Here is a 57,671-nt window from a genome sequence, read left to right as displayed (position 1 = left end):
GGAGTTCTTGCGTATAGCAATACTATTACCGGATACAACTCCTCTACAGAAGATTTGACCATCGGCTGTGCACAAGGGGACGAAACTGTAAGTAGCGATGAGCTTGGGCTGAATGGTCTAATTGACGAAGTTACCTTTTACAATAGAGCCTTGACTGCCGAGGAAGTTTTGCAAAACTATAACGCCATGCAAATCATTAAATGTCCAACTACTGATTTGACTAATGATTGCTACGTCGACTTCCGAGACTTAGCAGCCATGGCCGCAGATTGGCTTGTTTGTGGCTGGGTAACCGGTGATTGCACATTTTAAAAAGAGCATAAAAATTTGCGTGAAAGTTTACTTAGTTATAATTTAATTTAGGAAGGAGTGTAAAAAATGAAGAAGAATATTTTAAGAGTTACAGTTATTGTGTTAATGGTGCTTGTAATGAATGTAATTTCCAATGCTACCATTGTGACCAGCGGCCTGGTTTCACATTGGACGTTTGACGAAGGCAGTGGTAGTGCCGCTGTTGACTCCGCAGGGAGTAACGCTGGCGTAATCACCGGTACAACGTCGTACATAACTGATACGGCCGGAATTGGGAGTAGCTACTCGCTGAATTTCACCAAGTCATTAGGCTCTTACGTGGCCGTGGCTGATGATGCAAGTTTGAACACGTCATCGCGAACAGTAGGCGCATGGATCAAGGTAGGCACTCCTACCGGATACGATGCCAGATATATCGTTACCAAGGTGGGGGCGGGTACTGGCGGCTGGATGCTTTGGAATAACCGCGACTGGAATGATGACAGGGTTAACTACGCCCATTGGGGCAACTTCGATCTGTCGGGAGTTGATGTACCTTATGTTTTAGATTTACACACCACATGGCACTATGTGGTTGTTACTTATGATTGGAATGCCGGCACTTCAACCGGTACAGCAAAAATCTATATCGATGGAATTGTGAAGGGAACAGGAACAGGAACTAACACCGGCATAACCAGCTATGGCTTGTATATCGGAGGTTCTGAAGGCAGTGCCGGTTTCAATGGCCTGATCGACGAAGTTACTTACTACAACAGAGCCTTGTCGCAGGCAGAAATACAGCAGAATTACGATGCCATGTTCATTCCAGAACCCTGTACTTTAGTGTTGCTGGGAGCAGGACTGGTAAGTCTTATTCATAGAAAAACCAGATAAGCATCGTAGTTCGTATTTTGGCATATGTTGCCCTTTTGTGGAAACAGGCCGATAGTAGGTTTTGCTTTCGATTTCTTGGAAGTTTTGGAAGGTTGCAGCTCCAAGGACAGCTTATTGGGGCTGTAACCTTTTTATTCTTCCGATTTTAATACTACCAGTTTTAACTGGTAGATGGAAACAACCGCCGCAGGCGGACGGGCAGCGCCCGAATACAGCAATGCCACCGGTTTTAACCGGTGGTTCTTTACTTGGTAATGGGATTTTTTAGAGGCAGTAATGCCTGGGAGTTTGGGCTGTGCATAAGACCAATGTGATGACACCCCGCGAGCGTCTGGATACTGTTTTTATCGGTCAGCAACCGGATCACACTCCAATCCTCGGCGGGTGGATTGCTTGTCCGGAGCATATTTGTCGACTGACTTCAGTAAGTCTGGACGAATTTTGGGCAAACCCGGTAGAGATCTCTATCCGTGCATACCGTCAACTCGGTAGTGATGGTTTGATAGACGTGTGCGTTCCACAAAGCAGGGACGACTATCGCATCGTTGATAAACACACCTATAAGCGGGCAGACTGCGGCATTTCACTGGAGCAGGCTGTTGCTCAAATCGGAGAGATGCCTTCGCCGGAGGAGATTGAAGCAAAGTTTGATTTTGAGAGCCAGTACTACCAATTCAGCCAGGAACTCATTCGAATGCAAAAACTTTGCGGGGAAATGCTCTGGATGCCAGCACAATGGAATGCTGGTGCGAAAGTAAGCTGGTATAACGATTTTGGCTACGAGATTTTCTTTTGTATCATTGGGATGTATTCAGACTATGCGCAAAAATTGATAGAGGTTGGCGGTGCACAAGGCCGGTGTAATGGACGCCTGGTAGCACGTGCAGTTAAAGAAGGATTGTATCCTCGAGCAGTCTTGTTGGGTGAGGATATCTGCTCACAGCGTGGCCCAATGGTCTCGCCAGATTTTCTCGAAAAGTATTATGCTCCGGCACTTCGATACGGGCTTGAACCTCTTCTTGAGGTAGGTTGTAAACCCGTGTGGCACTGTGACGGAGACGTTCGGCAGATACTTGATATGGTGATCGATTGTGGCGTACAAGGCCTGCAGGGGTTTCAACCAGAATGTGAAATGACACTGGACTATGTGTTGAACAAACGCACCCGTGATGGAAAACCATTATTGATTTTTGGCCCACTGTCGGTAACAACTGAACTGCCTGTCTGCTCACCAGAACAGATAAAGGCCAAGATACGGCAGGCAGTTAACATTTGCAAAGGCAGGGCCGATCTTGTAATATTTACGGCCAACACAATAAATCCTGACGTACCATTGTCCAATATTATCGCCATGCATGAAGCTGTGAATAATACTTTACCTTTAGGAGATGACAATAATGACAACTAACAGTCGCGGACGTAGTTACCTTCAGAATATCCAGAACAAGCTTGGTCTTGTGGAATCTCATCAAGCAGAGGCTTTCCACCAGGCTGGATTAATGATTGCGGATGCTTATCAGCAAGACCGGTTGGTACACGTGTACGGTGGCGGCGGGCATACCTGCCTGATGGTCTTTGAGATGTTTTTTCGCGCAGGCGGCCTGGCAAATATTAATCCAATTATAGGTCACGATATAAGCCCCATTTGTGAGGCTTTGAAATATCTGGAAGTAGAGCGAACACAGGGCTATGCTAATTGTTTAATTCGTTATTATGAGATTGCTAAAGATGACCTGCTGATCATTTTTCATAATATTGGAATGAACCCTACGACAATTGATGCTGCGGACGAAGCCAAAAAAAGAGGTGCCAAAATCATTGCCATTTCCTCATCTCAATGGCGAGATAATCTTCCGCTCGATCATCACATTCGACATCCTAACAAAAAGCATCTTTTTGAATATGCCAATTTGTGTATCGACGATGAAAACCCTTATGGTGATGCGGATTTTCGAGTCGAGGGCTTCGACGTACCAATTGGTCCAACTTCTACGATGGTGGATGCTTATATATCTCACAGGATTGTCATTGAGGCTGTAGCGGAAATGGTGAAACGCGGCATAGAGCCGCCAATATTCCAGAGCGCCAACATGCCCGGCGGGGATGAATATAATGCCCGTCTTATCAAGCGATATAAATCGCGTGTCAAAGGGCTTTAATTAAAAAAGATTTAATATTTCCTGAAAGGTAACTTAGATGTCAAAACCAACTGAGAGATATATTTCTCTCATCGAAAGACGGATTAAAACAATTCGAAAGGATTTGCCTTCCTTGATTGAGTTAGGCGAAAGGATGGCCGAAAATCTAATAGCCGGAGGAAATATTTTTGCACCTCCTGTGATAGAATATTGGTCTGATGAATATGACCTCCGTGCCGGCAACTTCATGGGGCTTGAATCACGTAATTATGTTTCCAACTCAGAAAAAGATGTTGCCTTTTTCCCAGTACTTGGCTATCGAGAACGAAATGTTTCCGAAAACAAAACACTTAATACACTGATAAAGAGCAAGGCAAACCTCTTTGTGCTTGGGAGAAAAGAAGATACGCAGTCGTTAAATTCTTCAGGTCGTTTTGCAGGATTTACCGGGGGTTGCGATCCCAATGAAGGGCTTTATGAAACTGAAACACTCTGCCCGTTTGCACCCACATTACAATTTGAACAAATTGTCCGAGGATGGGTTACTACCGGCGAGATGATATGTGCCTGTATACGGCAAGGCAAGATGCCGACTATTTGGTTGAGTGTCTGGCTGGAGGGAGGATGGGTAAGAAACAACCACTTTATTAAACAAGACAATCTTCACGGCCCATGGCTGCCACCGATGTTTCATGATAACTGGTATACTCCGCCATTACCAGCCGGATATGCCGGTGGCGAGTTTCTTGATGCTATAGAAAAAAGCATCAAAACTATCAAAAATCAGGCAGACATATTCGGTCGGATTGGCCAGTGGCTGGCAGAGGCGAAAAATAAAGGCCATCGGGCAGGAGCAGCAATATGTGGACATTGCTATCCAAGAATTTTGGAACTGTCCGAGGAGTTCAATTATCCCCTTGAAATATGGCCGCCTTTTAATGCCGATTTGAATCGTGCTGCGCCAGTTGAAGAACTAGGAAAAGGTGATGTAGCGATATATATGGGATATGGTCGAGTGGACACAGACGCCGTTTGGAAAATTTTGGATCGAGGCGTACGGTTGATTCATACCTCACCTTATGGCCGTCTCACGAACTTGCAAAATCACGAGAACATGCTTTGGTTTGACCTGCCCTGGCGACCTGGCGATGCCATCGTAGACATCCCAGGATATAGCGCCAGAATACTGCCCATGAGCAGCAGTGTCCAAACAGCAGCATACTTTGCCATTCTCAGTGAGATGGCAGAATGTCTGGGAGTAAGACAGAGAAATTCAGCTTGAAAATTTAACGACTTTGCGATAATCTTCTTTCACAGGATCTTTTAAAAATATGCAACATTAGAAATGAATCAAAGCGAAAACCAGATATGCAAAAAAAAAATGGTATAGAGAATATTTTAGACAAATGGCGTAATATCATAAAAAGCAAGAAACGTCAGATTATCTCATTTGAGGAAATTATACAGCAGAAAATTGAGTCACTCAAATACTGGATATATCCGGAAAAGGAACCAATTGAGGGATGGGAATATCGCCAGTTTAAATATACCCGGAAGCGAGAACGACTCTTTGTTGGCGAAGAATGGAAACCCATATATGTTGAAGATTGCTGGGGTGAAGACGACTTCAGCGCCATATTTCGCTGCAAAGCAAAGATGCCTGTAAAATTCCGGGGCAAAAATGTGGTGCTCAAGCTTTATTTTAGCGGTGACTCACTTCTCTATATTAACGACAAACCATACCATGGACAAGATCCTTTTCGTGATGTCATTCCACTTACTAATTGTGCTACCGGCCAGGAAACTTACGACTTCCAACTCGAATCCTATATTATGTGGGAAATTGTTGAACCCAAAAAACTGGAATGCTCACATTTTGCCGTTTTCGACCAGGAAATCAACGATGCATATTGGGATCTGCGGGCAGCTTTCAATGTAATGATAACAGAAGGACTTGAGCAGGAAGTAGTTGACTTACTTCGTAATGCTTTGCACAAAGCGACACGCCATATTGACCAGCGGGAACAATCCTATCAAAGGGCCAGGGAGGCAACCCTCTCGGCTCAAGAAATTATCCGCAAGGAGGTTTATGAAACCAACGTTTTTCGGAAAAAGGGTCTGATGCATCTTTGTGGCAATTCACATCTGGACATAGTTTATTTGTGGACACATGCAGAGTTCGTACGCAAAATCGGTAGAACCCATGCAACCGCCTTGCGAATGATGGAACGGTTTGCCCATTATAAGTTCTCTCAGAGCCAGCCGCTAATGTACAAGGAGATGAAGGAAAATTATCCTGATCTTCACGAGCAAGTTAAGCAACGCGTAAAGGAAGGCCGATGGGAAGTTATTGGTGCGTTTTGGGTCGAACCTGACTGCAACCTTATTTCCGGAGAGTCTTTTGTACGGCAGATACTCCATGGCGTAGATTTTATTGAACGTGAATTTAATATTACACCTAAAACTGCATGGATTCCGGATGTTTTCGGCAATGCATGGACAATGCCACAGATTCTCATTAAGTGTGGACTAAAATACTTTGTAACACACAAAATGGCTTTTTGGAATGATACAAATAAGTGGAAGCACAGTGTTTTCTGGTGGCAGAGTCCCGACGGATCCAAAATTTTTGCCACTGTTCCGCCAACACATTTTATTGGTACGATGGAACCGGATCATCTCAAACAACACTGGGACGAGTTTTCAGAGCGTGCTACAATCGGAGAAAGTCTTTACGCCTATGGCTGGGGAGACGGCGGCGGTGGTCCGGACTCAGAAATGCTGGAATATGCCAAACGATATGAAAATTTTCCCGGCATGGTCCCGACGAAAATGTCACTTGTTGAGGAATGTCTTGAACGTATGTATAACAAGGCCCTTGATGTCAATCTGCCGGTGCTTAACGATGAACTATATCTTGAAGAGCACCGTGGAGTCTATACCACTAAGGGCAGACTCAAAAAGCTTAATCGCTACTGTGAAATCCTATATCGCAAGGCGGAGATATTCTCCTGTTTTGCTCATTTAAAGTATCCTGTGATAGAATTAGATAAAGGATGGAAAGAAGTTTTAACCAATCAGTTTCACGATTCTCTTCCCGGTACTCATGTCACGGACGCATACCTTGACCTTCTCGACTCTTATAAGATAGCTACGAATATCGGTGAGCATCTGTTACGGAACGCCTTGGACGACATTGCATCAAGAACTGACACGCGTGGACATGGAAAAGCAGTGGTGATTTTTAACTCACAGCCTTATCCACGTGACTCAATTGTACGCATTGAATATTCCGAGAAGAATATTTATATACTTGACGAAAACGGTGATGAAGTACCACATCAATTCATTGCAGACTTTGAGACAGGCAAAACTATACTTATATTTCTCGCCAAGAATATTTCTTCTGTTGGTTACTCGATATACCGTTTAGTTGAAGGCAAAGGCAAAAAAATAAAATCTCCAGTTAAAGTCTCCTCAACGACCCTTGAGAATAATTTCCTTAAAGTGGTACTTAACGAGAAGGGCGAACTCCTTTCTCTTTTCGACAAACTAACTAACCGCGAACATATTAATCCTGCTAAACGCGGCAATGTGATGAAACTTTATGAAGATATTCCCGGCAAGTACGATGCATGGGATATCGAAGCACATTATACTGACCTTGAATTCGATATCTCTGGTGTGTCATCGATAGAGATTGATGAGGAAGGCCCTGTTCGTTCGAGTATCAAGATAACACGAAATTTTTGTAATTCACACATGATTCAACGTATTATTTTAGCTGCTGACTCAAGACGTGTTGATTTTGAAACTTACGTAGACTGGAAAGAACAGCATAAATTATTAAAAACGAGATTCCATACGAACATCATAACTCGAAAAGCCACTTATGATATCGCTTTTGGCAACATAGACCGTCCTACTACCAGAAACAACTCTTACGAAGAAGCCAAATTTGAAGTCCCTGCACATATGTGGATGGACCTTTCGCAGGGCGATTTCGGACTAAGTTTGCTGAACGACAGCAAATATGGCCACGAGGCGCACGATGGCACAATGACGCTAAGCCTGCTGAAAGGCCCAAAATATCCCGATCCTGTGTCTGACCAAGAGGAACACTATTTCGTCTACTCTCTATATTCACATCCAGGAGATTGGCGTTATGGCAATACGATCAAAGAAGCTCAAGATTTTAATGACCCGTTTGATGTGATATTGTGTGACAACCACGATGGTGAATTGCCTCCAAAGCAGTCGTTTTTGGCTATAGATAACGTCGGTTTAACTTTGGAGGCTCTCAAAAAAGCTGAAACATCTGATGAAATCGTAGTCCGTGTCGTCGAACGTCATGGATCGCAACATAATGCCAATATCCGATTTTGGCAGCAGCTTTGCCATGTGAGTGAATGTAACCTGCTGGAACGAGAGGACAAATCTGCCAACTTTTCCAAGCATGATATTCCGTTTATACTGTCCCCCTACGAGATAAAAACTTTTAAGATAAAATTTGCCTTTTAAAATCTTGCCAACAGACTGAGGTGCTGCTATGAGGGCAGTTGTCAACGGTTATAATTAAATGCTTTTTTTCACTTTATTTCATTGGTACAGTCCTTCTCTGTTGGATTTCCATAAACCTTTGGCTAATCTCCGTCAAAATAATTTATATAATCAACTGGCGGCACAACCGCTATATACTCGCTTATCTTAGTCAGATTATCCGGCACACCCTGCATTTCGGCTGCATTGTCTTTTGCCTGATGCGCGAAGGTATAATCTTTAAAACTTTCCCCTTCCCAATCATTAGCATCATAGGTCTGTGTTCTGTTTATAACTACAACACCATCGGCAAAGGTTTCATCTAAAAAGTATCCCTTATCAATTTCAATATATCCTTCGCCAGCCCCCACGAGTGTATGAACCCCATCGCAAAACTTAGAGCCGATGATTTCTACAACTTCATCTACGACGTGAGTACCGTTGCATAAAATTTGAGTAATCGTTCCGCTTGGCCTTATTGCTGCTTCGCCTTCGGTAATATCATCTATCACAAGAAGCAATGTTTCCAAAAGTATATCTTTTTCTCTTTCAAGTTCCCATTCTGTATCAAGTTCTTCGTTCTCCGCACAAATCATTTTGTATCTAACCGGATTGCTTGCTTCATAATCCCAACAAACACAGCACAAGCCATTGAGCCTGAGTTCTGAATATGGCAAATTCCACTCCCATTCATCGGGATTATTCTTTGGTTTGATTGTCGTATTTACAATATTATTTTTGGCCGTGAATACCTGCTTTTTACCGTTATACCACAACCATCTTACTTCATTTTCATTTACCGCTGCACCGCTGACCCACTTAACACCGTCATCGTTTGGGTATAATAAATCATACGGCAGGACATACTTTAAATAAGCATAGGGGTCTCGTTCTGCTACTGGTGGGTTTGGTCTCGGTGCTTTAGTATCTTGAACCAATGCCCTCGGCGCATCTATATGCAAAAAAGTATCTCTGAAAAAGCTTAACGGCACATTGGATTCCCAGTCTAAAACAACAACTATCCCTTCTCCTACACCTACTAAAGCAATATTCATATCTGCACCGCCAGATACGGTTGTATGGGGAGTGCCTACCAAACCGCCTTCTCCGGCGTGAACCGCATAAGGGAATAAATTTGTCGGTTCACATTTATACCACTTGCCATCTGTTTCCATTGGGGTTGAATAATGATATCGTTTTAAACTCACCGCATCTTCGGCGACAATTTTATTAGTTAAACTTAAACTGCCCACTGAGCAAGATTGCCCAAATACCACAGGACCATACGCCTCAACACCGCCTTCGCCTGACGGGCAACTTGTAGGAAAACTCTGCCTAATTTCTGTTTGTATTACTTTCTGCAATATCGTCTTTGGGGCAATTTTAAGTTCATCCGGCCAAGAGTATCTTATAAAGGTTGCATAATAGTAAGCATTGACAATCATAAAATAACTGGGAATTCCAATCGTTGTACCTACCTGTAAAGTAGCACCCATTGTAATACTGCCAACAGTGTAAGCCTCTGGGTCTTCTGGATATTCTCCATACGGCAAAACACTCCCCTCACTCCAAATATATAACGGTGCGCCCAATGAAAAATCACTGTTATACAAACCCATCCAACTTCCTAAGACCTTTTTACAAACGGCTATGGCTTCTCCTACGGAGTCCGTGCCAAATTTACCGCCACTACTATCCGTGCCGTTTGCAAGAACACTTACAATTTGTTTAGTGACAGACACATCTTTATACATTGCCAAATCAAGCAGGTCACGCATATCAACATAAACCTGCGGGTTTATATCATAATGTAATTCGCAGGTAAAAGAATCATCTTCATTTTCAGTAAAGCCAATGTAACTCGGGTCGTGACGTTCTGCAATCTTCGGATTAAAACCTATCACACCTCTTTGGGGTACTGGTCGTGTTACCAATAATGTCGAAAATATAGCTGTTAATCCTATAGTGTGACTATAACCACCCGCAGCTACATCTCCCCATCCAAACGGATAGTCAACTGTGTCAAGTTCTGGTACATTCAGTTCTCCATCGCCATTGTGTCCCCACGCTATAATATCACGCACACCATCAGCAGAGGCTTTCGTCAATACGCAAAGATGCCTAAAAGAGCTTGCCAGCTTTTCTCCATACGTTGCCGGAGTGTCCGTACAATCAGGGTCATATCCCCTTCCATAGCTCCAAGAATTGTCCCATTGCATTACTACTGTCCACGATTCGCCAGCAGCTACAACAACAAGAAGGTCATACCAATCGTCTGTCCACCCTTCTTCTGCAAGACAAGCCTGAGCACCCGTATAATAATCAGGCCATTCCCCATATACCGCTCCCCACGCAACAGGCTTATATTTACCATCTAAAATACGGCGTATGACCGCTGCGGTATGGTCTTTGCCTGCTGAAATAGATACAACTTCGTAAAGTGCATCGTTTTGTTCTGGAAGTGGCGTATCAGGGTCATAATAAAATACCGCACATTTGTTATTTGAAGTATCTCCAACACAAACAGCCTGATGCGCCGTTGTAACCAGAGCCGAGTGCCGCCATCCTGCCGAAACATCTATATACGTCCCTGCCGGTATATCACATTGACCATAAGTATTATCACCCCACGCTATAACAGAGCCATCGTAGTACAACGCCAATGCGTGCTTATCTCCAAAGGATATTTTTTTTGCATTACTTAAATCAGGTGCATTACTAACAAGTCCATTTGTATCATCACCCCATACAAACGATGAGCCAATAGCTGCGCTGATTTTATTGCCTGCGTAAACCGCAGATATTTTTTCACCGCCTAAATCGGGAATATCGGTTTCACCTTCCGTATTTGAACCCCACGCCTTTACTTCTGGATTTTTGACTACTGTTGAAATTAAATGCGTATGGTCAAGGATTACTTCTTCCTCGCTCACGATAGGATCTTCAGAGGTTTCGCACAAGTGCAGCATAGCACCATTTTTTATATAGTAAGTGTTATTTGAATCTGTAACATCTCCCGGCACGAGTATTATATGACATTCCGAAAGTACCCACCCGTTTGCAGGGTCTTGAGAAGTCGGAACATAATCGCCTACAACAATCGCCCTTGTCGCTTTAAACAATTTATTTTTATATTCTTCATCGACTAAAACAGGATACCATACTTTCTCTCCCATTGAGTAGGCTTTATCCGTCCAGTCTTTGTACGGAGTTTTAAACGGTAAAAATTTCGTATCGAAATCGCTTATTAACGGCATATCATTTGTTCTTGGACCAAACCACCTTTCGGGTCTATTGTAAACCATACCTCTAACTAATGGAGGGGTATGGTCTGAAAAATCAGGATTCCACGCATCTCTATAATGCGGAGGCTCCCCTCGTTCATTCTCTCGCATAAAAATTCCCGCTCGACCGCAAGAATATCTAAAAGTCTTTATATGCTCTCCTGCGTGGACAAAATCCCACATTGCCATAAATTCTGATTCCGTATGTAATCCAGACTCATTATGGCCGCCATACGAAGTTCTAAATGTAGCCTCTACCAAATTGAACGGGTAATACTTTTTAGCCGTTTCATAATTAAAAAAGTAGTCGTACATTTTTTCATTTTTCACTTCGCTCAGATGTTCAAGGAAGGTTACTATGCCCGCTTCACCCGTGCCCCAATACTCATCATTGACTCCCGGATGAGTGTTGTATTCAGAATTTTCCTCCACATCCATTACAACCCACGCCGAGCCGTTATATCTTTTAATAACTCCTGTCGGATATGTTCCGAAATATCGTTCCATACCTTCTACGGGAGTTACTCCACCATCATAATCTTCCCAATATAAAAAACCCCTGCGGAAATTCGCCTTATACAAGTCAGTAGCAGGCAGCCTGAAATCCCTATCACTCAAAAGCGATTCAATGGCATTTTGTAAGCCTGTATGAATTTTTGGGTTTCGAGACCAGTAACCGATGTCTTCAAGATAAGGGGCGTTCCTTTTATACCCGCCGTAATTGCAATACTGATTCCCATCATAAATATATGACCGAGTAAACCCGTCCAAAAAACCATTCAAAATACCCCAGGCATCTCTACGTTCAAAAGTAATTTGATAAGGTTCTATATCTTGTTGCCACCATCCCATTCTTGCACGAATTCCAAACACTGGACCAAGATATTCCGGTGCGGTTATATGCTTCGCTGACACATCAACTTTAAAAACATCTCCCTGTTTATAAATAGGTTTCCACAAACCTGATAAATTACTATGAGCTATTTCTTTATACGCAAATATTGCCCGCCTTAACTGTTCTTCAGGACAGACGAACGGTGGAAAATACATTGATGGATGCTGCGTTTTAAAATCATTCAACCACCAGTACGTATTATCTCTGACACTTTCATTTATAATAGTTAGTCCTGGAAAATTTGGCAGCCAGTCAGATAGATAGTTTGCATCATCGGGCACAAGCTGCCAGTTATCAGATTCGAGATACTCAGATGCCAAAGGAATCCATTCAACGGCAAGGTCTATTCGCTCTTCCCAGAATCCATCAACATCATCTTTTGGGTTTACAGATTCGATGCCTTCCTGTTCGGAATTATTGACAGGTTTTAAAGCCTGAAAAATTCTGATATGAACTGTATCGCCGTCACCGTCTGTTTCCTCTATTCGTACCTGTTTATCTTTTGGGTACGAACCTGCCGACCATTCCGTCCCCGTCCATACTCTCGGTGGTACAGCAGGAAGCTGTATGTCTCGCTGTGCCTGCCAGCCTCCCTGCCAGCTTACCTTGTCGCCTTTGTCATATCCCGCCGTAAAGTTTTTGAGCCACGTATCAAAATGACATTTGCTTTTCAACGCATTTGCTTCAAGCTCATCGTCATAATACTCGTAAAGTCCGGGCGGCCCTTCAAAATATAAATCCCAATCTTCACTCTGTTCGTATTTGACGTGAGGTACTGTTTTTATAAGTGTAATCGGAACTGTGGAAGTTTCTTTATTTGCTTCCCACAAATGGCCTAAATAAAATTTGACACTGCCCGTAACATAAGTCTTGCCGCTTTCCCAATTAATAGGGTCGTGCCCGGAAGTTTCATCGTATGCGCTGCATATTTGAGGTGTTAAATTTTCCTTATTTTTATACCGGATATACCGACCCTCAATTTCAACGCCGTTCTCGTCTTTATACTTCATTCCGTGTGAAGTGTCGAATACTGATATTTCCCAGTCGCCTGCGTACCAGCAAATATCTGCCCACGTATCGTGGCCGCCTTCTATTATTTGCGGATTTGGTCTTGCCGTCGGTTTTTTATTTACTCCCCATCGAAAAACCGAGCTGTCATAATTACCGGCGTGGATATTATGTAACAAAAAGATTTTAACCAAAATATCACGGTGCATCTCCCAACTGATGTCTATTTTTTTATTTGCCGCAATACCGGCTCTAATAGTTTTCCAGTCGGCGGTTTCAAATTTATTTTGATTCAAAGTCATTAGTACACAATCCGCAAACGACCATCAGCCCATATTGCTTTGGCATCTTCCGTTTCACCTCTCGGCGTTAAAGTGTGAGCAAGCAAATATCTCGTTGAATCATCCTCAAGTTTACGGCTTCTTATCCAAATAGTTGCCCCAACCGGAAATATCGGGAATGTCTGGGCAATAGGCACTTCACTTCCCTCTATATCAAAACCTGCAACGAACTCAATTTTTATTTCATCATATAACTCGTACTCGGCGGTATTTTCTGCAGGGTTCAATGCCATATTAGTAACCGCAGGGTCGGCTATTACCTTATAAACACGGTTGTTTCCGGTATATAGTACATAAGCATCTTTTGCGTAAGGTGTATTTTCAGGATTCCATTCGGCATATACGCTGCTTTTTTTCCTTACTCGATAGAATCCACCGCCGGCATAACCTTCCGAACCCTCACCAACTGTAAAATCAGGTTCATCAAGACTGGTAACAACAACAGCTTCCTCTACACCTGAGCTACCGCTACTGCCGCCGCCAGAAGCACCAAATCTTACGACAGCCCATTTCGTACCTGTGCCTGCTTCTTTCCAAAGTATCGACACTGCCCCGCCTTCGGCACTATCCAAAAGGGTGTGGTCACCATCCCTGACATCGGCAAACTTATGAGCCTCGTCAGTGGCATTTATCTGGACCTGACAAACTCCGTAAGCCCAGGCCCTGCCTATCGAGCCATCTGGTATGGGTTCAGCACAAATAACAAAGCGCCCACCTTCATGGTCGTTTGTAGAGGGTGTGTGGCCTGTCAATACTATCGAGTTTTTGAATTGAGTAAGAGCGGCAGAGTCTGTTGGGCTGAAAACTACACCGGAAATCCCAAGAACATCAAACCTTGAAGCATCCCAGCCGGATGAGTTTTTTACAAGAACAATCTGGCTATCCCCGCCAGAACCAACGCCAGAGCCTCCGTTGAGTTTGCTGCGCTGATAGGCTTCTGCTGTGTCGAGCATTGCATTGTACGCCCTTGCCGAAACAGCCAACTTCTGACCTGCCTGAACTCTTTTGAAACTATCACCCATTTAGATACCAAGCCCACCAAAATCGCCGTATTCATACACCTGTTCAATAAACACCGCCGAAGGTTTTTTAATTAAGACCTTTGCATTATCATCATCAGCATCTTCATACCTGACCCAAAGAAACTCCCACCCTTTTTTAGCGATGCCTGATATATCGCCAATCGTTTTGTCTGTAACATTCGAACTTGCGGCAAACTTGAACGCAATTTCCCAATCACCATAATTGCCCCGCTTTGAGCCTGATGCACCCATAAACAAAACCTCACCCGCAGCATTTCCTTTCCACGCTGAATTATTTATTTTGCCTGTAAGGTTTTTAAGTGCAGCCTTATAGTTGTCTGTCACTTCTGAATGGTCAAAGTAATAAACATCTGTCCAGGTATAAACAGGAACAACAATATCGCATCCGTTTACGCTGTTATTGTCAACGCATATCGCCCCTTTAAAATCCGGAGCGGTCTTACCTGCCGGAGCATACTTCTGAATAGTTGCAAGGCTTTGGGTAATATGCTGAGTGCCGCCACCTGTTTCAAATGAATAATTAGACTCGCTCTTGTCTCTACTGCTGTTGTTGTAGCCGTATCTGGCAACTCCCTCCCATATCGCTGATGCTATTTGCTTAACCTCACACCCGATAAGCGGCAAGTCATTCCACTTTTCAGGAACAATACCTTCTAATGCCTCCGTAGCAGCAATATCATCATCTGTCCCCTGAATAATGTACTCTATCTGCGCGCTGCCACCATTACCAGACTTCGGTTTGTAAAGGTTGCGACCAAGATATTTTTCTTCAACTCTTACACTACTCATTCGGCAAACTCATCTCCGCTATCGGCAGTATTATCAGCGATTTCTTCTGTGTTGTCTGCGGTTGCCTGCGATGCTGCCGCTATCTTTTGCATCACGCCGCCTGCACCGAGCATTGAAAGGCCGGATGCGCTGAATGTGCCGATTGCCGATGCACTACCTGCCATCGCCAGCGTATCGCCAAACTTCGGGATATTCGGCCTTTGAGGCATCTGGGCATCTGCCGGCTCTGCGGCCCTGTTGAGAGATGCCTGCCACTGGCCTTTGGCCTTGGCAAGTTCTTGGGCATTTTTTTTGAGCCTATCTTCGGCTTCTTTGTTATTGGCCTCAATATCAGCGGTGTAGGCATTGGCAATATTATCTTTGTCCTGTTCATAGCCAGCCTTTGCCGCCGAGCGTGAAGAAGCCCGCTGCGATTCAATGGCCTGCAAATCCTTTTGGGTTTCCGCATCCCTGTCGGCCTTATCCTGAGCGAGCGAATCGTCAAGAGTTTTTTTGGCCGAAGCATCGTCAAATTCCGGATTCATCAGCTTTTGCCACCAAATCCAAGCACCCATAGCTTTTTTGACACACCAATCGACAACGCTTCCATAGACAGACTTAAAGCTGGTCCAAACCGATTTCAAAAGGGCAACCAATTCAATCCAAGCAGTTTTGATGCCATAAACGGCTGTGTCCCAAATCAAGACCATCGAATAGCCGATGCCATTCCAGTATTCCAGAAACTTGCTTTTAAACGAAAGCCATACCTCCAAAAGAACCTGCTTGCCCTTGAGAAACTCCATCTTTAAAGTCAGCCAAAGTATTCGAGCGGCAAGAGCAATATCGCCTTTTGCGAGTGCCTGAGCGATTCCATTAAAAGCCTTCGTTGCATCATCCTTCAGTGTCATAAAACAGTTACCAAGCCAGGAAAGCAACTGGCTGCCATATCCACTGAAATATAAAAACGCCGCAACACCCGCTGTGAGTGCCGTTACGACAAGGCCGAGCGGGGAAAGTATGAACATTAATACAGTTTTAATTACAGCAAACAAAGTGAGAACGATTTTGAGCATCGCTCCTGCAAGCACCATCGCTTTGCCAAGTATCATAAACGCTGCACCTGTCGCCATAAGAGCTGCGCCGAGATACAAAACCATTGTAACAACGCCAGGATTAGCCTTAACCCAATCAGAACAGGCCTTAACAACCTGTCCGTATTTTACAGCAAGGTCTTTGAGTATCGGGATAATTGCCGAGCCAACCCTGAACATTCCCATCTTGAGAATATCTGTCAGTTTTTTGGTTTCTTCATGAAATTCCGCCGCAGCCTCAGCGTCATCTGTGCTCATAATCAGGCCGAGTTTTTCAGCTTCGCCAATCATAGCATTTATGCCATCTTTGCCGCGAGCAAACATCGGCAACAACTCTGTCCCGGAACGACCAAATATCTTCATCGCCAATGCCGCCCTTGCCGTTGGGTCTGCCAGTGAACCTATACGCCCGGCGATTTCCTTAAACTGCTCCTCTGGTGTAAGTTTTTGCAATTCGGCAACAGTGAGGCCAAGTTGAGCAAGAGCTTTGACCACACCCTTAGTTCCGTTTTGTGCTGCAAAGAGGTTTTTCTGCATAAACCTGAAACTTTTGCCGAGCCCTTCAAGGCTGCCTCCGGATTGCCTGGCAACATACCCGAGCCCGCTGAGAGCCTCCACACCGACCCCTGTCTTTTTAGACATCTCCTCAAGGTCATGCCCTATACTGCCGGCCTTAACAGATGCAGCAACGAGCGAACCAACAATGGCCGTTCCTGCCATCATAACCTGCCTGCCCATCGCAGAAACAGAACGACCCCAAGAAGTCAAAGACTTCTCGCAGGAACGCAAGCCCCTGACAAACGGATTCTTATCTAAGAATACCTCTACATATGCACGACCTGCCTTTATTGCACCAGTATTTGCCATTTACGTTGCTCCAAGCATTTTTTTAAGAACGTTCATATTGTCCTTTGTAAGAACAACAGCTTCTTTTTTGTTTGTGTCGGCACAGTAAGGATTGAAGTCGGAAGGCTTAAACACCTTACTTTTCTTCGGGTCTCGATTGCAATTAGCAATTAAGGCCATAAGATTAGAAGCCCTCGACCATACATCCTTACCCCTGCCTTCGGACATCCAAAGAAGTTCCCGAAGCGTAAGATTGGCAGGGTCAATACCGATTGCACCGGCCAACTGGTAAATCAGTTTCCAAGTATCCTGTTGAGTTCCACCTTGGGATTCATCGCTTCCAGCTTCATCTTCACCCTCTCGACTGCGAGCTCTATCATTTCCTTCTGCGCGGATGCGGCCTTTGCTCTGTCGGGCCTGCCGCGCTTCTGGAAAAAATCAATAAGCTCCTCATAAAGAGCAGTTTGAACAGCAAGAATAGCATCACCGCCGAGAGAGCGGCCAAAATCTGAATCTGTAACTCCAAGCTGGTCGGCCTGCGGCTTGATTAAACAGTACACAACATCGCATAAAAGAATCTCATCAGTACCAAGCCTTGTGAGCAGAGGGGGCTCGCCCGCCTCCGGCTCGACGAGATTGACACCAAGTAAATCCCTGACACGCTTAACACTGTCGATCGTCATTGACACCGACCAGGTTTTTCCAGCACTATCCGTAAACACCTTCATAATACTTCACTCCTTCAATATACAAATTACGCCTCCGGCTCAGACTCAACAGCACTGGTGTACTTTGCTGTAACTTTCGCCGTGATAGCATCTCCGATAGGCTCGTTTTGAACGATGCTGGTAATAACAAAATTTCCACTAAGTCCTACACCGCCCGATGAAACGGTTATTGTAAGCTGAGTATTGTTAATAAGTGCCGCATAGCAGGAAGATGTGGCATCGCCATCCGCGCCGACTACCATTTCCCATTCAATCGTGCCCTCTTTGAGGGATGTCGCTACGGCCTTCCAGCCATCGTTGCCCCTTGTGGTGACATCAATCTCGTTAGCTTCAATCGAAATGGTAACATCTTTCGCACTTGTTACCTCCGTTTCTCCAATCGTCAGAACACCATCTTTTCCTAATACGAATTTATTTGCCATTACGAAAACTCCTAAAAAACTTAACCTTTGTCTGCCTTTTACATACTGTTTTTCAATATCTTACAGATAGTCTGCTGATTCTTTTCGAGGGCCGGATACATATACGGCCTTGGCTTTATAAACACATTTCGCCTGCCGCCTAACCTGCGGCTATTGGCTTTCGCAGAACCGCCAAACTCAAGCGTATGGGGAGCATCTTTGCCCTGGCGGCCACCCAACAGCACTGGGCCGACAACAACTGTTTCCTTTGATGGTTCATACGCATACATGATAAATCTCTTCAATAACCCCGTATGACTCAGCGGTGGTTTGCCCGGCCTGCTGACAGCGTTATGGTTTTTCGCATCCCTGATTGACCTTCTGGCCGTAAGCCTTATTAAGCCGCCGATATGATTAAGCGTTTTCCGCGCAGCCTTACTGACAGCCCTGATAACCTTTGCCCTGTCGAAGAAAAGTTTTTTAACTTCAAACAGCTTTTTATTGGTCATGCCAATCATTAGGAAAAACAGCCCATATAAATATTTGCCTTCATCGCATTGGTGAGAGCTGTTACCTCTACGGCAATCCAATCAATGTCAAGACCATCAAAACTTGCAACGCATACCATATCGTTGCCGCTGTTTGGTGTTTTTATGTCGAGCGGCCAGTATGCTGTAACAGTCGCAGTATCGGCATATCGCTGTAAATCAGTTACAGCCTGCGACTGCGGGTCACGAAGGCAAGCCATCTTGCCAAGGGTCCAGGCAATGTCGGCAATAAGTATCGCCGGCCCGGCATCACCCCTGCCGCCATATAACCTTGTCTGGACAATACCATCGTCACTCCCGATGGCGGCAACAAGGATTTGAATCCCTCGTATCACTGACGATGCTGTGTTATGAGCATACGATGGTTTGCAATCCATTGTGCCGACGGCAAGTGGTGTATCGACAGCTTCAACTGAACGTATTTTCTGCCAACCTTGATTATGAATTCCCATATTAAAAATCCTTTCTCTGGTCATTCATATTTTCCATCAGGTAATTAACGGTAATCTTCTAAACGGACTATCAGGGGAAAGCGTGCCTATTGTATCGCCGTGTTGAGTGCCCTTTAATACTTTAGATGTGGCCAATTGTTGTGGGAATTTAATGTTCGCACTTCCCATTTGATAATAATACTGACTGCCGAGGGTTAATACCGGACGATAACCGTTATACGGACAAGACAATGTGCCATAAATCAAATTTCCTGTTATAGTGATAATTCCTGATGCATTATTGAAAACTCCCACTGCCGACTTGTCATATTCACTCCCAAGAACATTACCATTTATGTTAATAGCACCCGAAGACATATTATAAAGACCGAAATTATTTGAGCCGGCCCCACCGCGAACATTACCTGTAATATCTATCTGTCCAGTCGAAGAATTTCTTAAACCATACGCGGAAGATATACCACCACCACCCCATAAATTCGCACATACAATTATGATGTGTGCCGCCTGTGTATTATCTATCGCAATAGCCCCGGACGCACTTCCGGCAGTTATTTGGCCGGCATTTATTGTAAGTGTGTATGTCGTACCGCTAACAGCAATAAAACCACCGTTTCTTGTCCCTGCCGTAATTGATGCGGCGTTAATAGCAAGATTACCCAATCCTGCCCCTGCATCTAAGCTCACAATCAAATAGCCGGTCTTTGATGGACTTCTCAAAGCAAGCAATGTACCTGATGCCGGTATAGTAGCTATATCCATCGTAATAGCATAACCGTTCAAATCGGCAATATCGCCATCGCCGGGAGTTGATACGATATTGCCGTTTATTGCAGCATCGTACCAATTCATCGTACTCCAATTGCCGATAGCGTGGGCATACTTTATCATTATGCCTGACCTCTCGCTTTGGAAATCATCAGGGCAACTTCTTCCTGTGAATAGTTATAACTTTTTTTACGTTTTGATATTTCTCTGTACTTCATATTTTAAAACCTAACTTGCCGTTTTATATTTCACAGACAAAACACTTGTAAAAATGCCATCCTGGGCCAAATCATCGAGCGAATAAAGCGGATCGATGGCCACACCTGAATAACACACGTTAATATCTCTGAGGTCAGTTTGACTTATCGCAGAAACCAATTCAAAACAAAACGCAACCAAACTGTCAAACTCCGGCTCAATCGGAGCATCTAACTTTTTCTGTATGGCAACGTCAATCGTGTGGTCATACATATTTTTGTCACGGGACAAAATACTGACATCCACATTCCTCGGAATTACCGTAACCTGTAAATCGGACAGGTCTTTGATTTCAAACGGCGGCAACACAGACATTTTGGCAACAAACTGCTTACCAAAAGAACCGCCATTGAGAGCTGCTACGAGGGCATCCGATATTTGAATCGTATTAACTGACATCTGTGGTTTCCTTATTGACGATACCATCAACATTTTGTGAATCAAACGCCGCCGACTTCATCAAACAAGGCCGCTGGCGGCATACACTGCAAAATTCGTGCAACACACCTATCAATCGCTCTTCCTGGGCAGTTTTATCTTTCATCATTACCTGAAGAGAATTGACAAGTGTCCAATTGCTCCAAATAAGATACGCGACAAGAACCAGACAAAGACCAAGCTCACCGTATTTGAGTATCGTACCGGCAAGGCCGCCAACCTGCTCAACTGCAATTTCCGATGTAGAATTTGATAACATTATAAAAGGTAAACTCGCTGCGATAATTTTATATCGAATCATTAGCTTACATCTCCTGTTCTTTTGGTGTGAATTCTCATTGTCTTTCCAAACGCATCACTGAACCGCCAGCAGCCATCACCAGCCAGAAACAAGACTTCATATTCACAGCTTCCAAGCTCTATCTTGTCACCGTGCTGGGGCGTAATAGCACTTCCATTAAGTACTAAATCTGCTGTCGATATTAGAAAATCAATAATGTCGGTCTTAATCTTGGCACCACCACCATCGTCAACCTCTACTTTCGTACTGCCAATAATCGCCTTAACAACAACACTGTCTTGGCCCCTGCGATATGCAACTTCGCTCGAGGCGAATTGTTTAAGTTGTGCCTGCAGATAATCAGAACCGGTTTCAAGTAGATTTGACATTTCACTGCTCCGAAAACCTCCACAGGTTCGGACCCACCTATGCCTGTGGAGGAATAATCGTCAAATTATTCTACGCCTCCTGAGCCCACGTGCCGCGAATTGCCTTTATCCGATAACCATCTGTTCCATCGCTGGCAAACGTAATGAAATCACCCTTCTTTGCCGTTGCCTTGGTGTTCGACAGTTTCTTGCCATCGCCGCCAGCGGCAACACCAAGACCGCCAAGTGACTTGTCGCCAGCCTGAAAATCAACTTCAACAAGGGCCGCACCGTCAGCGGCAAGGTTCATTACTGTAAACTCAAGACCCGCCGCCGTGGCCGGTAGAGTAATAACAGTATTATCTGCCGTGCAGTCGTAGCAAACGCCAGACTCTGTTGCCGCTGCGTTTGCACTTGCCGCTTTTGTGATGCGAGCAGCACCTGCAAATGTCGGGATGCGTGGGTCAAACTTATTTAAAGCAACATATGCAAACTGGTCGGTTGCCGCCGCTGCAATTACTGCCTTGCCAAGCAGAACATCATCAGATGCCTGAGCATCACCACCAATCTGTGTTGCAGCACCGGTTCCTGCCGTACCACCATATGGGTCGCCATTGGCATCCAGCCAGACGGGCAAGCCTTCTGCAAATGCCTCGTTCTTTTTGGGAACTGCAAAGATACCTTCAATGCACAGTGCCCCTTTGGTATTTGCCGGGATATCGAGCTTTGTGATACCGACAAGACCTTTTAATACAACGATAGTGCCGGCCGGTACATCCACAGCCGGTGTGTAATCTATCGATTTGCCATTCTGATAAAAACTAATAGTCATTGTTTATCTCCTATATTGTTAAAAAAGAATATTAAGCTTCACCCTTGAACTTTACCGCTCCACGGTAATCCTGCTCACGAACACCAAAATCGATAAAGCCCCTGAACTGAATACCGAGTGTGTTAAAATCGGCATCGGTCTTTTCAACTGTGGGCTGATCGATTCCATTTAGGAACGCAACTTCCAGTGCCGGCAGTCTGTTTGGATCGGCAAACAGATACCAAGCCTTTGAGCTATATCCGTTAAAGGATGAATTGCTCAAATAACTGCTCGATACAACTTCGAATTTACCAACATGAGGATTATTCGAAGGCTTGCCTTTGTTTGCAGTAGTTGTCTCATTAAGTGATAGTGACTTCATAAGCATATCTGCCGGTACCCTCAATGCAGGTGGAACAAGAAGCATCGATGCTCCAACGCCTAACGGCCTGCCGTTTGGCTTAGTCTGGTCATTGAACAAAACCTCCGCATCAGTAAGTGAATCAAGGCAAAGCAGAGTATCCGCACCATCCTTGTAATTTTTATGAGCTGTCGAAAAGAAACTCGATGGATTAGAGAGCAAAAGTCCCCAGACAGCATCAGCTATCGCCTCAGCTGCGCCCATACCGATCTGCCTTGGCACATCTGTAAATGCAGCAAGGTCATCATTGATAATCATCTGACGAGTGAGCGCAAACATGATGCCGTGGGTATCTGCCTTCTGACCATACTTCTGCTCATCAATCTTTCCGTGCTTGAGTTCACCGTCCGGGCCAACCTGCTCGAACTTAAAACTACCTGTCATACGGTACCTGCTGTGTTCTTTAAAGTCGTTGACACTTGCAATCTTGCAGATTTTGCGCCAGGCATCCTCGATATAGCTGTAGCCTTCCAGGAGCATCTTATTTGCAACGTTTGACAAAATTCCCGGCAGTGATGCTGTGCTAAAAGCTGCCGCAAGCCAGGCTGATGCATCACGCCTGAATCTTGGCAGCTGCATTGCGCAAATCTGCTCGCAGTATTCCTGGATACCTATACCGCGGAGTTTATCTGCTGCCTCAAGAGTCTGGATATCATAGAATTTTTCCAATCGAGAAGTTCCAACACCGCTGGCCATCAATGCTACTGCCTCAAAGACTTTTGGTGTAGCTGTAATCTTTTGCGAAGATAATGGCGTACTTACTGTCGGTCGCGATGCTCTTAGCACTTCAAGCTCACATTTAGGCTGATCCCAACCCTCGGCAATTGCTTTTGCCTCGATATCATCGTACTTACTGCCGCAGATTTTCTTGATAGCTGCAATGCGGGTAGTCTCCGCTGCGGCAGCCGCCCTGATATCTGCAATTGTAGTTTCTGCGGTAATAGTCGTTTCCTCTTTTTTATTTGTTTCCTGATTTTCGATATTTTCCATAGTTTGCTCCTGATTTTTCGCGGCTATTGTTGCCGAAGTATTGTTATCAGCCCCCAGGGTTACGAAACTTATCTCACCCAGGGCCGATTTACGTGCTACATTTAATGGGCCGGTAAATTCCTTGCCGTTTACGGTTACATTACTGCCTGCCTTTATAAACTCGACCTGCTCTGCCCGTGCGCCAATCGATGCCTGCCAGTTGAAACCTTTATCAGCCAATGTAATTACTCTCATCACTCGAGGTGAATCGCCGAGGATTTCACCGACAGCGATAAGGTTGTTTTCAACGATATCCACATGGTCTGTCTGGCCCAGGAGGTCATCAACGTCCTGGTTATGACTGATAAAAATCGGCCGCGAACTGCTTCCGACATTTAAACCCTGCAAGTCAATGACCACAGGATACTTCCAGCCATCCAGGGCCATCGGACCGCCTGTATATGCAGTCATTGAAAAACGCCTGTTCTTTGGTTTTTCATTTTCAGCTAACGCCTGGGCTGCCTCTAATTGAAAATTTGCCGTGATATTTAATTTACTGCTCTTCATCATCTGTCTCCGTAATTGAAGTTGTTATTTTTTCTGGTGAAATACCAAGCTCATCCATAAGCTGTTTTTCTCTTGCTCGCTGGCGAAGTTCAACTTCCCAGTCTTTACCCTGCTTTGCATATTCATCTGCCAACGTTGTCGTATGATTGGCTAGTCTTATTTCTTGTGCCTTGGCCTCTTTTGCTGGATCGACATGCTCTGTGCCATCCCAGAACCACTGGTGCGAGAAACGCCGCATAGTTCGCCAGTGAAGCGGCAGATAATCTGAAATTAAAATTGCCTCATTAAGCCATGCCTGCAAAATCCGGTCGAGAATGACCATGGCCATGTCAGCTTGATCCACCCTGATACTCTTGTAATATGTTTGATGGTCGAGCCGGCCTGAGGCATAGTTGTATCCCGATGAATTACATGCTGCGATATTAAATGGCATATTCAGACATCTGGCTATCTCATTTAAAATCTGGTTTTTAAATTCACCGTAAGTGGTCGTTGGCTGATGGGCTTCTATCTGACCCAGCTTCCAGCCATCGGGAAGTGTTGTTGCCATTCTTTTTTCAAGGGCAACCACATCCATCGGCTCTAAATTTGCCGCTTCACCATTTGCTGGTGAGTCTGTATATAAAACCGCTGCAAAATCAGCGGCCGTTTCAGCGGCTGCAATCACAGCAAGTGTATATCTTCGAAGCTGTGCAAATAAAGGAAACGCCGGTGTTATCTCTGGAATCCCTCTGCTTTGACCTGGCCGCTCTGCCCTGAACCAATGAACCATTGAATCAGCGTCGACAGCGTTATACTCCTGGTCAAATGTCAGAGACATTGAGCCAGGATGATTCTTGAGAACGTAATAAGCAGACGGATTTCCAAACAAATCAAATTCAATACCATCAACTAAGGATTGCTGATTAAAATATTTTGACCAGGGTGTCGTAACCTGATCTGCCTCAACAAGTCGAAGGTCAAGTTTTACAGGAGAGTTTAGATTGCGATTAATCGTCAGAATCCCAAAAGCCTCACCATCAGAGGCCCTTGCCATACGCATAGTACGAAGTTTTTGGGCAAGGCGAATTTGAGAAGCCCAATTCATAAATTCTGTTTCGATAATGCCGTTTCCATTATTATCATCAGTGAGCATCTGAAGCCGTGGTCCTGTCCCAACCACATCATTTGCCAGAGTAGAAATTATTCCTTTGGCATAACTGTTATTAGCGACTTCATAACGGCTGCGGTTACGGAGGGTTCTGCGAACTTCGACGCTTGCAGCGCCATCAGCTGACAAAGAATCTGCATTTGACCAGTGCCTCTGGTTATCTGCTGTGGTCTGGGCAGCATCAAACCTTGCCCGCATGATTCGTCCTGCCGGACGGATGACTTTACGCTCTTTGTTTTTACCGAAAAACCACATAACTAAATCGTTCCCGATGGAGATAATTTTGAAAACTTTATACCAAGCCCTTTTTTCCGGACAGCCGTTTTACTTGCCAGGTATTTATCTGCTGCAATCTGGTCGGCCAGCGGATGCTGCTCGACGGAAAGTCCGTCACTGCTTACTTTTGCAGGGGTAGAAGCGTTTTCTAAAATTTTTTCTTCTAAATTTTCAGCCATAAAAAAATATGTCCCTCTATAGGTTATTTATTAACACGAGAGCCTTTTTTGTAACGCTGATTTGAGCTAAATTTAAATATTGTTACGCATATGTAACTTTTGACAAAATTGCGGTAGAGGATTCGAATCTTCATCTTCTGCCATTGCTCTATCCCGCCTTAAGCAACTAAATAAACGAGTACAAAAAAAATAAGCCGTCCGGGTGTTCGGCCCCGAACGGCTCTTATATTTTCTGGTTACGCCCGCGAGGATCAGTCGCAGGCTTACCGCGTTATTTGGTTGTCAAGTTTGATTATGACATGCAGATTTGACTATGCAATAATGATTCGTGACGAAATGAAAATTGTTACATATGTAGACACAGTATTACATGCAGCCTGGGAGTCCCTAATTAACTTACAAAGATATCCTTGCCTAAAATCAATTCTTTTAGACACTTTATTCATCAAAACGCTTATTTTTCAGGAAAAACACTTATAAATTGTCATTTTAATGTAAAAACAGTTACAAAAAGTATGAATAGTTTAAAATTCCATCCTTGACAAACAATCCCTAATTGTTAGCATATAGGGATTGAAAGTAATTAACAGGCTAAAATGAATAAAAAGAAAGTAATAGATATAATAAAGAGTAAGGGCACAATTTGCGCATCTGACCTTAAAAAGGCTGGCATCACCAGAACAACTCTACACTATATGGCTAAACGCGGCATTCTTCGTCGCGTTGCCCGTGGTGTGTATACGATGGCTGGTTATTATTTGACATTCGAAGCATTTGCAGAAATTATGACTTCATCGCCGCGCAGTGTAATTTGCCTTCTATCGGCACTACAGTTTCATGAAATCACAACTCAAATGCCATATAAGACATGGGTAGCCATCGAGAGCAATGACTCAAAGCCAAAATCACCGAATGTTCGAATTGTAAAACTTACCGGAAAGGCCTTTTCCGAAGGAATAGATTCACATAAAAAAGAAGGGCTTACTGTTCGAGTTTATTGCCCCGCTAAAACAGTAGTCGATTGTTTCAAATTCCGAAATCAAATCGGAATTGATGTAGCTCGTGAAGCTTTGACTGATTGTCTAAACCAAAAGAAAGCAAATCGTGATGAAATTTGGAAATATGCTAAAATATGTCGCATGACCAACATCATGCGTCCTTACCTGGAAATGAGCAAATGAAAAAACCTGACGCTGCAAAATCTATTCATCAACGTTTGCTGAATGTCCGGGATAAAACTGGGGAAGATTTCAATAGCATATTGATTAGATATGGATTGGAACGTTTGCTTTACAGGCTTATGCTCTCCAAACACTCAGATGTATTTATACTAAAAGGTGCTATGCTTTTTGCTCTATGGCACCAGGTTCCGGGACGCCCGACCCGAGACATTGATTTGCTTGGTTTTGGTAATCCGACTCATCTGCAATTGAAACAATTATTTTCTGATGCATGTGATGCGGTATTTGATGATGATGGTTTAAGATTCGATGCAGATTCGATACGGACAGATGATATACGTGATGATCAGGAATATTTTGGGATAAGGATACGTCTATCAGCTTTTTTGGCCAATGCAAGAATTCCACTTCAGATAGATATTGGATTCGGCGACGCCCTAACACCTGCCCCACAGGAAATTGAATATCCAACCATTCTGGATTTGCCTGCTCCGCGATTAAAGGCATATCATCCCGCCACTGTAATTGCCGAAAAAGTCAATGCAATGGTTGTGCATGGATATATGAACAGCCGTATGAAAGACTTTTACGATGTTTACATTCTTTTAAATCATATGAATATCGATGATGATTTACTATCCAAGGCAATTAAGGCAACATTTAACGGTCGAAAAGTTGAATTGCCAAAAGAACTGCCCATAGCATTTAGTGCAGATTTTTTAGAAGATGGCACAAAAGAAATCCAATGGAATGCATTTTTAAAACGCAGCAATCTATCCAATTCAAGACTTACGCTGCCAGATGTTATCGAAAATATAAGCCATCGAATCTGGCCTGTAATTCAAATGGCAAATAAATAACTTACAGATAACGCTTATTCGCCTAATCTCTTTTCCCAAGTCGTAAATCTTCTGCCGCATTTCTTACATTCTCGTCTACGCACCAGTTTACTCTCTGATGCGGAACGCGTATAGATTACCTTAAAGTTTCTGCTTCCACATTTCTCGCACTCAAATCCTTTTGATGTCTGCTTAGCAATCATCCCTTACCCCTTTGAATATCCGACAATTTTATTCTTTCTCTTTTCGTATATGTTTTTACATTATGGCCGCTCAAACTGCATCCACACATCGACGCCGCTACCGAGCAGCCGACCATGCAATCCAACCAGTGATTATCGATACCACCTATCCTGGGTGACCACTGATAAACTGTACGGCCGTGTCCTTCGGTGCGCACCCAAACTTCAGAGCCAGCCACATGCTCAGCAAATAATGAATGCTGATGACTGCCTTTGCCAAATAAGGTCATACTGCCATGGTCCCCTGCCGCTACAAAGAACCGCTCGTGCACGAAAGTCTTCCAATAATTTGTATCAATCGCCACATGTGTAAATTCCCCGGTCCTGTTTATATTTGGGATATACCAGTGATGGCCGTGTCTCTCGCCGGGCTTGCGTTTGTAGGTTGACATTGGTTTACTTGCCGCACGAATACCGACACCTTTTGAAGCCATAATATTACTGCCGAGCTTATAACGGATATTTTCAACAATGCCCGGCATATAACCACCATCGATAAGACATCTATCAATTTTTACGACGCTGCTACCGCGGTTCCAATTTCGATTAAGATAATCGCTGCACAACTTTTCTAATCCTGCCTGTATGGCTCCCTCTTTTTCCATGCCAGGGGGGAAGGTCACAATCTGTCCGCAGATGGCTTACAGCCATTACAACTCTTATGCGTTCGTTACAGAAAAATACACTTTCCACACATTAGAAAAACATCAAGACCAATATTTGCAAAATTAAATCTTTTATTGTCCCATTTAGGCTGATGACGTACAATTATTTAGCAGTAAAAGATGATTTAGTAGACAGGGCAAGAAAAGCCATAAGTCATACAGTACGTAAGGAGATGCCGAGGAAATGCGAGATTAATATAGATAATCCTTAACTGTAATTATAATTGGGATATAATTACTGAACAAAGAAATGTTTTTTTGATATTTGACTTAATTTTACGTAAAAATTATGTTTTTTCTTGATTCATGAGATTTAATTTGTATATAAGACTTAGGTTGTTTGATTCTTATATTTACAGTGAAGAAGAAGAAGAAGAAACATGAGATTAAAATTTTCATCCAGAAAATCAACTCTAAGTTCATCCATTATTAATAGTAATAATCTTTTAACCTTCAAAAACAATACCTTATTAACAAAACAGTTACTTTTTATATTTGTAATAATGCTTGGTGTAATTTCAGTAGCTGTAGGAGCCATTTCTACAACTGTCTTCTTACGAGACAGCAACTCTCCTCTCGAATTAGTCGATTCAAACACCACTTATGTTGTTTATCGAGAGATTATGGTCGGAACTAAGCTGAAGATTGTTGTCAGTTCCGATACAAATGAATGCTGGACAGATGGTTTCGGAGGAGACGGAGGAAGTTTGGCAATGCAGGAAGAATTTTTGCCTTATGGAATTCTGTCGGCAAGAGAACCACTAATTGATGAGAGTGATTGGTCAGGTTCGCATTTGCCGGCGGCTGGCAACCCTGCTGCTGTCTATGAATGGTGGCCTTATGGATTCGACCTATATACCGGTTCTAACGATATAGAGGCTGGAGATTGGTTTGTTATTGATTATAACAGTATTGATGTGGGCGATTGTAATGTCGGTTTTTATGACCACCGCATAAGCTGGGAGGAGCCGATATACTATCTTTGTTTCTCTCAAGTCCGTACTCGTGACTTCAACCACGACACCATAGTCAACTTTATTGATTATGGCATTCTTCTCTCGCACTGGCAAGAAACAAACTGTCAAGCTACAGACTGGTGCGAAGGAACTGATCTTGATATTAATGGCAATGTTGATATCAATGATTTAAGCCTATTTTGTGAATTCTGGCTTGAAAGAACAAAATAGCTTTTCCATTTCATATTGTAGATTATTAATATCTATTTAATATATTAGATGCTAATTATTACCACAATTCCTAACTAATTCTATTAAAAACACTTAAGTACAAATCCCCCCATTTTATAAACGATAATTTATAAAATACTATAAAAAGTTAGATTTTTTTGTCTCGTCTGATAAAATAGATAAACTAAGTAATATGCATAATGTTTTTGTAAAAATGGAGGAATGTATCATGAAGAAGAAACTGTTTACATTAGCAAGTGGTATTATTCTATTGTCGGTTAGTTCCATTGTTTTAGCCGACAGGTCGCTGGACAGAGCAGAAGTTTTGCAAATCTTCCAGCAACTTACAAGCCAGCCAAAGAAGACCTGGGTACCGGCTGGTACAATTAAGGCTGTTCATGAGGAGTACAAAGCACCTAAAACAACAGATTCCAATGAGATTAACCGTCAGGTTAAAGAAGCCGTTAACGAATATCAAAAAAGCTCCAATAAGCGAGAATTAACTGAAGATACTCAAATAATGAAACTTGACGCAATACCATTTAATATCCGCCATAAGCTATCAAATGAATATACGATGAATTCATCAGTAGTCGTAAAATTTGATGGAGAAAAATTCTATTGGGAAATCAACGCAGACTCACGTACAGATTCAGTAAAGCCGGGGAAAGAACTGGCCGGCAATTATATGACCAGGCAATTCGACCTGAACTGGAACGCAAAGCGTATATTTGCCTGGGATGGTGAAAAATATACCACTTACTTTCTGCCTGGAAACCAGGCTATCGTTGATTCGACCGGCAAAACTCCGCATAACGTAAATGGTCCTTTAACTGCCGGCGTTATCCCCTGGGGATACGGTTATTATTCTTATGAAAATCTCTCCGCATCCGAATCTTATACTGTTGAAAAATATGTCGATGGCCAGACACAGATACACCTGACAATTAATTATTCAGAGGGGTCACAAATGCTTTTTGTTCTTGACCCGCAAAAAAATTACGCTGTTCTGTCCTGTTTAATCAAAAAGTATGGCAATTTAATTACATCCAAACAATATTCCGATTTCCGGCTTGTTTCCAATATTTGGACTCCTGCGACTATTTTAATAGAACAATATGAAACAGAGTCAAACAGGCTGTTAGCCCGTGATTTTTGGGATATTACGAGCATAGATGCCAATGTTCCCCAAAGCTATGAATTCAATGTCAATTATAAGCCTGATGCATTGATAGAACACTCTGTATTTAACCGTCAAAAGCCTGAAACGTATCGCTACTCGCAGGCCATCGATACAACCCTTCTATTGGCCGAGAGATTGGAATTTGCAGCAAATGAAGAAACTCTGCCGCAAAATTGTGCAACGGCTGCATTAAAATATGTCGCATCACAATTAGGCAAGGATGTTACCAATCAGCAGCTTGCCCAGTTAGTAAGTGAACCAAACGGCCAGACGAGCCTATATGCCATGAAACAATTTGCCCAAAGTCAGAGACTCTATTGCCGTGCGGTCAGGACCAATATTGAAACTCTAAAAAATCTGGACGACTGCAAAGCCATCCTGTATATCCCCGGCAAAAAACATTTTGTTGTTCTTGATTCAATTGATGAAAAGAATGTTTTGATGGTGGATATATCGAGCAACAATTTTTATTATCACACTGATATTAATTTCTTCGATATGGATTGGGCCGATGGTACGGCACTTTTGGTTTCTAATCAGCCTATCTCTGGTGATTTTACCGAAATTAACGACAGCGAACTTCAAACTATAGTCGGTATGGGATACGCCTGCACTAAACTTCTTCAAGATTACCATGTCGTATTTTGTAATTATATTGCTGGCGGATGTGACGGATGGTATCAAGAATTTCCTACAAGATACGGCTGTGCAAGCGGAACCGGCAGTTGCCCCACTTCTACGAAGATTAGATATGCGGAAACGCCTTGTGTAATAGACCCTTATTTCCCTGATGGCTGTACTGGAACAGGTGAATGGACCTGTTATTATATGAGGGCATGTGCCTAAAGACTATTTACAAGTCTTCTAAAAAGGCGGTTAGAAAGAAACTAACCGCCTTTTTTATAGTGTTTTATTGATTCATTGGGAAAAACACATACAATACCGCTATGAAACGGATATCATTTACATTACCTGAATTAATCGTGGTTGTTTCAATAATGGCCATTTTAATAGCCCTTATTGTTCCTGTACTGAGAAGTTCCAGAGAGAGGGCAAAAACCATTCTCTGCGGTTCAAATATCAAGCAATTAACATCTGGTTTATTAATATATGAAAATCAAAATCAAACTTTACCTTTAAGTTTTGGTAAAACTATTACATCTCCTCCTCCTGGAGGTTATGCCGGATATAATGAATATGATCGGATGGGCTGGTGGTGGTTTAATTTTATAAAGGGTTTTTATAAGAAGTCCGATGAGAAAAATACAGTTGTTAAATGCCCATCCAAATTGATGTATGATTCCAAGCTTAATAAAGATATCCTTTGTGGTAATTATGGGGTAAACCGTTCAATATGTAAAAGTTCCGATGACAGACAAAGCCGCAGAGAAGAATTTATTGGAACTCCTTTAAAAACTACTGATATTCCAACTCCAGGCAATACTCTGCTTCTTGTTGATAGCGGCTATACTATGATAAGCTGGTGGAACGCAACAGATGCACCTCCTGTTATCCTCAATAATAACTTGATTGAAGATACCGCTTATATTCCTGGTTTGAAAACCAATAAAAACAGAAAGCTGTGGCCCGGTCAGGAGAAAGATGCCATTAACGGCAGGCATCCAAACAAAACTGTTAATGCAGGATTTGCCGATGGTCATATAAGTCTAATAAAAGCCGATGATTTATTTGTTGGAAAAATCGAAGATGGTTATAAAAATAAAGTCCCTCTTTGGGTCCCGAAATGAAACATTAATTATCTAAAAAAGATTCTTTAATAACTTTTTGCATTTCGCTTTCATTCAAATATTCAACTGCCCTCGTATATCTCAAATTATATTCATTATCGGTATCCGATTTTTGATAAAACTCGATTTTTTGGGGAAGACTTGTTTCAGAGTCTATGAAAAATCTCCATTTCTTGGATACAAAATAACCTTCGTAAGCTTTTTCAATCCATATCAAGTCATATACTTCAATTTTGTCGGAGATTTTCAAGATTATATCGTTTACTCGATTCCATTGAGCATCATTGGGGATGTCGGATATACTATGAAACGGCATTAAACCTAAAGAATCATTTATTGTATTCTGAGTTCCATTAATCATTTCAGTGGTTAATTCAATCGTTTCAACTGAATTGCTATTCAAAGATTTTATTTTTTTAATCTTGTCTGAGATGTCCCACAAAACCGACTCACTATCGGTTTTAATTAAATTTACATTTAAAGTCCTCGATACCCACTGCTCTCGCACTGGTTCTTTTTTATCAGGAATGAAACTTAAAATATGGACATTTTTAATTTTCTCAATAGCTTTGTAGATGCCTTTTAATGTAGCAGCTTTAGCCGTTGATATATTTAGAAACAACGCAGTTGCAATTAATATAACCGCCGCTGCCGTGAAACCAATTTTGACAAACGGCTTGAGTTTTTTTACTGATACTTTTTGTTTTGTTGCAATATTTGTCATAGCATCTGACTGCTCTGCGATTATTTCGTTCTCGTGTCCGACTATCTCTACCTTTATTGGAAAACCTGCGTAAATATCCTCCGGATTGCTTATGGCTTTTGTCTTTGTAGGTTCTTCTATATGGTATATTGTGACGATATCGGATTCAGCCCTTTCGGCAATTCCAAAGATAGTATTATGCAATTGCTGCATTTTATTCAAGCAAATCGGACAGATGGAAGAATGCGAGGTAAAAAAACTACGAAAATTGGCATACTGGTCATCTGCCGGGTCAAGCCCATACGGTATAACATAATCAAAATAATCACTTGCAGATATCTCATTGCACAGAAACATTTTTGGTTCTTTTTTGTTTCTGAGATTCAAATATTTATCTCGAACCGCTTGTCTGTGTTGATATATAATTTTGCGGCAATCAGGACACGCACACACATGTTCCAGTGCCTCCTTGCTGGTTCCACTAAAATTCATTGATGTCGTTGCTTTTATAGCTGTCTGGGCTTGTGAGCAGTTAATATTACCTTCATCAAGCTTAGCAGCAAATAACTGGCTTAATCGATATAACTGTTTACCATTCAGATTTAACTCTATGATTGTTTTTAAATCCTCCTGGCATTGTTTACATTTGTCCAAATGTACTGTTATTGGAGTCGGTATTTTTATTTCCAAAGAGAACTCTAAAAAACCAGGCAAAAAAGGTTTAACTATCTCACAGGTTACAGGTTTGCCGAGATAATCAAAGTGAAGCTTAAACCATTCTACAGAGGCTAAGTTGTCCTGTTTTAACTCAGGGCTAGCACCCTCTTCAATCAGCAACAACACTTCCTTAAGCCGATTAATCTGCCTGGAACAATACTGACATTTGTTTAAGTGTTCAACAATATGCTGGGGAATAGGGTCCTGACTTTTATCTAAGAGAAAGTCATAAAAATACTGTTCAGCCTGTTTGCATAATGAATTAAAATTGTAGGCAATCATTGCAATTAACTTTTCCCTAAAAATGTCTAATCTTACTCAGCTCTTTGGAAATACATCCTCTAAATTTGAATTTATAATGATTTTAAACTATTCATACTGACAATAACTATTTATTTTGTTCGACCATATTTTGTGCTATTTCTGTAATTTTTTTCTGTAAAGCTGCCGGAGCAAGAACCTGCACTTTGTCGCCGTAGCTAAGAATCCACCATGTTATCTCATTGAGTCCGTCAACACGGAATTCCATAATCATCGAACCATCGTCCTGAAAGGTAACTTCTTGTGTGCTGTGCCATTGGACATCAGCAACACTTCGAGCAATTTCAGGTGAAAATCTTAACCTGACATTATAAAGTCTGCCTTCCGGCGTCATTGACCATGCACGGCCAAGATAATCAGATAGGTCAAATGTTTTATCCTCAATGAAATGTTTATCTAATATTTCAAATTCTTTAATATGGGTAAGCTTAAAAATACAAACGTCTTCGTTAACTTCTGTTTTACCAAGTACATACCATGTATAATTATTATGCATTAGGTGGTAAGGATGAAAATTAGTTGTCAGGGGCTCCTTTTCTATAGGTGAATCATAGCAAATAGTAACGATTTGTTTGTTCAGGATAGCTTCGAGAAATTGTGAAAATTTATTATCCAGCAAATCCAGCCTTTCCTGCGGGTCAGCTATAATGGATATTTTCTCAAGGGCATTAATACAAAATCGCTTTGTTTTTTCAGGCAATTCACTTTCTATTTTTAATGCTGCATGAAGTACAGAATCCTTAAATGGAAAATGGATGCGATTTCCTGCTTTATGAGCAAGTAAGAGCAACCCTAAAGCCTCTTGAGTACTTAGGCTTGGCGTAGAAAAGAAAAACGCGGGGTCTATTCTGTAACAGTTCGATTTATTGTCAAAACTGCAAGGCACACCTACTTTTCGAAGTTCCTCTAAATCCCTGAAAATCATTCGCCTGCTTATCTTTAATATTTCGGCTAAATCCCCGGCTGAATAGGGCTGGCCAGACTGCAAAGCAGTTAAAAGTTGCATTACCCTGCTTAGCCTGCTGGTTTTCATAATACCTTCCTTAACAAAACATTCATATAATCTCGATGATTATAGGCAGTATATTCATTTAAATCAAGAAATTTTGAGGTTATACAGCAACTACTAAATATTCATGGGAAAATCTGCCCTGAGCCTCCCATCTTTGCCCGATAATTTTTAAAGGCTTTTAAAATATTAAAGTCATTTCATAACTTTTCTTGCCCAAAGTGACATATGGTTGTCACCGAAAGTAGCCTAAAAACGCAAACCTTAAATTTTCCACTAAAGCCTTTCTTTTAATTTCTCGATTAATCAATTACAGAAGAGCAAAAAGCATCCGGCAGACAAATCACAATAATCCATTAAGTAAAACTCTAATTGAAATTCCCTGCCTTAAGGCAGGAGGTAATTTATCAACGTTTTTAAGGAAAGACTTAAGTGCTAAAATTCCCAAACAAAGAAGTAGATGTTGCTGATGGCCCGGAAAAACTAACTGAAATAGGATGTAATCTCAGACAAGAACTTAAACCTATTCAGCTGCCGGGCAGTCCAACCCAACTTCGTGCCATAGCTGAAGGACAGGGAACACTCTGGCTGAAATGGGAAAAATCCGCAAACGGCGGCCCTGTACGAAACTACATCATTATAAGAAGGCAGATGACCGAAGGCGGTGGTCCATTTGGACCTTGGACACTGGCCCATACCACCCATAACTGCGGCATTCCTCTTACGGATCTGCCGGCAGACGCCCTGCTTCAATACCGCGTAAAAGCGGTCAACACAGATGGTGAAAGTATGCCCAGCAACACTATATCAGTCATTCTGCCCTAAAAGAGAGCCTCTGACAAATATACTTGATTATATTAAAGCAGCAATATTGCTTGGCTCACGATTCATACCACCGCCTCAAGATATGGTTTCATCACATTGGAGACTCGGCAGATTGTAGCATATCGCCATAGTTCATCGATGGTACATTTTCTTTTACGGCGGCAATCCCGCAGTGCCTCTATTGCAACATCCAAACCTATTTTGTTACGGTATTTAAAACAATCGGCCACCGTCTTGGCCGGGTTGTAGACTTTTACCAAAACTCCTTCAATCCGATGCTCTTCAATTCCGGCATCCAGTGCCTCTCCTGAAAAACGAACGACACGCATGGGCAAACGTGATTCTTTGGGAAATCTGGCTTTACGATCAATGGCAATCCATATTCCCGAGGGCAATTGGGTTGTCAGATCATGGAATTGCAGTGCTGAAAGCAGGCAAACCACGGCATTAGGCATGCGTTTGCATACATGGACAAGTGAGTGCTTTTCGGTTGGATCGATATCTTTTGAGACGTAAAGTCCACGTCCAACCTGATCCATCAGCCCCATATGGTACACGGTACTGAGATACTTGCGGGGTATACCATGCGTGTCCAGGTCGCGAGGTCTCAAAACCCCTGCTTTTTTGGCAATTTTAATGATTTTTTTGACAGTATCGAATTTCATACCAATCCTTATTATTCCCAAAACGTCGGCACATCTCAATAAGTGCCGACGTTTTGTACCACCTAAAATTAGCTACTGGATTACTTCCTTTGTCATTGCCCAATCCTCTTTTCCCATGTTGTAAACCGCTTGCCGCAATTACGGCATTCTCTTCGTCGAACCAGTTTTCCTAACGAACCGGCACGCGTATAAATTACCCTAAAGTGCCTGCATCCACAAGTTCGGCATTCAAATCCCTTTTCTACCTTGGTTGTCTGTCCTGAAATCATCAATGCTGCCTCCCTTTCTGAATATCTGACAATTTTATTCTTTCTCTTTTCGTAAATGTTTTTATGTTATGCCCGCTCAAGCTGCAGCCACACATCGAAGCCGCTACCGAGCAGCCGACCATGCAATCAAGCCAGTGGTTATCTACCCCGCCAATCTTAGGTGACCATTGATACACTGAGCGTCCATGTCCTTCGGTTCGTACCCACGTTTCAGAACTTGCTACATGCTCGGCAAACAATGAATGCTGATGGCCCCCTTTGCCAAATAAGGTCATACTTCCATGGTCCCCCGCTGCCACAAAGAATCTCTCATGTACAAATGTCTTCCAGTAGTTGGTATCTATTGCCACATGCTGAAATTCCCCGGTCCGGTTTATATTTGGAATATACCAGTGATGACCGTGTCTCTCGCCGGGCTTGCGTTTGTAGGTTGACATTGGTTTACTTGCCGCTCGAATACCGACACCCTTGGATGCCATAACAGTACCACCAAGTTTATGTCGGATATTTTCAACGATACCAGGCATATAGCCGCCATCGATAAGGCATCTATCAATTTTCATGACACCAGTGCCGCGGTTCCAATCACGATTTAAGAAATCGCTGTATAGTTTCTCAAGGCCAGCTTGAATCGCACCTTCTTTTTCCATGCCGAGATATATGCTCTGAAGAGTTATCTGCGCCTTGCGGAGCGTAAAAGACAATCGCTTCTGGTCAGGATATGTTCCGTAATCAATGACATACCCGGTAAAGTCATCCGACCAAGCGACCACAACATAAAAAAGCAGTTTATCATGCACATCAATAAACATCGTAAGGTACTGACAGATCAGCGGAACCTCACCTCGTTTGCGACCATTAGTTTTTTCCATAACCTGTTCAATTGTAAGAACCTGTTCATCGCTCTGTTCTGCAATCGGGTCATTTTGATATTCTGCAAAGAATGCTACCTCATTACGCAGCATTAAATTCATTGCATGTTGGATAGCAGAGACTTCATCTTCATTATGGCGCTGGGGCCATGCGACTTTACTGCCCGCGTCCATAGCAGCACGGTTCTCGACATAAAACTCTGTTGCCTCCCTGCCACCATTGCCGGCCCGGAGACTATCTGCCCGAATCTGCTCGTACTGGTCCCACAGTTTGCTGTCGGTTGGGAATGAATAAACCATCTTAGTGCACTGGCCCTGCCATTCAGGATTCTTTTCGGAATCGAGCAGCTGGTCGGCCAGGTCATTGCAATAAATCTTAGTGCAGGTAAGAAGACCGGATATTTTCTTACCCGGCCCTGCCATGCCAAGGACATCACCATTTAATGTGCTTAGTCTCTGATTGGTCTGGTCAAGTGATTTAGCAGACTCTCTGGTTTGCGGATCATCGATAAGAACCAGATCTGGCCGAATAATCTTGCCATCCATGGTTGTATGAATCTGGCCCCTGATATTACTGTCCAGACTATCGACCGTAATCACAGAGCCTGATGCGATACTTCCTGGTATGGTAGGAATAACTATTTTATGCGTTCCCCAGACTGGGTATGTCAATTGGCCGTTGTATCTCTGGCCTCGCTGTTTATGAGCAGAATTCTCAAGGCACTGAATAGGATAAATAATTTCCGGAAAATCTGCCAGGAGCAGGTTATTACCAAGCATAGCAGCCTGGACACTTTGAAAAAGGTTTAAAGATTGCCTGGTAGCGCTTCCGATAAGACAGACATATTTCCTTGCTCCAATGAGTATGGCCCATATCGCAGCCGAGCGAGTAAGGGCGGATTTACCACTGCCGCGAGGCATTGCAAATGCAAACAGCCCGCCATGAAGAACCGATTGCTCTATTTTGGCGATAACGCGGAGATGGTCATCCGACCACGGCAAATAAAATACATCAGCGAAATATGTCTCACAGAAGAACCTGAAATCGCTGCATGCTTTTTCCCGGCGTTCTACATTTTCGATTGCTGGTATTTCACCAATGTCCTGTGAAGCTTTGCGGGCGGCGTTCTTTGAAAGCAGGTCTTTGAGTCTGGAGTCTTCAATGGATTGCTTTTGCGGTTTGGGTTTTTCATATTCTTTTGCCATCCATGAAACATACCGGACCAGGTTTATATGCCTGCCATTTCCGATGCGGTATGCCGCTGTGTTCATCTGCCAACGCAGTTGGTTCTGGCTAAGTACATTACCCAACGGCGTTGCATTCATCAGACGCAGAAGCTGTATTTGCGAAAGATTATTTACATCAATTGCCATTTTCGTTCGCTCCGCTCACTTAGGCTTTGGGTTCTGGGCTTTAGACTTTAGGTTTTTTTCCTAAAGCCAAATTCCAAAAGCCTAAAGCCTGGTATTAAGCCATGCACCGTAATGAACAAGATTAATCGTTCCATCTGCCGACACAGGCATGCCTTCTTTGATATGTTTCTGGACAATATATATTTGGATTCCAAGCATCTTAGCGGCCATTTCCACCGTTAATGCCGTAGGGTTAAGCTGTGGTTTAACAGGTTTAACATCGCTTGATTCGTTCATAAAAAAATCTCACATATTTTCAAAAATAATAGACTAATTGACTTGCTATGCTTTGGCCAAAATGGATGTATGTAACCAACATAGAGCATAAATCCCCGCCTTCGCGAGGACAAGCTCTGAAAGGAACAAAAAATGGCAAACGCAAACGAAGAACATAGAAAAGCCAAATTCGACATCGCCAACCTGCTCGGATGGTTTGAGTGCGAACTTGCAAAAGAATCAAATGCCGGCTCACCGGTTGATGCCCGAAGAGAGCTTATAAGGGCACTGGCGTTGTACAGCGGCATATCAGAAAAACAAATCCAGGAATCACTTGAAGATTTAACCCACACGAAAAACGAAAGGACAAGCAAATGAAGATCGAAATCACAAAAGGCAAATTCAAAGGAGTTCGCGGCAGAGTAGTTGGCGTTTACACAGATGGCCGCTACGATATCAACGTTATCAAACCAAAACCAAACCAACCAAAACAGATGGTCGTCAAAATGACCTATTGCCAAGAAGTTAAATAAGAAAGGGGCAGAACCATGGTTATTAACGAAAAAATGATGGCTGAAACGATACAGCAAGCACTGGCCGAACAGGACGATGTTAGGTCGGTAATGACATATGATGAAGCCGGGATGCTCACCCGAAATAACGGACTTGTTGTCCGAACCGGTGATGGCAGTGAATTTCAAATCACGGTTGTCCAGAGCAGATAGGGAGACCGAGCCATGAAGTTCAAAGCAATTGAATTTGAGACAGCACACCAAGCCATGAGCCACGCAGCAGCCGAGGGCGGCGAGGCAATTCTTATCAACGGCAAACGTATGGTTGTAAGTGAAGATCCCGCTGGTCGGCTTGAAGAGGCGAGAGTTGAATTTGCATATCTGTGCGACCATGGTGGTCGCATTGTAACTATTCCCGTAAACGATTAATTTTTTGAAAGGAAGCGTACCATGAAGAAAACAGACATCAAAATCGGCAACATCTACGCCACAAAGATTGGCAAGAATACAATTGGTATTCGCATCATGCGAGAGGACGAAAACGGACACTGGATTGGCGTCAACGTCAACACCAATAAGGAGGTCCTCATCAAATCCGCCGACCGCCTCTGTGGTCTGTATAATCCCGAAACCGCCACCGCGGCGTGTGGCAAAAAGAATCCTGCCAAGCCAAGCAATGAGGCAACCACCAATAAAGAACGCAACACAACGCAAACAGGCGGCTTGAGTGCGGCGGTAAAGGTTCTCCAGGAAGCCGCCCAGCCGCTTAATTGTCAGGAGATGGTCAAGCAAATGCTGGAAAAAGGATACTGGAAAACCGATGGCAAGACGCCGGCGGCCACTATCTACAGCGCCATTACAACTGAAATTAAGAAAAAAGGAGCTGAATCCAGATTCCGCAAAACCGAGCGTGGCAAGTTTGAATTGGCCAAATAATGCAACCATTACTTTACCTCACTAGCCCCGGCATCGACTGGGGCTTTCTCGTTGATCAGTTTTGCCTTCTGGCCAGTAAATTCATCACAAAAATTAGTAGTAAAGAATCCTTGACTAACAGCCGATGATAGATAAGATGTCTTTACTAGTGAATTCCATTGGGAAAGGAAATGATACCAACTATGGCACGCATAACAGGCACATATAAGACTACCGTGGTCGAGGCAGAGAAAGTCCGAGCCTTTATTCCATCTTCTTTGCCACCCCAAAAACCGTCCCTGCGTATCGAAGGTAACTTGGATAAATTGCATACAAACGCTGTTGCAGCCCTGGCCCGTCTGGAAGTTGCAGGTGCCCTAGTTCCCAGCGAGGAATGGTTCTTGTATGGTTTTGTCCGAAAAGAGGCGGTTATTTCCTCGCAAATCGAAGGCACACAGGCAACCTTGCAGGATGTCCTTACCTATGAGGCTACTCGCCAATCCGATATGCCTGCTGAAGTAGAGGAAGTCTGCAATTACGTCGAAGCCCTGGCATTTGCCCGCTCTGAGTTGGTCCGTCCAAAAGGACTCCCCTTGTGTACTCGCCTGCTGTGCAAGATTCACGAACATCTGATGCAAGGTGTCAGAGGTGCCGACAAACAACCCGGTACTATTCGCCGTTCGCAAAACTGGATAGGTGCAAGCCGTCCCGGTACTGCGCATTTTGTCCCGCCGCCACCTGAAGCAGTGCCCGAGTTGCTTGCGGCGATGGAACGATGGATTCACGACAAAGATTCGCTGCCACCACTGGTACGCGCAGGACTTGTCCACGTGCAATTTGAGACGATTCATCCATTCCTGGATGGCAATGGTCGTATTGGTCGACTCCTGATTACACTGCTGCTGGAACACTGGGGCTTGCTTACCTCGCCACTGCTGTATCTGAGTTTGGCCTTCAAGCGGCATCGTCAAGAATATTATCGTCGCCTTAGCGAAGTCAGAACTGCCGGCGACTGGGAAGGATGGACGGCGTTTTTCCTGTCGTGTGTGCAGGAATCTGCTGACAATGCGGTTGACACTGCTCGCCGTATATTTACTCTGATGGGCAAGGACCGTCAGACTGTTACCCATAATACATCGGCAACGGTATGTGCCATTCGACTGCTGGACCAGCTGGTTGAACATCCCATTGTTACCATGTCGATGGCCATGAAGTTGCTTAAGACCACAAAGCCGACTGCCTCCAAAGCAATCGATGCCCTGTGCCAAGCCGGTGTTCTCCATGAAATCACTGGTAAACGGCGGGATCGTATCTACGCTTATCAGGCATATCTTAAAATGCTCGCTGAGGACACCGAGGTTATTCAAAATGTGCGACCACCTCATCACAAGCGTTTTACAGAGATTCTGCGCGCAACCAACCAAAAGTATGGCCATGCTCTTGGCCGACTGGCCACAAGTCGCAAAACGGATTGAGTCAGTGAGCATCATTGCAACTGTCCTTTAAATCGCTGTGCCTTTTGGCCAGTAAATTCCTCGTATCTTTTTACAACTACATCACAATAAATCGGGTCCAGCTCCATGCCGTAGCTTACCCGTCCTGTCTGCTCACAGGCAATCATCGTAGTACCCGAACCCATGAACAAATCGAGGACCATATCCCCCGCCTTCGAACTGTTGACCAATGCACGCTGAACTATCTCCACGGGTTTCATAGTGGGATGCAGCCGGTTGGCAGATGGTTTCTTTTCGTTCCAAACGGTTGTCTGCGTCAAATCACCGTACCATGCATCTGATTGGCCCTCAATGTGACAGTAAAATATGGGCTCGTGCTGGAACTTATAACGGGCAAAACCAAATGCCCCACAGTTCTTTGCCCAGATGATTGGATTGCGTACTTTGAAACTGGCTCGCCGAATTGACAATTCAGTCTCAAGCTGCCAAGCAGATGCGTGGCATACATACATCGATGCTGCAGGCTTTATGCTCTGGAGGTACATAGCAAAGAATGCATCCATGAACTTTTCATAATCCTCAGCGCTCATAGAATCGTTCTTGATTGTCATCTTATCCTCAGTACCTCCGACATACGAAATATTATATGGGGGATCAGTGAAAACCATATCGGCAAGCTGGCCATTCATAAGCCGCTCGACGTCTTCTTTCATCGTCGAGTCGCCGCACATCAGCCGGTGGTCACCAAGTATCCAAATGTCGCCGGGCTGTGTTATTGGTTCGGCCGGTGGCTCGGGTACATCATCCGGGTCGGTCAAACCCTCGGTCACTTCGTTGCCGAGCAATTTGGCAAGCTCATCTTTGTCGAAACCTAAAAGTCCCAAGTCAAAATCCATGCCCTGGAGGTCTTTTAGCTCGATAGGCAGAAGTTCATAGTTCCAATCGGATAGTTCGTGAAGCTGATTGTCAGCGAGACGATACGCTTTTATCTGCACATCGTTTAAATCTTTGGCCACATGAACGGGAACTTTTTCAAGTCCGAGTTTCTGGGCCGCTTTGTAGCGGGTATGACCAACGATAATGACGCTGTCCCTATCAACCACAATCGGCTGGCGAAATCCAAACTCCTTCAAACTCCCCGCCACAGCGTCAACCGCCTTGTCATTGATCCGGGGATTGTTTTCATATGGGTGGATTTCGTTAATATTTCGTAGTTCTATTTTCATAATATGCTCCTTAAAAACTTCGTTTTCAGCTCAAAAACAATATTTTTGCATACTTTTTAAAAAAATGTAGTTGGCGACCGAATCAATGCCAAACGCCTACTGTTCCCCCCTGGGTTTGTCTTGTTTTAAGTCCCGGAGGACCCAAGACTTATATCGCGTTCGCTTCACGTTGCGACAGGTTGCTTCGTTTTTTATTCTTTGCGTAAGTGTTCAATTTTTTTTAAACATCGCAACCTGCGCAAACGTAAGCGATGTGTGCAAACCTACGAGACTGGAACGATTGTCTTGCGAGCTTCACCAATGTTTTGATACAACTGTGTTTCAATTGCCTTAACTTCCGGAACAGTTGATTGCGATACCTGCTTCATAGTCAGCTCAACGCCCTGCTTATGTGCATCGTACTTTGCCTGTGCCTGGGCCGCTTGCGTTGCATTCTTCTTTGCTATGCTTGCTGCAACTGCCGCTGCGATGCCGAGACCAACATCAATCAGAGGTGCATAAGGATTAAAAGGTGTGCTTGCTGCATTTGCTGCACGTACTCCTTCAAGCACTGTTGTCAAACCATCATCAGGATTGGTATACTGCGCATTTTTAACAGCACTTGCAATTGCCGCTGTTTTAGTTTGCACTGAGTCGATACTGCTTTGGAGCTTTTCGACTTTGGCAATAGCATTAGAATCTAGGGTGCCATTTTGCTTCAATGAATCCAGAGTTGCCTTTGTCTGCTCCTGGAATAAATCGATCTTGCCGCTTAACTCTTCTGTTTGGACAGCCAAACTCTGAAGCTGCTCGGGTTGGATGTTTGGCATCTGACAGCCACCAAGTGCTAATGCTAGACCAGTGACAATGATAATTAAAGCAATCACCACATCCCATTTACTAAATTGTTTTAAAGATTTCATTTCCGTACTCCTTAAAAAAAGTGTTTATTTATTTACCGGCAACATCGCCAGTGATGTTTGATTTGAATCCTTCCCGTTCCACCCCGCCTATACGCGTGCGCGCATCGCGTCGCGCGTGTGCGTGTGTGGGGTGAATAGGTGAAAGATTAATATATATATATGTATATATATTATTATCATATACTTATGACTTTTGAATCCTTCCCCAAATGCTTCACCCCTCTGTTTGGGACAATTTATTCTTTTCAGATTTTTTGTTACTAAAATGACTGGCAAACACTCTAAACTCTTAAATCTTTCACCCTTGGGTGAAACATTCATCATGATTCGGGGACACATTTTTATTCCTCCAACAGGCGATAGCCTGTTCCCTTATTGGTTTTTGTAGAAATGGTTATCGCTTCGATATCTCCTTGCTCCTTAAGAGTTTCTATAATATTGCGGAAACTGGTTTTATCGATTTTCATTCTCTTCATAAGTACACTATGCAGAAGCATTCTCTGATCCGCTTGGCGAAGTTTTTGTTTGACCTTGAGACACAAAGCGTGGAAGTCATTTTCAGCAACATAACAGTCGGCAAGATAGAGCATCCTTCGCAGCTGATGTGCCATAAGTGCAACAGACCATTTTGCAGCAGCTGCACTGATTAAGGGTGACAGGTGATTTTCACTGCAGCTGTAAATTAATGCCAGTTTGCGAGCGTTTTCATTTGCCCTGCCCCATACTGTTTTGGAGACCTCATCATTATTTTCTTCTGCTTTTGCATACTCGCTGTCTGCAAATACACGAAAATCATCGAGAATACGTTTAGCTTCTTTAGAATAATCAACAACTGCCGGTACCGGGTTTACATCAACAAGATTATTTGGTTTGCCTGGATTAAAATCCTTCCACCATTTAGCTACCTCAAGGATTTCCTTTGGCATCGAATCTATAAGACCTGCATCTTTGCCTTCTGAACGTTTACCGACATCAATAGTTATCATTCTTGCGATGAAACCATTGGTCATCATTCTCTCGCTTAGTGCACTGTAATAATATTTGGGTGTTGCCGTCCCAAAAAATGTAAGATGCGGCTGGTTGATAAATCCTGCCTGCTGTTTTCCTGCCTTTCTGCGCATTGGATATATGGAATTACTGGATGTGTACATTGTCAGCAGCGTTCCCATGATGCTCTCTAAATGCCCATCGCGACTCTTATTCAATGATAAAAGCATGCCATCAACTTCATCATTTTGAAAGAGCATGCATGGTGTCTGAAACATCGCATCCTGGAGGCCCTCACCTGAGGCAAATTTATCACCTAAGGCATTCATCTCACCTATCTGGTTAAGAATATGAGCATTGATTTTTCTTGGATGATCTTTACCGGTCGATGCACCTGCAAGAGCCAGGATATAAATATTGGGACGAAGATCACCCTTCTCGCGAACCTTGCGGCCACATAGATATGATTGCCCTGCCAAACCCCCGCAAAAAGCCATGGGCTGGTTTGGATACGCTGAAATCTGCATACAAAAATCAATTACTCGCGATATAAAACCAGGAACACGCATAAGCTCAACTGGTATTGGACCCGGATCAGTAAACCGCTGAATTTGCTTGTCTTGTTTTTCAAGCGATTTGACCAGTGCGGAGATATCTACATCAGTTGGTAGCTCGATATTCTTTTCACCATAACCTTTTGCTGCCAATGCCTGTGCTGCCTTACTATAATCACCATTATGTTCTAAAAGCGTATAAACGCTGAATGGTGAGTATGCCTTTTCACTTTCAAATGGATGTGCATTGGTACTGAATACGTAAAATACTCTATTTTTAAGTGTTGCAGAGGTCCCGCTTGTCTTGCCCGGCCGGCACCAATGCTCGTTTTCACCGCCCTGATAACACTGCCATCCATGCTGTAATAAAACATCCCTTAAATCGCCGTTGGCGTTATAATCGTCACCGGGCCGGAGATTTCCTGCTGGCGATGGTGCTGATATTGGTTGGGTTGGTTGGACTGGTTCCGGCACATATTCATTCAGACTCAATGCCGCTTCAAGTAATATGTCCCTGTCTTCCGCAGATATTACAGGTATGTTAGTGAAATCATTTTGAATCAGTTCATAGCCAGGAGTTGGCGCACATAAAAATAAACCACCTTCGCCGCGAGTTTCAATAAGCGTCAGAATTACAAACCAATTGCCATCTTTATCCTTGCGGGGTTTGTATTTTTTACCGCAGATTTTAACTTCATCTTCTGTTGGCAGGATAACTTTCTGCTGAGCAAGCTTTGTATTTCCGCACACTTCTGATTGGCACCTATAGATTACATGACGGCCTCCGGATTGTGATTTTTCAATTACAAGCCTGTCGACCAGACCGGGTGATTCCTTTTCCACTATATCGTACCATTGCGGATATGCCTGTCCCTCCAGATCGAAATCAATCATTTCAAGATTGCCGGAAACTTTACCTGCCACGATGCATACGCCACTGTGGCCATTACTGAACCAGGATTGCAGTTCAGTATCATATGGAAGCCGCTGCTGATATTGCTTCCATTGAGATAATGCTGCAAATTTAAGTTGCACATTTGCCGGCAGAACTGAAAGACCAGCCTGCAAATAAGTCAAAGATATATCTCTAATATTTGGCATAGTTTTCCCTAAAAGGGGATTCCATCGTTGGCAGGGACATACTGAGGCTCTGGTTGGTCGAATTGCCAATTGTCGGCTTGTGGATATTCGAATTGATAGCCAACTATCGCGTCGAATTTCTGGCCTGGAATACTTTTTACAGTTATTTTTACAGGCTCTCGTAACCTGCCATTGGTAGCAAAATATACTGCCATATCAGAATCATCCGGCACTACACCATCTGACCTCTGCTTCCACCAATTCTCAGCTTTTTGGCGAGCAAATCCTGTATGTTCAAAACATATCCATTCGGAAATATAGGAAGCGAAACCTATTTTATATTGCACTCGCATGGTTCGAGGTGATTCGGCTTTAGCACCTTTCTTGGCGTGAACGTTGTAGAGAACTTCCTCGACCGGATATTCATTAACACTTGCCTGGTCGGATAGTATCCCTTCGGTGCTGGCAGTGGTTTCATGTTTTGTTTTCTCCGGCGGCGGAAATTCGTATCCACATACAGGGCATCTTGCATAGGCAGCGTGAATAATTTCAGAGCATTCTGGGCATTCCTTTGCCGGAGCATCTCCATTTCCTTTGACAACTGCATCTGTGACCCGAAGGCAATCGACGGGACCATGACGAAGAATATTTCCACCAAAATCCAATACGAGACAATCTTTTTTACTTTCATGTAATCTAAAACCCCTTCCTACGGACTGATAGAAAAGTCCCGGCGACATCGTCGGGCGCAACATTGCTATACAATCGATATTAGGTGCATCAAAACCTGTAGTTAAAACATTTACATTGCAGAGATATTTGAGTTTTCCGCTTCGGAAATCATCAATCATCTTCCTCCGCCAGCCATCGGGACTATCGCCACTGACGAAACCACATTCGATGTTATGATCTTCCTGAAATATCCGCTGAATGTGCTTGCCATGTTCCACACCTGCAGCAAAGATAAGAACCGCTTTTCTATCCTGTGTGTATTCTAATATTTCAGAACATGCAGCCTTTACCCTCGTATCGGTATCCATCAAATCTTCAAGCTCGTTGGCGATAAATTCACCACCGCGAATGTGTAGACCGCTTGTATCAATGCGAGTTTTTGAGGCTTTGCTGCGAAGTGGACATAAAAAACCATCACGGATTAATTCTTTAATACCTACTTCGTAGCAGACTTCGTTTAGTATATTATCCGGTCCGCAGATCATGCCAGTTCCAGTGCGATATGGCGTCGCAGTCGTTCCGATAAGTCGAATATTAGGATTAACTATTTTTGCATCCCGCAAAAACGATAAATACATCCCATCGCCACTAGCAGGTATAAGATGGCTTTCATCAATAATGACAAGATCGAATGGTTCAAAATCAAAAGCTTTTCGATAAATAGATTGAATCGATGCTGCTATCACAGGCTGATGCATATCTTTCTGCTTTAATCCGACAGAATAAATTCCTACAAAATTATCACCGAGAAAGTGTTTAATTTCCCCGGCATTCTGCTCGATAAGTTCCTGAACATGTGCAAGAACAAGCACTCGCCCATCCCAAATGGAAACAGCATCATGACAAATTTGTGCCAGGATTATCGATTTTCCCGAGCCCGTCGGCAGCACAATACAGCCGTTACCTGTGCTTTTTCGCATGTAATCGTAACAAGCGTTAATTGCTTGTTTTTGATAAGCCCGAAGTTGTATCATTTTTATTTTGACATCCACCAAAAATATACGTATAATTTAGAAAAGATATTACGTAAGGAACTTTATATGCCAAAACTTACCCTTAATGCCGATAGCGAAACGGTGTCCTTGGCCAAAAAATTGGCACAAGTAAACAATGTCAGTGTGTCGGAAATGTTCAGCCAATTTATCCACAGTCTGGCTGCCGGCGATAAAACCGCTGTTGAGCTTGGACCACTTACACGCAAAATGGCAGGCATAATAAAACTGCCTCGCGGTAAATCCCAACGTGATGTGCTCACCGAAGCCCTGATAGAAAAATATGGACTTAAAAAATGAAGATATTTTTTGACACCAATATTCTGCTGGATGTTCTCCTGAATCGTCCGCAGCACTTTGATGCCTCGGCTAAATTGTGGACAGCTGCGGAGTCCTCGCATGTGCAGGGTTATATTTCCGCTATTAGTTTCAACAATATATACTACATCGTCAATAAACTCTCCGGCATCAAGACTGCTCAGAAGGTATTGACTACTTTGCGCAACAGCTTTACAACGGTTGACTGTACCGCTCAGATAGTCAATCAAGCCATAGATGCAAACGTGAAGGATTTTGAGGATGCGATTCAGTACTACAGTGCACTGCATGCCAAGTGTAACTACCTGCTGACACGAAATATCAAACATTTCCCGTTGAAAAGTATTGTCGTTCAAACCCCAGAACAATTCCTTGCCACATTCGATGAATCGATTCATTAGCAAAGGGATAATTCTCTGTATTGTTACTTGCACTTTTTTCATGTTTCTTTCACTTTTAATGTTTTAATCGTTACTATTGTTTTTCCGCCCTTGAAAGGTTCTTTCATAACAGTTGTCAGATGCTTTATCTGGCAATCGTTAAAAAAGGCTCTGCCCTTCTCCAATGCATCCAGCAGCGGTTTTTGAATATTGTCGATATCACGCTTGCGTCTATCCGGCGGGTATGCCCTGACCTTCATCGCGAGCATACCCGCCATCGGTCGAACTCTTGCTGCCATAAGTGCCCTGCAAACTTTTCCGCGAAATAAAAGTCCTTCAGGGCCAATGAACGTCCTGTTCCCCCGCCGCTTGAAATAATGATTAATACTTGGCGGATATGGCAGCTCTATCGTCAGCGTTTCCAGGGAGCAATTCCTTTTTGTGATGGAGCATTTTGCGAAACAGATGTTTCTCTTTTGCTGTAACCTTTGATTTCGTTAGCCAACTCACCGTTGTCACTGCGTTTTTTAACTTTGACATTGATGATCATTGGCATATTGTGCAACTCTGCACTATCCTTGGGCACCATCACTCCGATAGCTTGGCAAATGGCAGCCAATTGACTTTTGGCTATTTTCACCGTCGTATCATTCTGGTTTTCAAGGCTTAGCCTGGCCCAGAGCAGGCGATTCTTGTACTCGCCTTCGATAATCTGAAATTTCAATTCGAGATAGCTGCCATTTCCGTTTTTGGCCGCTTTCATTTCACTGTCTACAATCACAGCAGAATATTTCCCCGCTGGTATTGGATCAAAATCGGTTGCAGCTTCGACGTTATTTGCATTAAAGTTAAGATTAGCCATTGTTTACATTCTCCAGATTAGTAGTTTCTTGATTTGAATTGTTATTGAGCGCGTTTACGAACGCATCCCACGATAGAGGAATTTCATACGGAAGGTTGTATCTGTTCTTGGCAATACATGATGGACCGCCAACAGTGCGAATTAATCGCTCACCACCAGATTCGCCAATACCGACTGCTATGGTTCTTTCTCTTCCAAAACCAGCATCTTCACTTTGAGTTCTAAACCTGCGGGTTGCAAACAATACCGCATCACTCCATTCGGTAAGCAATGCAGCAGCATGTTTATGCAGACGCGGTGTATAACGGTCGTAGGCATTCGATTCCGGATCTTCGAAACGCTCAACTTTTGCATGTGCAATAAGTATCACTGCCATATGCCGCTCGGTTCGCAGTGAATCTAAAGCATCGACAATCTGTCGCCAGAAACCCAGAGCCGCGATATATCCTTTTGCAAAACCACCATCGACTCGTTCAATTGAGCTTGCGCCTGATAGACGGCACAATTCTTCCCAAATAAGCTGCTCGAGCCAATCGCAACTATCAATAACAACTGTTTGATAATCATGTTTTTCGATTGCCAATGCTGACAAATACGCCTCGATGTCGGTGTATTTTTTAGCTAGTGGAAATGATGCACAATCAATTTCACTCAGACCATCTTCGGTTGGAATAAAAATTGGATTCGGTGCATTTGCACCAAACGTACTTTTGCCAACGCCCTCAACACCATAAAGCATCAATCTTGGCGGCATCGGACGTTTTCCTGTGTGTACCTGTTCAAGTATGTTCATTTGTCTTCCTTAATTAGTTTTTTTATTAACATTTCTCATTCCATTCGGCTGGCCAGCCAAAGGCAGGTACCGGAATTGAACCGGTAAAATTCCTTTCCTGCCTGAAAGTCCGCATGCCTGTTTTTTGATGCCAGACTCAATAAAAAAATGTGTCCCTCTATAGGTTATTTATTAACACGAGCAGCCGATTTGTTTCATAAACATGCAATTTTTTTGAATCCAGATGCGAGGAAAAATGCCCGGATTTGTTTTACGCTACGGCTAATAGTAGCACGAGAAATACCCAGCAACGATGCTGTTTTAGCCGGAGAATTGCTCTTGAGCAGCTCCGCTATTTCACGCAGATGTTCGGGCATTTTTTCAAGTACAATACTTACATCATGTTCTGTTTCAAAATCAACCTCGTATGTTGGCACAATACCTGATTCATCATTTTCTATCGTATCCAGCGAAACCATATTGCCGATGCACTTGAGCTTAATCCGATATTCACGTCTGAAATTGCAGTAGCGATTGTTACATACTTTTGATACATAGGTTTGCCATGTACTTACACCGGCATTAAAGTTTGGCATAGCCTCGATAATAGCCAACACGAACTCCTGGCGTACATCACCAGGTGAGAGGTTTTTTATTTCCATAACTTTCTTGAGCTTGGAAATGCGGATATCGATTTGTTTGTCGATAAACGTCTCGATTTCCTGCCGTGAGTCCGTGATTGCTGGATGTCTTAGAAATAAATCTGCGATAGTTAAGTTACTGTTTTCTAAAGTTTTCATAAAAATCTCCAATGGAGGTTGTTAAAAATGGCGAATCAACGCTGATCCGCACAACCTCCATCGCATTTGCAGAAAATGGAGAAAAAATTTTTATGAAGTGATATAAGTTCTGATTTTTAAATAAATTAGCGCAATAAAAAATCCATTTGCATTTGCAGAAAACTAATGCAAATGCAAATGGATCAAAATTTATCAAATCTAAGGATTACAAACGCTTGCCGTACCTTAAAATCTCATCGTTGGAATAAGTGATATTAAGTAATATTGGCAATTCAGGTTCTGCATCAAAAGCTCTGGTTACCTCATCCGGACGGATACCTACCATTTTACCAAGCTCCTGTTTTTCCAGAATGGGAGCCTTTTTCAGATCACAGCCATTATCGATTTGGTCATTGATTCGATCATACTGGCTGCGAATATGGTCTATTAGCCATTGTTTTAATTTAATAATATTTGCAGCTGTTTTTTGCCCTTTCCTACTTGGCTTATTTGCAAAATTACTGCGGCCGGTAGGATTTACCATTTGTGCAAAAACTAATAAACACTGATTCCACTGTTCGGTACATTGTATCCGGGCATTGGAATATTCAATTACATCATCAAGTTGCACTATAATTGATGCTTTTTTGTCGATCAAGATACGTGCTTCCTCTGAACAGTCTTTCATGCTGGTGGTAAGCAAGATGAACGGTCTGGGCATCTGGCAGAGATCTTTAATAATAGAAATAAAAGACTGGGGCTTGGCGACTATCATGTACACCGAAAATTCTGCCGCTGGCTTGGGCTTGTATTTGCCCAGCAATATATGGTCAGACGCACTTTGTACAGGATTTTGTGCTGGAGATAACGAGAGCGCATCAGCCAATGTCTTTCGCAGCTTTTCTATATTGATACGGTACAGTGCAATGTCGGTTTTTGTCAGGGGAATACGAATATCGCTGTCTTCAGGACAGATTGCAACCATGTCACCATTTCTATGCTTTATAATACGAAGTTTCAGTCCGTATGACCTTGGGTGCGGATATGCCGATGCGTATCCACCTGTGGGTGTAAGGAGCGGGTTGACGACCACGAAACTATCACTAACCCGCTGTTTCCATTCTGCTAACACCGCAGTTCTATCATTACGATTTTCAAGCAACTGCCAAAACGACGTTAGTTTCGCCATCAATGGTCTCCTTATTTATAGTAATGAAACCTCGCTTTTCCAGCCATGTGTTCACAAGGAGACTGTCTGACTCGCGGTCGAATATTGCAACATTAGGCGGTCGGATGCTTACAGTTCTGGGGCGAACAGAATTAGCGAAAGTAATTTTGAAACTGGCCTTAACCAAACTTGCCGCTGCCGGAATACAGCGGGATTGAGATTCGAGTGCTTCAAAAACATCATCAGCTTTGTGTATTTCGATATGATATATATTCGCATCATGTCGAAACTGTAATTCACAGATTTTGATTTCATCAATTCCATCTACATCGGTACACAGAAGCGAATCGGAACCGTCAACACGAAGTGGGTCAAGTGAGTATTTATCACCGCTATTTTCAATGTCAAACATGGATTCATTGCCAAATATGTGTTTACCAAAAAATTTGCAATATGCCTTTTTTTCTCCCTTAGTGGAAGTATGAATTGAAAACTCTCCAATTTCGGGGTTGTACAGGAGGACATCAAATTTTTCAGGGCGATAAAAGATACTGGATGGTTCGTCATTTTTAAGTGTCCCTTCACGTTTGTACGGCTCTCCATGGCGTACCAAAAACCATGCTATCCCATCACGTATAAACACAAATACTTTTGTACCGCGGCCCCGTTTCTTCGTTTCGAACCAATGATTAAGATCACTCTCCAGATTCTGAATCGTTGCAGCACCTGGTAACGCAAATGACGGAATGCTCGAGCATGTAGTTAAGAAGGAATCGAATTTTTTTGCACGCACCATAAACTGCTCTGCATGAATCGATTCCAATAGGCTTGGGGATGCAAGCCAAATGGCTACCGCCAGGTCTCCAACTGTTGGCTCAGGCAATGTTTCCATGACAATATCTGCTTTTGACATTTTAACCATCAACTCATCGTAATACCCTGGCAGTGACATTTCATCAATGAAGAATAATGCGTCTAATAATTCTTCTGGGGTGTCTTCATTGGGCGACATCAGTACACTTGCCAGATGGTCGTAATCTAATTCCTCACAGGCATTGATGTTAAAATGCCTGCCAGCGAAAAATTCAGCATGCCGTTGCAGAAATTGCATCATCAACGGACGAGAAATCGCTTTAAGAATTGCGGGGTTCGAAAAATTTCTAAGTCTAAAACTGGTTGCCATAAAATTTACCTTTCAAATAAAATTATACTGTATACTAAACACTAAACGATAATATTTAAAAAAATTCTAAAATAATCCCCTCTCAGGCTGTTTTGTAAGAATAAGACCCAAATTAATAAGTCGTATTTGCATAGCCTGGCCGGAAACATTAAATATTTTTGCTAACTGTTTGGCTATTTGTACTGTGGGCTGATTATCTTCAGCCAAACCCCAACGTGCGCTAAGATCGGAAATTTCATCCACCGCAACGTAAGGCTCAAGACTTCCCACTATTTCTTTCCATTTATTTTGCACCATCTGTTTTGGCATCAATAAAAATCCGGCAAATATATCCGCCTGTTTTTCAATGGGCTTTTTTGCTGAAATCTTACGACATACAATTGCAGGCTTTTGCTCCGTCTCAAATAAACTATTGCTATTTTCTAAAATTTGGCTTTTATGCAGTTGCCAATGTCCAAGTTCGTGTGCAACAGTAAACCGATACCGCCCAATTTTAGCAGGATATACTGTTGGGTCTAGCGATTGATCGATACGGATTTTTTTTAATTGAACCCATGTTGCGCCAAGTACATCTGGGATTTCGAGCGATGATGGTAAATCATCAAAACCATAATCCAGTTTAAGGTGAGAATCAACGATCTCTTCTACCGGAATAGGTGGCTTTGTAACCTCACCAAATTTCTGGCTATATTCACCCAGCAATTTAAATGCGGCAGTTTCTATTTTAAAGTCGTGTATATATTTTACTTCCATCCGTGTCCTTATTCATGGTGTCAATCCTTTTTGTCAGGAAGATCTTTGATTATTTTTTTTAAATCTTTTTCCGAAATCCCACTGGCCTTACGCAAAAAATCAGCCATCATCTTCGGCTTTTCCATAATTATTTTCTGGAGGGCAGGGTCGGTTTTACCTGCCAAAGCCAGTAATTCATCCGCATCAGTTCCGAGTAAAGCAGCTATTTTTTTTATTGTTTCAGGTGCAGGAGGATCGAAATCACCGTTTTCTATTCTGCTTAAATAAGTTGCACTGATTCCAACAGCTAGCGCAAATTGGCGGAGCGAAAACTTTGGGTCTATAGCCTTCTTAGCATCCCGAAGTTTTCGAATTTTGTTACCGAATTCGCGTTTTCCTGGCATCTGATACCTTAAACAAACAATAAATCCTTATCTGTTGAGTAATACTAAACAGTTTTTATTTTATTTGCAATAGAAAAAAATGCCGAAAAAGATGCGATTTGCTTAACTAATTGATTTGCAATGATTTAAAATAAAAATTATTTTGTAAAAAGTTTATTCTACTGAATTCTCTGCCCGTTCAATGTGAAAAAAAATAGGCAAAGGTGGCATTCTGGTGATCGGACCATCTCACCTTTCCATCTTTGAAAAGCCCATTTTAAACCTAATCAATTCAAATTTAATGCAACAAATTAGCCACTCGTGTTAATAAATAACCTATAGAGGGATATATTTTTTATCCCGTTTTTTAGGCCAAAATTCACGCATGGAACATTTGTTCTTGCCCTGATTTTTTTTAAACGTTATTTTTTTTGCGATGCCGGAGGCACAATGGAAAAAGGGTCAATAGAAAAGATAGAAACTATTCCTGATCTCATTGATATTGATTCCATTGCACAAATGCTCAACACGGCATGTGAGGCGGTTGGTGGATACACGCAGAATTCCCCGCCCCATTAAATTGGGTGCATTATTGCGGTGGATAAAAGCGGATATAGACCGCTGGTTTATAGAAGGTTGTCCCAACTGCCGTAAATAAAAAAAGTTGAATTCTTGAAGAAATGACTTGATGTGTTCCAAATATTAGTGCTCATGTGTCACACCTTGAAAGGATAGACTTATGGCAACTATATATCGTAAAACTTATACGCAGCATTTGCCCAAAAACGCCACAATTGTCGAAAGAAATGCCAAGAAAATGGCTATGTGGATAGATGGCAAGGGCAAGAAACATTTTGACCATATTACAACCGGGAATAAAGGGCAAACAAAAATCATTCGTTACAGCCCCGTTTATTTAGCACAATACCGGGATGCTGACGGCCAAATGGTGTATGAATCCACCGGCTGCCGGGATGAACAGGCGGCGAGGCATGTTTTGGCTGAATTGGTGAAAAGAGTAGAGCATATCAAAGCCGGCATTATTTCTACACAGCAGTGTAGAACCGCCGATCATGCAAAATTAGGATTAAATGAACATATCAATGCTTATTTTGAGCATCTACAGGCAAAGACTATCAGGGGCAAACGCGTATCGGTTGCACATAGGAAAAATGTGCAGGGGCAATTGGAAAAGCTTATAACTGATTGTAAATTTAAAAGGCTAATTGATATTACCCGAGACTGCCTGGAAAAATGGATGAACCGCTCAGAAAAAGACGGCATGGGAGCGCGAACCAGAAATACTTATCGTGCCGCCATTATCGCATTTTGCAATTGGTGCATGGAAACCGATAGGATGGCTGCCAATCCATTATCAAGGCTTTGTGCTGCCGATGAGCACGCAGATAAACGCAGGACAAGGAGAGCATTAACTGAAGAAGAATTAAACAGGCTCTTTACCGCTGCCCGGCTTCGCCCTATTGCTGAATATGGTCGCAAATCCTCGCCGCTGCCTGCTGAAGAAATAAAAGGTCGCAAGTCCTGGTGCAAAGAGCCGCTTGTTTTTGATAAGCTGCAAGAACTGGCAGAAAGAGGCAAAGAAGTTTTAAAGGATAATCCAGAATTAATGTCCAAGTTTCAATGGCAAGGATATGAGCGGTCACTTATTTATAAAGTTCTTGCACTGACAGGCCTTCGCAAAGGAGAGCTTGCAAGTATCACCATAGGTCAGGTGTGGCTGGATGGTAAGCAGCCATATCTTGAATTAAAAGCTAAAGATGAAAAAGCCGGACGAGGAGCACAAATACCATTGCGACCAGATCTTGCGAACGAGATAAGATCGTTTTTAGGAAAAAAGTTGAAGCCAAATAAACTTCTGAAACTGCCACTCGATGTACCACTATTTTATGTGCCCAAAAACTTTATTAAA

The 57,671-nt window shown here is 43.0% G+C and carries 57 protein-coding genes (2 of these 57 only partly in view); 22 read left to right on the top strand and 35 right to left on the bottom strand.

What is annotated here, in order from left to right:
* The 6 genes from WC496_02900 to WC496_02875 form a co-directional block, all read left to right on the top strand.
* Positions 1-312 carry the 3' portion of a LamG domain-containing protein gene (locus WC496_02900; GenBank protein MFA5291963.1) on the top strand. Its footprint begins 561 nt before the window's first position, so only the last 312 of its 873 coding nucleotides appear in the window; its start codon lies beyond the left edge, outside the window; its stop codon occupies positions 310-312.
* Positions 313-378: 66 nt separating this feature from the next.
* The gene (locus WC496_02895; protein ID MFA5291962.1) at positions 379-1,188 is read left to right on the top strand and encodes a LamG domain-containing protein; all 810 of its coding nucleotides are present in this window, start codon (positions 379-381) and stop codon (positions 1,186-1,188) included.
* 295 nt (positions 1,189-1,483) lie between these two features.
* On the top strand, positions 1,484-2,596 hold the full coding sequence (locus WC496_02890) for a hypothetical protein (GenBank protein ID MFA5291961.1): 1,113 nt from the start codon (positions 1,484-1,486) through the stop codon (positions 2,594-2,596).
* Entirely contained in the window at positions 2,586-3,347 is a 762-nt protein-coding gene (locus tag WC496_02885) for a sugar isomerase domain-containing protein (GenBank protein MFA5291960.1), read from the top strand. The genes WC496_02890 and WC496_02885 overlap by 11 nt, the downstream gene beginning before the upstream one ends.
* Positions 3,348-3,384: 37 nt before the next feature.
* Positions 3,385-4,608, top strand: a complete 1,224-nt coding sequence (locus WC496_02880) for a hypothetical protein (protein MFA5291959.1) — start codon at positions 3,385-3,387, stop codon at positions 4,606-4,608.
* 86 nt (positions 4,609-4,694) lie between these two features.
* Positions 4,695-7,847: a glycoside hydrolase family 38 C-terminal domain-containing protein gene (locus WC496_02875; GenBank protein ID MFA5291958.1), complete on the top strand. Its 3,153-nt coding sequence runs from the start codon at positions 4,695-4,697 to the stop codon at positions 7,845-7,847.
* Positions 7,848-7,969: 122 nt separating this feature from the next.
* Here WC496_02875 and WC496_02870 read toward each other — a convergent pair whose 3' ends face one another.
* The 17 genes from WC496_02870 to WC496_02790 form a co-directional block, all read right to left on the bottom strand.
* Positions 7,970-13,354: a hypothetical protein gene (locus tag WC496_02870; GenBank protein MFA5291957.1), complete on the bottom strand. Its 5,385-nt coding sequence runs from the start codon at positions 13,352-13,354 to the stop codon at positions 7,970-7,972.
* Entirely contained in the window at positions 13,354-14,415 is a 1,062-nt protein-coding gene (locus WC496_02865; protein ID MFA5291956.1) for a hypothetical protein, read from the bottom strand. Before WC496_02865 ends, WC496_02870 begins: the two co-directional genes overlap by 1 nt.
* Positions 14,416-15,225: a hypothetical protein gene (locus tag WC496_02860; GenBank protein MFA5291955.1), complete on the bottom strand. Its 810-nt coding sequence runs from the start codon at positions 15,223-15,225 to the stop codon at positions 14,416-14,418.
* The gene (locus WC496_02855; GenBank protein MFA5291954.1) at positions 15,222-17,162 is read right to left on the bottom strand and encodes a cell envelope integrity protein TolA; all 1,941 of its coding nucleotides are present in this window, start codon (positions 17,160-17,162) and stop codon (positions 15,222-15,224) included. The genes WC496_02860 and WC496_02855 overlap by 4 nt, the downstream gene beginning before the upstream one ends.
* A complete protein-coding gene (locus tag WC496_02850; protein ID MFA5291953.1) occupies positions 17,163-17,426 on the bottom strand; it encodes a hypothetical protein in 264 nt (87 codons plus the stop codon).
* Positions 17,427-17,434: 8 nt separating this feature from the next.
* The gene (locus WC496_02845; protein MFA5291952.1) at positions 17,435-17,824 is read right to left on the bottom strand and encodes a hypothetical protein; all 390 of its coding nucleotides are present in this window, start codon (positions 17,822-17,824) and stop codon (positions 17,435-17,437) included.
* 71 nt (positions 17,825-17,895) lie between these two features.
* Positions 17,896-18,291 (bottom strand): phage tail tube protein, encoded by a 396-nt coding sequence (locus WC496_02840; GenBank protein ID MFA5291951.1) that lies wholly within the window; start codon positions 18,289-18,291, stop codon positions 17,896-17,898.
* 38 nt (positions 18,292-18,329) lie between these two features.
* Positions 18,330-18,779: a hypothetical protein gene (locus tag WC496_02835; GenBank protein MFA5291950.1), complete on the bottom strand. Its 450-nt coding sequence runs from the start codon at positions 18,777-18,779 to the stop codon at positions 18,330-18,332.
* An 8-nt stretch (positions 18,780-18,787) separates the two neighbouring features.
* Positions 18,788-19,294: a hypothetical protein gene (locus tag WC496_02830; protein ID MFA5291949.1), complete on the bottom strand. Its 507-nt coding sequence runs from the start codon at positions 19,292-19,294 to the stop codon at positions 18,788-18,790.
* Between the two features lie 12 nt (positions 19,295-19,306).
* On the bottom strand, positions 19,307-20,161 hold the full coding sequence (locus tag WC496_02825) for a hypothetical protein (GenBank protein ID MFA5291948.1): 855 nt from the start codon (positions 20,159-20,161) through the stop codon (positions 19,307-19,309).
* Positions 20,162-20,266: 105 nt separating this feature from the next.
* Entirely contained in the window at positions 20,267-20,695 is a 429-nt protein-coding gene (locus tag WC496_02820) for a hypothetical protein (protein ID MFA5291947.1), read from the bottom strand.
* On the bottom strand, positions 20,685-21,035 hold the full coding sequence (locus WC496_02815; GenBank protein MFA5291946.1) for a hypothetical protein: 351 nt from the start codon (positions 21,033-21,035) through the stop codon (positions 20,685-20,687). The genes WC496_02820 and WC496_02815 overlap by 11 nt, the downstream gene beginning before the upstream one ends.
* The gene (locus tag WC496_02810; protein MFA5291945.1) at positions 21,035-21,403 is read right to left on the bottom strand and encodes a hypothetical protein; all 369 of its coding nucleotides are present in this window, start codon (positions 21,401-21,403) and stop codon (positions 21,035-21,037) included. The genes WC496_02815 and WC496_02810 overlap by 1 nt, the downstream gene beginning before the upstream one ends.
* Positions 21,404-21,473: 70 nt before the next feature.
* On the bottom strand, positions 21,474-22,214 hold the full coding sequence (locus WC496_02805) for a DUF2190 family protein (GenBank protein MFA5291944.1): 741 nt from the start codon (positions 22,212-22,214) through the stop codon (positions 21,474-21,476).
* Between the two features lie 31 nt (positions 22,215-22,245).
* Positions 22,246-24,153 (bottom strand): hypothetical protein, encoded by a 1,908-nt coding sequence (locus WC496_02800; protein ID MFA5291943.1) that lies wholly within the window; start codon positions 24,151-24,153, stop codon positions 22,246-22,248.
* Entirely contained in the window at positions 24,137-25,555 is a 1,419-nt protein-coding gene (locus WC496_02795; protein ID MFA5291942.1) for a phage portal protein, read from the bottom strand. Before WC496_02795 ends, WC496_02800 begins: the two co-directional genes overlap by 17 nt.
* A gap of 2 nt (positions 25,556-25,557) precedes the next feature.
* Positions 25,558-25,755, bottom strand: a complete 198-nt coding sequence (locus tag WC496_02790) for a hypothetical protein (protein MFA5291941.1) — start codon at positions 25,753-25,755, stop codon at positions 25,558-25,560.
* Positions 25,756-26,351: 596 nt separating this feature from the next.
* Here WC496_02790 and WC496_02785 point away from each other — a divergent pair.
* Positions 26,352-26,936, top strand: coding sequence for a type IV toxin-antitoxin system AbiEi family antitoxin domain-containing protein (locus WC496_02785; GenBank protein ID MFA5291940.1), 585 nt, complete (start codon positions 26,352-26,354; stop codon positions 26,934-26,936).
* Complete coding sequence (locus WC496_02780) at positions 26,933-27,796, top strand: nucleotidyl transferase AbiEii/AbiGii toxin family protein (protein MFA5291939.1); 864 nt, start codon at positions 26,933-26,935, stop codon at positions 27,794-27,796. Before WC496_02785 ends, WC496_02780 begins: the two co-directional genes overlap by 4 nt.
* A 178-nt stretch (positions 27,797-27,974) precedes the next feature.
* Here the strand turns inward: WC496_02780 and WC496_02775 are convergent, their stop codons facing one another.
* Positions 27,975-28,640 carry a terminase gpA endonuclease subunit gene (locus WC496_02775; GenBank protein ID MFA5291938.1) on the bottom strand — a complete coding sequence of 222 codons (666 nt, stop codon included), beginning with the start codon at positions 28,638-28,640 and terminating at the stop codon, positions 27,975-27,977.
* Positions 28,641-29,062: 422 nt separating this feature from the next.
* Here WC496_02775 and WC496_02770 point away from each other — a divergent pair, with 422 nt between their 5' ends.
* The 3 genes from WC496_02770 (at position 29,063) to WC496_02760 (ending at position 32,800) form a co-directional block, all read left to right on the top strand.
* Positions 29,063-29,869, top strand: a complete 807-nt coding sequence (locus tag WC496_02770) for a hypothetical protein (protein MFA5291937.1) — start codon at positions 29,063-29,065, stop codon at positions 29,867-29,869.
* A gap of 229 nt (positions 29,870-30,098) precedes the next feature.
* The gene (locus tag WC496_02765) at positions 30,099-31,898 is read left to right on the top strand and encodes a cysteine peptidase family C39 domain-containing protein (protein MFA5291936.1); all 1,800 of its coding nucleotides are present in this window, start codon (positions 30,099-30,101) and stop codon (positions 31,896-31,898) included.
* 101 nt (positions 31,899-31,999) lie between these two features.
* Positions 32,000-32,800: a type II secretion system protein gene (locus WC496_02760; protein MFA5291935.1), complete on the top strand. Its 801-nt coding sequence runs from the start codon at positions 32,000-32,002 to the stop codon at positions 32,798-32,800.
* 4 nt (positions 32,801-32,804) lie between these two features.
* On the opposite strand, the gene WC496_02755 is transcribed toward WC496_02760, so the two are convergent.
* Both WC496_02755 and WC496_02750 read right to left on the bottom strand, forming a co-directional pair.
* The gene (locus WC496_02755; protein MFA5291934.1) at positions 32,805-34,502 is read right to left on the bottom strand and encodes a hypothetical protein; all 1,698 of its coding nucleotides are present in this window, start codon (positions 34,500-34,502) and stop codon (positions 32,805-32,807) included.
* 106 nt (positions 34,503-34,608) lie between these two features.
* A complete protein-coding gene (locus WC496_02750) occupies positions 34,609-35,574 on the bottom strand; it encodes a WYL domain-containing transcriptional regulator (GenBank protein ID MFA5291933.1) in 966 nt (321 codons plus the stop codon).
* Positions 35,575-35,982: 408 nt separating this feature from the next.
* On the opposite strand from WC496_02750, the gene WC496_02745 reads away from it, so the two are divergent.
* A complete protein-coding gene (locus WC496_02745) occupies positions 35,983-36,375 on the top strand; it encodes a fibronectin type III domain-containing protein (protein ID MFA5291932.1) in 393 nt (130 codons plus the stop codon).
* A 62-nt stretch (positions 36,376-36,437) separates the two neighbouring features.
* On the opposite strand, the gene WC496_02740 is transcribed toward WC496_02745, so the two are convergent.
* The 3 genes from WC496_02740 to WC496_02730 all read right to left on the bottom strand — a co-directional run bounded on the left by WC496_02740 (position 36,438) and on the right by WC496_02730 (position 39,831).
* Complete coding sequence (locus tag WC496_02740) at positions 36,438-37,040, bottom strand: type IV toxin-antitoxin system AbiEi family antitoxin domain-containing protein (protein MFA5291931.1); 603 nt, start codon at positions 37,038-37,040, stop codon at positions 36,438-36,440.
* A 268-nt stretch (positions 37,041-37,308) separates the two neighbouring features.
* Entirely contained in the window at positions 37,309-39,555 is a 2,247-nt protein-coding gene (locus WC496_02735; protein MFA5291930.1) for a terminase gpA endonuclease subunit, read from the bottom strand.
* Positions 39,556-39,636: 81 nt separating this feature from the next.
* On the bottom strand, positions 39,637-39,831 hold the full coding sequence (locus WC496_02730; GenBank protein ID MFA5291929.1) for a hypothetical protein: 195 nt from the start codon (positions 39,829-39,831) through the stop codon (positions 39,637-39,639).
* Positions 39,832-39,963: 132 nt separating this feature from the next.
* On the opposite strand from WC496_02730, the gene WC496_02725 reads away from it, so the two are divergent.
* From WC496_02725 to WC496_02700, 6 genes are all read left to right on the top strand, one after another.
* A complete protein-coding gene (locus WC496_02725; protein MFA5291928.1) occupies positions 39,964-40,188 on the top strand; it encodes a hypothetical protein in 225 nt (74 codons plus the stop codon).
* Positions 40,185-40,343, top strand: a complete 159-nt coding sequence (locus WC496_02720; protein ID MFA5291927.1) for a hypothetical protein — start codon at positions 40,185-40,187, stop codon at positions 40,341-40,343. The genes WC496_02725 and WC496_02720 overlap by 4 nt, the downstream gene beginning before the upstream one ends.
* Positions 40,344-40,358: 15 nt before the next feature.
* Positions 40,359-40,535, top strand: coding sequence for a hypothetical protein (locus WC496_02715; GenBank protein MFA5291926.1), 177 nt, complete (start codon positions 40,359-40,361; stop codon positions 40,533-40,535).
* Positions 40,536-40,589: 54 nt separating this feature from the next.
* Positions 40,590-40,751: a hypothetical protein gene (locus WC496_02710; protein MFA5291925.1), complete on the top strand. Its 162-nt coding sequence runs from the start codon at positions 40,590-40,592 to the stop codon at positions 40,749-40,751.
* Between the two features lie 21 nt (positions 40,752-40,772).
* Positions 40,773-41,258, top strand: coding sequence for a winged helix-turn-helix domain-containing protein (locus WC496_02705; protein ID MFA5291924.1), 486 nt, complete (start codon positions 40,773-40,775; stop codon positions 41,256-41,258).
* Between the two features lie 182 nt (positions 41,259-41,440).
* Entirely contained in the window at positions 41,441-42,712 is a 1,272-nt protein-coding gene (locus tag WC496_02700) for a Fic family protein (GenBank protein ID MFA5291923.1), read from the top strand.
* 11 nt (positions 42,713-42,723) lie between these two features.
* Here WC496_02700 and WC496_02695 read toward each other — a convergent pair whose 3' ends face one another.
* The 4 genes from WC496_02695 to WC496_02680 form a co-directional block, all read right to left on the bottom strand.
* Complete coding sequence (locus WC496_02695; GenBank protein MFA5291922.1) at positions 42,724-43,917, bottom strand: DNA modification methylase; 1,194 nt, start codon at positions 43,915-43,917, stop codon at positions 42,724-42,726.
* Between the two features lie 263 nt (positions 43,918-44,180).
* Positions 44,181-44,819, bottom strand: a complete 639-nt coding sequence (locus tag WC496_02690; GenBank protein MFA5291921.1) for a hypothetical protein — start codon at positions 44,817-44,819, stop codon at positions 44,181-44,183.
* Between the two features lie 341 nt (positions 44,820-45,160).
* Positions 45,161-47,461, bottom strand: coding sequence for a bifunctional DNA primase/polymerase (locus WC496_02685; protein MFA5291920.1), 2,301 nt, complete (start codon positions 47,459-47,461; stop codon positions 45,161-45,163).
* Between the two features lie 8 nt (positions 47,462-47,469).
* Positions 47,470-49,146 carry a DEAD/DEAH box helicase family protein gene (locus WC496_02680; protein MFA5291919.1) on the bottom strand — a complete coding sequence of 559 codons (1,677 nt, stop codon included), beginning with the start codon at positions 49,144-49,146 and terminating at the stop codon, positions 47,470-47,472.
* Positions 49,147-49,212: 66 nt separating this feature from the next.
* On the opposite strand from WC496_02680, the gene WC496_02675 reads away from it, so the two are divergent.
* Both WC496_02675 and WC496_02670 read left to right on the top strand, forming a co-directional pair.
* On the top strand, positions 49,213-49,464 hold the full coding sequence (locus WC496_02675) for a DUF6364 family protein (protein MFA5291918.1): 252 nt from the start codon (positions 49,213-49,215) through the stop codon (positions 49,462-49,464).
* Positions 49,461-49,883 (top strand): PIN domain-containing protein, encoded by a 423-nt coding sequence (locus WC496_02670; protein ID MFA5291917.1) that lies wholly within the window; start codon positions 49,461-49,463, stop codon positions 49,881-49,883. The genes WC496_02675 and WC496_02670 overlap by 4 nt, the downstream gene beginning before the upstream one ends.
* A 38-nt stretch (positions 49,884-49,921) precedes the next feature.
* On the opposite strand, the gene WC496_02665 is transcribed toward WC496_02670, so the two are convergent.
* From WC496_02665 to WC496_02630, 8 genes are all read right to left on the bottom strand, one after another.
* A complete protein-coding gene (locus WC496_02665) occupies positions 49,922-50,266 on the bottom strand; it encodes a RusA family crossover junction endodeoxyribonuclease (protein MFA5291916.1) in 345 nt (114 codons plus the stop codon).
* Positions 50,267-50,274: 8 nt separating this feature from the next.
* Complete coding sequence (locus WC496_02660) at positions 50,275-50,724, bottom strand: DUF669 domain-containing protein (GenBank protein ID MFA5291915.1); 450 nt, start codon at positions 50,722-50,724, stop codon at positions 50,275-50,277.
* Complete coding sequence (locus WC496_02655) at positions 50,717-51,517, bottom strand: ATP-binding protein (protein MFA5291914.1); 801 nt, start codon at positions 51,515-51,517, stop codon at positions 50,717-50,719. Before WC496_02655 ends, WC496_02660 begins: the two co-directional genes overlap by 8 nt.
* 194 nt (positions 51,518-51,711) lie before the next feature.
* Positions 51,712-52,296, bottom strand: coding sequence for a hypothetical protein (locus WC496_02650; GenBank protein MFA5291913.1), 585 nt, complete (start codon positions 52,294-52,296; stop codon positions 51,712-51,714).
* Between the two features lie 205 nt (positions 52,297-52,501).
* Positions 52,502-53,464 (bottom strand): hypothetical protein, encoded by a 963-nt coding sequence (locus WC496_02645; GenBank protein MFA5291912.1) that lies wholly within the window; start codon positions 53,462-53,464, stop codon positions 52,502-52,504.
* Positions 53,430-54,626 carry a hypothetical protein gene (locus WC496_02640; GenBank protein ID MFA5291911.1) on the bottom strand — a complete coding sequence of 399 codons (1,197 nt, stop codon included), beginning with the start codon at positions 54,624-54,626 and terminating at the stop codon, positions 53,430-53,432. The genes WC496_02645 and WC496_02640 overlap by 35 nt, the downstream gene beginning before the upstream one ends.
* Positions 54,627-54,692: 66 nt before the next feature.
* The gene (locus tag WC496_02635; protein MFA5291910.1) at positions 54,693-55,379 is read right to left on the bottom strand and encodes an ImmA/IrrE family metallo-endopeptidase; all 687 of its coding nucleotides are present in this window, start codon (positions 55,377-55,379) and stop codon (positions 54,693-54,695) included.
* A 20-nt stretch (positions 55,380-55,399) separates the two neighbouring features.
* Positions 55,400-55,762 (bottom strand): helix-turn-helix transcriptional regulator, encoded by a 363-nt coding sequence (locus WC496_02630; protein MFA5291909.1) that lies wholly within the window; start codon positions 55,760-55,762, stop codon positions 55,400-55,402.
* A gap of 429 nt (positions 55,763-56,191) precedes the next feature.
* Here WC496_02630 and WC496_02625 point away from each other — a divergent pair, with 429 nt between their 5' ends.
* Both WC496_02625 and WC496_02620 read left to right on the top strand, forming a co-directional pair.
* Positions 56,192-56,320, top strand: a complete 129-nt coding sequence (locus WC496_02625; protein ID MFA5291908.1) for a hypothetical protein — start codon at positions 56,192-56,194, stop codon at positions 56,318-56,320.
* A 160-nt stretch (positions 56,321-56,480) separates the two neighbouring features.
* Positions 56,481-57,671 carry the 5' portion of a site-specific integrase gene (locus WC496_02620; protein MFA5291907.1) on the top strand. It continues 270 nt past the right edge of the window, so the window shows 1,191 of its 1,461 coding nt (coding positions 1-1,191); its start codon is at positions 56,481-56,483; its stop codon lies beyond the right edge, outside the window.

This window comes from Phycisphaerae bacterium (genome assembly GCA_041652575.1).
In the GTDB taxonomy this organism is placed as follows: Bacteria; Planctomycetota; Phycisphaerae; order Sedimentisphaerales; family UBA12454; genus UBA12454.
Note: the sequence above shows the minus strand (reverse complement) of the source record. Positions and strands in the feature narration are given on the sequence as shown.

Bases quoted from the DNA above. Each gene is read 5' to 3' on its own strand.
- WC496_02895 (MFA5291962.1), top strand. From the start codon at position 379: ATGAAGAAGAATATTTTAAGAGTTACAGTTATTGTGTTAATGGTGCTT.
- WC496_02885 (MFA5291960.1), top strand. From the start codon at position 2,586: ATGACAACTAACAGTCGCGGACGTAGTTACCTTCAGAATATCCAGAAC.
- WC496_02880 (MFA5291959.1), top strand. From the start codon at position 3,385: ATGTCAAAACCAACTGAGAGATATATTTCTCTCATCGAAAGACGGATT.
- WC496_02875 (MFA5291958.1), top strand. From the start codon at position 4,695: ATGCAAAAAAAAAATGGTATAGAGAATATTTTAGACAAATGGCGTAAT.
- WC496_02870 (MFA5291957.1), bottom strand. From the start codon at position 13,354: ATGACTTTGAATCAAAATAAATTTGAAACCGCCGACTGGAAAACTATT.
- WC496_02865 (MFA5291956.1), bottom strand. From the start codon at position 14,415: ATGGGTGATAGTTTCAAAAGAGTTCAGGCAGGTCAGAAGTTGGCTGTT.
- WC496_02860 (MFA5291955.1), bottom strand. From the start codon at position 15,225: ATGAGTAGTGTAAGAGTTGAAGAAAAATATCTTGGTCGCAACCTTTAC.
- WC496_02855 (MFA5291954.1), bottom strand. From the start codon at position 17,162: ATGGCAAATACTGGTGCAATAAAGGCAGGTCGTGCATATGTAGAGGTA.
- WC496_02845 (MFA5291952.1), bottom strand. From the start codon at position 17,824: ATGACGATCGACAGTGTTAAGCGTGTCAGGGATTTACTTGGTGTCAAT.
- WC496_02840 (MFA5291951.1), bottom strand. From the start codon at position 18,291: ATGGCAAATAAATTCGTATTAGGAAAAGATGGTGTTCTGACGATTGGA.
- WC496_02835 (MFA5291950.1), bottom strand. From the start codon at position 18,779: ATGACCAATAAAAAGCTGTTTGAAGTTAAAAAACTTTTCTTCGACAGG.
- WC496_02830 (MFA5291949.1), bottom strand. From the start codon at position 19,294: ATGACCAGAGAAAGGATTTTTAATATGGGAATTCATAATCAAGGTTGG.
- WC496_02825 (MFA5291948.1), bottom strand. From the start codon at position 20,161: ATGATAAAGTATGCCCACGCTATCGGCAATTGGAGTACGATGAATTGG.
- WC496_02820 (MFA5291947.1), bottom strand. From the start codon at position 20,695: ATGTCAGTTAATACGATTCAAATATCGGATGCCCTCGTAGCAGCTCTC.
- WC496_02815 (MFA5291946.1), bottom strand. From the start codon at position 21,035: ATGATTCGATATAAAATTATCGCAGCGAGTTTACCTTTTATAATGTTA.
- WC496_02810 (MFA5291945.1), bottom strand. From the start codon at position 21,403: ATGTCAAATCTACTTGAAACCGGTTCTGATTATCTGCAGGCACAACTT.
- WC496_02805 (MFA5291944.1), bottom strand. From the start codon at position 22,214: ATGACTATTAGTTTTTATCAGAATGGCAAATCGATAGATTACACACCG.
- WC496_02800 (MFA5291943.1), bottom strand. From the start codon at position 24,153: ATGATGAAGAGCAGTAAATTAAATATCACGGCAAATTTTCAATTAGAG.
- WC496_02795 (MFA5291942.1), bottom strand. From the start codon at position 25,555: ATGTGGTTTTTCGGTAAAAACAAAGAGCGTAAAGTCATCCGTCCGGCA.
- WC496_02790 (MFA5291941.1), bottom strand. From the start codon at position 25,755: ATGGCTGAAAATTTAGAAGAAAAAATTTTAGAAAACGCTTCTACCCCT.
- WC496_02785 (MFA5291940.1), top strand. From the start codon at position 26,352: ATGAATAAAAAGAAAGTAATAGATATAATAAAGAGTAAGGGCACAATT.
- WC496_02780 (MFA5291939.1), top strand. From the start codon at position 26,933: ATGAAAAAACCTGACGCTGCAAAATCTATTCATCAACGTTTGCTGAAT.
- WC496_02770 (MFA5291937.1), top strand. From the start codon at position 29,063: ATGAGATTAAAATTTTCATCCAGAAAATCAACTCTAAGTTCATCCATT.
- WC496_02765 (MFA5291936.1), top strand. From the start codon at position 30,099: ATGAAGAAGAAACTGTTTACATTAGCAAGTGGTATTATTCTATTGTCG.
- WC496_02760 (MFA5291935.1), top strand. From the start codon at position 32,000: ATGAAACGGATATCATTTACATTACCTGAATTAATCGTGGTTGTTTCA.
- WC496_02755 (MFA5291934.1), bottom strand. From the start codon at position 34,502: ATGATTGCCTACAATTTTAATTCATTATGCAAACAGGCTGAACAGTAT.
- WC496_02750 (MFA5291933.1), bottom strand. From the start codon at position 35,574: ATGAAAACCAGCAGGCTAAGCAGGGTAATGCAACTTTTAACTGCTTTG.
- WC496_02740 (MFA5291931.1), bottom strand. From the start codon at position 37,040: ATGAAATTCGATACTGTCAAAAAAATCATTAAAATTGCCAAAAAAGCA.
- WC496_02735 (MFA5291930.1), bottom strand. From the start codon at position 39,555: ATGGCAATTGATGTAAATAATCTTTCGCAAATACAGCTTCTGCGTCTG.
- WC496_02730 (MFA5291929.1), bottom strand. From the start codon at position 39,831: ATGAACGAATCAAGCGATGTTAAACCTGTTAAACCACAGCTTAACCCT.
- WC496_02725 (MFA5291928.1), top strand. From the start codon at position 39,964: ATGGCAAACGCAAACGAAGAACATAGAAAAGCCAAATTCGACATCGCC.
- WC496_02720 (MFA5291927.1), top strand. From the start codon at position 40,185: ATGAAGATCGAAATCACAAAAGGCAAATTCAAAGGAGTTCGCGGCAGA.
- WC496_02715 (MFA5291926.1), top strand. From the start codon at position 40,359: ATGGTTATTAACGAAAAAATGATGGCTGAAACGATACAGCAAGCACTG.
- WC496_02710 (MFA5291925.1), top strand. From the start codon at position 40,590: ATGAGCCACGCAGCAGCCGAGGGCGGCGAGGCAATTCTTATCAACGGC.
- WC496_02705 (MFA5291924.1), top strand. From the start codon at position 40,773: ATGAAGAAAACAGACATCAAAATCGGCAACATCTACGCCACAAAGATT.
- WC496_02700 (MFA5291923.1), top strand. From the start codon at position 41,441: ATGGCACGCATAACAGGCACATATAAGACTACCGTGGTCGAGGCAGAG.
- WC496_02695 (MFA5291922.1), bottom strand. From the start codon at position 43,917: ATGAAAATAGAACTACGAAATATTAACGAAATCCACCCATATGAAAAC.
- WC496_02690 (MFA5291921.1), bottom strand. From the start codon at position 44,819: ATGAAATCTTTAAAACAATTTAGTAAATGGGATGTGGTGATTGCTTTA.
- WC496_02685 (MFA5291920.1), bottom strand. From the start codon at position 47,461: ATGCCAAATATTAGAGATATATCTTTGACTTATTTGCAGGCTGGTCTT.
- WC496_02680 (MFA5291919.1), bottom strand. From the start codon at position 49,146: ATGATACAACTTCGGGCTTATCAAAAACAAGCAATTAACGCTTGTTAC.
- WC496_02675 (MFA5291918.1), top strand. From the start codon at position 49,213: ATGCCAAAACTTACCCTTAATGCCGATAGCGAAACGGTGTCCTTGGCC.
- WC496_02670 (MFA5291917.1), top strand. From the start codon at position 49,461: ATGAAGATATTTTTTGACACCAATATTCTGCTGGATGTTCTCCTGAAT.
- WC496_02660 (MFA5291915.1), bottom strand. From the start codon at position 50,724: ATGGCTAATCTTAACTTTAATGCAAATAACGTCGAAGCTGCAACCGAT.
- WC496_02655 (MFA5291914.1), bottom strand. From the start codon at position 51,517: ATGAACATACTTGAACAGGTACACACAGGAAAACGTCCGATGCCGCCA.
- WC496_02650 (MFA5291913.1), bottom strand. From the start codon at position 52,296: ATGAAAACTTTAGAAAACAGTAACTTAACTATCGCAGATTTATTTCTA.
- WC496_02645 (MFA5291912.1), bottom strand. From the start codon at position 53,464: ATGGCGAAACTAACGTCGTTTTGGCAGTTGCTTGAAAATCGTAATGAT.
- WC496_02640 (MFA5291911.1), bottom strand. From the start codon at position 54,626: ATGGCAACCAGTTTTAGACTTAGAAATTTTTCGAACCCCGCAATTCTT.
- WC496_02635 (MFA5291910.1), bottom strand. From the start codon at position 55,379: ATGGAAGTAAAATATATACACGACTTTAAAATAGAAACTGCCGCATTT.
- WC496_02630 (MFA5291909.1), bottom strand. From the start codon at position 55,762: ATGCCAGGAAAACGCGAATTCGGTAACAAAATTCGAAAACTTCGGGAT.
- WC496_02625 (MFA5291908.1), top strand. From the start codon at position 56,192: ATGGAAAAAGGGTCAATAGAAAAGATAGAAACTATTCCTGATCTCATT.